We start from the raw sequence: 55,318 nt of genomic DNA on the forward strand, positions 1-55,318 counted from the left end.
CCCGCTCCATCAAGACCTCGTACCCGATGACCTACGAGATCGCCGTCTTCATCGCGAGCGAGGTGCAGCGGCGGCGCGGGATCGCGATCAACGACGACGAGATCGCCTACATCGCCCTGCATGTGGGATCGCACCGGGAGCGCGTCGCCCGACGGGACGACCGGGTCGCCTGCGCGCTGGTCTGCCCGAACTACTACGACCTGCACCAGATCATGCGCCAGCGCATCGAGCAGGCCCTCGGCGCCGACATCAGCGTGGACGCCGTGGTCACCCGCACCGACGTCGACGCGGACGCCCTCGGGGTGCAGCTCGTGATCGACGCCACGGGGACGCGCCCGCCTGCCGACGACGTCGTCGTGGTCCAGCCGCTGCCGACGCCCGACGACATCGAGGCGATCCGCCGGGCGGTCGCCCGCGTCCGCCGCCACGCGCGCCGCAGCTCCATGAAGCACGACCTGCTCCGCTTCCTCGACGAGTCGCTGTTCTTCCGCGACCTGCACGCACCCGACGAGGAGGCGATGATCCGGCTGCTCGGCCAGCGGATGGTCGAGCAGGGCATCATCGAGCCCGAGTACATCGAGGGCGCCATCGAGCGCGAGCGCCTGTCGTCGACCGCGTTCACCGACACGCTCGCCGTGCCGCACTCGCTCGCCATGACCGCGCACCGCACCGCCATCGCCATCGTCGTCAACGACGAGGCGATGCAGTGGGGCGGCAACCGCGTCCACGTGGTCGCGCTCGTCGCCTTCAGCGCGAGCGGGCGCACGAGCTTCCAGCACGTCTTCGACCAGTTCGTCGAGGTCTTCTCCGACCACCGCGACGTGCAGGCGATCATGCGGGCGTCCGGATCGCACGGCTCCTTCATCGAGGAGCTCGTGCACGTCATGGACACCTGACCGGCTAGCGCGGGCGGAGCGGGTCAGCCGCGTCGCGCGACGATCAGGGCGCGACGGGCGTGACGCCGAGCGGCACGAGGCGCGACGCCCCGCCGTCGGCGAGCGTGAGCACCCAGATGCCGCGCGCGTGCACCGCGACGGAGTGCTCCCAGTGCGAGGCCATGCTGCCGTCGACCGTGGCGACGGTCCAGTCGTCGTCGAGCACGCGCGTCTCCGCGTCGCCGTCGGTGATCATCGGCTCGATCGCGACGACGAGCCCGGGCTTGACCGCCGGACCCCTGCCGCGCACGCGGTAGTTGAACACCGGCGGATCCTCGTGCATGCTCCGGCCGATGCCGTGGCCCGTGTAGTCCATGACGATGCCGAAGGATCCGGCCGCCTCGACGCTCTCCTCGACGGCCTCGCCCACCTCGTTGAGATGCGACGCGGTCGCGAGCCGGGCGATGCCCGCCCAGAGCGAGTCCTCCGTGATGCGGGACAGCCGCTCGCGGGCCTCGACGACGTCGGGGCGCGCGGGATCCGGCACCACGACCGTCATGGCCGAGTCGCCGTTCCAGCCGTCGATCTCGGCGCCGCTGTCCACCGAGACGATGTCGCCCGGCTGCAGCACGCGGTCGCCGGGGATGCCGTGCACGACCTCGTCGTTGACGGAGACGCACACGGTGTGGCGGTATCCCGGCACGAGCTGGAAGTTGGAGCGGCCGCCGAGCGCGCGGATGGCGGCGTCGGCTGCGGCGTCGAGCTCGCCCGTCGTGACGCCGGGCGCGATGAGCCCGCGGACGGCGTCGAGCGACGCCGCGGTCGCGAGGCCGGGCGCGACCATGCGGCGGATCTCGTCCGGGGTCTTGTAGATCCCCGGCGTGCGGCGGAGCGCGCCCACGTCGCTACGCGCGGCCGGCGTCGGAGGAGGGGCGGACGCCGCGGCCCGCGAGGGCGGCGCGGATGCGCTCGGCGACCTCGTCGACCTCGCCCAGCCCGTCGACCTCGACGAGCAGGCCGCGGTCGCGGTAGACGTCGATGAGGGGGCTCGTCTCGCGGACGTAGACCTCCTGGCGGTGCCGGATCTCGTCCTCGCCGTCGTCGGCGCGACCCTGCTCGGCCGCGCGGCGGGTCAGCCGGGCGACGACCTCCTCCTCGTCCGCGACGAGCTGGATGACGGCGTCGAGCTCCTGGCCCCATCCCTGCAGCAGCTCCTCGAGGTACGCGACCTGGTCGAGCGTGCGCGGGTAGCCGTCGAGCAGGAAGCCCGCCTGCGCGTCCTCCTCCTGGAGGCGCGCGGTGATGAGGCTGTTGGTGAGCTCGTCGGGGACGTAGTTGCCCGCGTCCACCAGCGCCTGCACCTGCTGGCCGAGCTCGGTGCGGTCCTTGATGTTCTGGCGGAAGATGTCGCCGGTCGAGACGTCGGGGATCCCGTACTCGGCCGCGATGCGCTTCGCCTGCGTGCCCTTGCCTGCACCGGGAGGGCCGACGATCAGGAGCCGGGTCACTTGAGCAGCCCCTCGTAGTGCCGCTGCTGCAGCTGCGAGTCGATCTGCTTCACCGTCTCGAGGCCGACGCCGACCACGATCAGGATGCTCGCGCCGCCGAACGGGAAGTTCTGGTTCGCGCCGACGAGCGACAGGGCGATGAGCGGCAGGAGCGCGATGAGCCCGAGGTACAGCGAGCCCGGCAGCGTGATGCGCGTGAGCACGTAGTCGAGGTACTCGGCCGTCGGGCGTCCCGCGCGGATGCCGGGGATGAAGCCGCCGTACTTCTTCATGTTGTCGGCGACCTCCTCCGGGTTGAAGGTGATGGCGACGTAGAAGTACGTGAAGCCGACGATGAGGAGGAAGTACATCGCCATGTAGAGCGGGTGGTCGCCGGTGGTGAGGTTGTCGGTGATCCACTGCACCCACGGCGCCGGCGGCTGGCCGACGGCCGGCTGGTTGAACTGCGCCACGAGCGCGGGCAGGTACAGCAGCGACGAGGCGAAGATGACGGGCACGACGCCGGCCATGTTCACCTTGATGGGGATGTAGGTGTTGTTGCCGCCGTAGGTGCGGCGGCCGACCATGCGCTTGGCGTACTGGACGGGGATCCGGCGCTGCGACTGCTCGACGTACACGACCGCGGCGACGACGAGGAGCCCGACGGCGATGACCAGGAGGAAGACCTCCCAGCCGCGGCTCTGCTGGATCGCGATGAGCGAGGTCGGGAACGCGGCGGCGACCGAGGTGAAGATGAGGAGCGACATGCCGTTGCCGATGCCGCGCTCGGTGATGAGCTCGCCCATCCACATGATGAGGCCGGTGCCGGCGGTCATCGTGATGACCATGAGCATGATCGCGTACCAGGCGTCGTTCGTGACGAGCTGCGTGCAGGCACTGACGTTGGTCTGGCCGAACAGCGCACCGCTGCGCGCGACCGTGATGAGCGTCGTGGACTGGAGCACCGCGAGGGCGATCGTGAGGTAGCGCGTGTACTGCGTGAGCTTGGCCTGGCCGGACTGGCCCTCCTTGTAGAGGGTGTCGAAGTGCGGGATGACCACGCGGAGCAGCTGGACGATGATCGACGCCGTGATGTACGGCATGATGCCCAGCGCGAAGATGGAGAGCTTCAGCAGCGCCCCGCCGCTGAAGAGGTTGACGAGCTCGTAGAGGCCCGAGGTGCCCTGGTTCGCCGCGAGGCACGACTGCACGTTGGCGAAGTCGACGAACGGCGCCGGGATGAAGGATCCGAGGCGGAAGAGGGCGATGATGCCCAGCGTGAACCCGATCTTGCGACGCAGATCGGGGGTGCGGAAGATCCTGACGACGGCGCTCAACACGGAGGGTGTCCTGCTTTCTGTGGGAGGTCCGCCGGGAGGCGGGGGTCGGGCCGACCCGATGCGGCCCCAGGTGCCGGTAGGGGCGGTCGGTTTCCCGACCGCCCCTGCCGTTGCGTCCTGAAGTGCTACTTGACGGAGCCGCCTGCTGCGACGATCTTCTCCGCAGCGGAGCCGGAGACCTTGTCGACAGCAACCGTCAGCTTAACCGAGATGTCGCCGTCCCCGAGGACCTTGACCTTCTCGTTCTTGCGCACGGCACCCTTGGCGACCAAGTCGCTCGTGGTGACGTCGCCGCCGTCGGGGTAGAGCACGGCGAGCTTCTCCAGGTTCACGACCTGGTACTCGACGCGGAACGGGTTCTTGAACCCGCGGAGCTTCGGGGTGCGCATGTGCAGCGGCATCTGCCCACCCTCGAAGCCGACGCGGACCGTGTAGCGGGCCTTCGTGCCCTTGGTGCCACGACCCGCGGTCTTGCCCTTCGAGCCCTCACCGCGGCCGACACGCTGGCGTGCCTTCTTGGCCCCGGCGGCGGGACGGAGGTGGTGGACCTTGAGGACCTGCTCGCGCTTGACCGTCTCCGTCGAGCCGACCGTGGTCGTCTCGGCGGAAGCGGCCGCGGCGGCGGGGGCCTTCGCGGTCTTCTTGGGTGCGGCCTTGGGCGCCTTCACGGGCGCCGCCTCGGCCGACTCGTTCTTCTCAGCCATCAGTCGATCTCCTCCACCTTCACCAGGTGCGCGACGGTGTTGACGTAGCCGCGGTTCTGGGCGTTGTCCTCTCGGACCACCACGGCACCGATGCGACGGAGCCCGAGGCTCCGCAGGGTGTCGCGCTGGTTCTGCTTCTCGCTGATCTTGGACTTGATCTGCGTCACTCGGAGCTGAGCCATCAGACACCTGCCTTCGCGTCGGCCTCGGCACGCTGGGCGCGGAGGATGCGGGCCGGGACGACCTGCTCGAGCTCGAGCCCACGACGGGCTGCGACGGCGCGCGGCTCCTCGAGCTGCTTGAGCGCCTCGACCGTGGCGTGCACGATGTTGATCGTGTTCGACGAGCCGAGCGACTTGCTCAGGACGTCGTGGATGCCGGCGCACTCGAGCACCGCGCGGACGGGGCCACCGGCGATGACGCCGGTACCCGCGGACGCGGGGCGCAGGAGGACGACTCCGGCGGACGCCTCACCCTGCACGGCGTGCGGGATGGTCAGGCCGATGCGGGGGACGCGGAAGAAGTTCTTCTTCGCCTCCTCGACGCCCTTGGAGATGGCGGTCGGGACCTCGCGGGCCTTGCCGTAGCCGACGCCCACCAGTCCGTTGCCGTCTCCGACGATCACGAGCGCGGTGAAGCTGAAGCGACGACCGCCCTTGACGACCTTGGACACGCGGTTGATGGTGACGACGCGCTCCAGGAACTGGCTCTTGTCGGCATCACGGCCACCGCGGCTGTCGCGGCCGCCCTGGTTCCGGTCGCGCCCGCCACGACGGCCGTCGCGGCCCTCGTTCTGCGCGGGTGCGGTGGACGCCGCGGTCTCGACGGGCGTCTCCGCCACTGCCACGACCTCGGGCTCCTTGTTGTTGTTCTCGGCTGCGCTCACAGGCTCAGACCACCCTCTCGAGCTCCTTCGGCGATGGCCGCGACGCGTCCTGCGTAGCGGTTGCCACCACGATCGAATACGACGCTCTCCACGCCGGCCGCCTTGGCGCGCTCGGCGACGAGCTCGCCGACCTTGCGCGACTTGGCGGTCTTGTCGCCGTCGAACGTGCGCATGTCGGCCTCGAGGGTCGACGCGGACGCGACGGTGTGACCACGGCTGTCATCGACGACCTGCACGAAGACGTGACGGGCCGAACGGGTGACGACCAGGCGCGGACGCAGCTCGGTGCCCTCGACCTTCTTGCGCAGGCGTGCGTGCCTGCGGCCGCGGGCGGCGGACTTGCTTTTTCCTCTAACTCCGAGAGCCATGATCACTTACCACTCTTTCCGGCCTTGCGGCGAACGTTCTCGCCGGCGTAGCGGACGCCCTTGCCCTTGTAGGGCTCGGGCTTGCGAATCTTGCGGATGTTGGCGGCCGTCTCGCCGACGAGCTGCTTGTCGATGCCGACGACGGTCATCTTGTTGACGCCCTCGACGGTGAAGCTGATGCCCGCGGGCGCCTCGACGTACACCGGGTGGGAGAAGCCGAGCGCGAACTCGACGCCCTTGTCCTTGAGCGCGACGCGGTAACCCGTGCCGACGATCTCGAGGCCCTTGGTGTAGCCGGTGGTGACGCCGACGATGTTGTTCGCGATGAGGCTGCGCGTGAGGCCGTGGAGCGAGCGCGACTCGCGCTCGTCGTCGGGACGGGTGACGAGCACCTGTCCGTCCTGGACCTCGGCGCGGATGGGCTGCGCGATGGTGAGGCTGAGCTCGCCCTTCGGGCCCTTCACCGTGACGTGCTGGCCGTCCACGGCGACGTCGACCCCTGCGGGGACGTCGATGGGGAGTCTTCCGATGCGTGACATGGCGTTACCACACGTAGGCGAGGACTTCCCCACCCACGCCCTTCTTCGCAGCCTGGCGGTCCGTGAGGAGCCCCGAGGAGGTGGACAGGATGGCGACCCCGAGGCCGCCGAGGACCTGGGGGATCTCCGCGGACTTCGCGTACACGCGCAGTCCGGGCTTCGACACGCGCTTGATGCCCCGGATGGAGCGCTCGCGGTCGGGGCCGAACTTGAGGCTGAGCGTCAGCGTCTGGCCGACGCGGGCGTCCGCGACGTCCCAGCCGGCGATGAAGCCCTCGGACTTGAGGATGTCGGCGATGTGCGACTTGAGCTTGGAGTGCGGCATGGAGACCGTGTCGTGGTGCGCGGAGTTCGCGTTCCGGAGTCGGGTCAGCATGTCAGCGACCGGGTCGGTCATTGTCATATCTGGTGGTGCCTCTCTCGCCTGGTTTCGTTCATCCGGACACGGATGACGACCTGTGGTGGTGGCGGCGCCGGGCGGAGGTGCCCGGCGCCGATCGTGCGGTGATGCGGTCGTGCTGGTCGTGCTGGTCGTGCAGGTGGAGCGTGTTACGGCGTGTTCTCGGGCGTCTGGAACGGGAAGCCGAGCGCCTTGAGCAGCGCGCGTCCCTCGTCGTCCGTCCGAGCGGTCGTGACGACCGTGATGTCCATGCCGCGGACCCGGTCGATGCGGTCCTGGTCGATCTCGTGGAACATGGACTGCTCGTTGAGACCGAACGTGTAGTTGCCGTTGCCGTCGAACTGCTTCGGGCTGAGCCCGCGGAAGTCGCGGATGCGGGGCAGGGCGAGGGACAGCAGGCGGTCGAGGAACTCCCACATGCGGTCGCCGCGCAGCGTCACGTGGGTGCCGATGGCCTGGCCCTCACGCAGCTTGAACTGGGCGATCGACTTGCGGGCCTTCGTGACCTGCGGCTTCTGGCCGGTGATCTTGGTGAGGTCGGCGACCGCGCCGTCGATGATCTTGCCGTCGCGAGCCGCGTCACCGACACCCATGTTGACGACGATCTTCGTCAGCCCGGGCACCTGGTGCACGTTCGTGAAGCCGAGATCAGCGGTCAGCTGGCTGACGATCTCGGTGCGGTACTTCTGCTTCAGGCGCGGGAGCGTGGTGCCCTCGGCCGTGCCAGCGGTTGCGGTGTCGGTCATTGCTAGAGGTCCTTACCTGACTTCTTGGCGTAGCGGACGCGGACGGTCTTGGAGACCCCGTCCTTCTCGACCTGCTCGGTCCGGAAGCCGACTCGCGTGGGCTTCTTGGACTCGGGGTCGACGAGCGCGACGTTGGAGATGTGGATGGGCGCCTCGACGGTCTCGATGCCGCCGGTCTTGGAGCCGCGCTGCGTCTGGCCGACGCGGACGTGCTTCGTGACGAAGTTCACGCCCTCGACGACGACGCGGTTGCGCTCGACCAGGACGGACAGGACGCGGCCCTGCTTGCCCCGGTCGCCGCCCTTGGCCTGCGTGCGACCCGTGATGACCTGCACGAGGTCACCCTTCTTGATGTTCGCCATGACTAAATGACCTCCGGTGCCAGCGAGATGATCTTCATGAACTTCTTGTCCCGGAGCTCGCGGCCCACCGGTCCGAAGATGCGGGTGCCGCGAGGCTCCCCGTTGCTGTTCAGGATGACGGCGGCGTTCTCGTCGAACTTGATGTACGAGCCGTCGGGACGGCGCGTCTCCTTCTTGGTGCGGACGATGACGGCCTTGACGACCTCGCCCTTCTTGACGTTTCCGCCGGGGATCGCGTCCTTGACGGTCGCGACGATGACGTCGCCCAGACCGGCGTAGCGGCGACCCGAGCCACCGAGCACGCGGATGGTCAAGATCTCCTTGGCACCCGTGTTGTCCGCGATCTTGAGGCGGGATTCCTGCTGAATCACTGTTGCTCCTTATCCAAGCAGCCGGGGCTACTTGGCCTTCTCGAGGATCTCGACCAGGCGCCAGCGCTTGGAGGCGCTGAGGGGACGGGTCTCGTTGATCAGGACCAGGTCGCCGATGCCGGCGGTGTTCGCCTCGTCGTGCGCCTTGACCTTGGAGGTGCGGCGGATGACCTTGCCGTACAGCGGGTGCTTCACGCGGTCCTCGACCTCGACGACGATGGTCTTGTCCATCTTGTCGCTGGTGACGTAGCCACGGCGGGACTTGCGGTAGCCGCGGTCGGCCGTCGCGGTGTCAGCCGTGTTCTTCTCTTCGGCGTTCGCCATGATCAAGCCTCCTCAGCCTTCTCGGTGACGGCGGCGTCGTCGGCCTTCGCGGCCTTCTTCGTCGCCTTCTTCTTCTCGGGCTTCTCGGGGACCTCGACGGGGGCGGGCGTGGCACGGATGCCCAGCTCGCGCTCGCGGATGACCGTGTAGATCCGAGCGATGTCGCGCTTGACCGCGCGGAGGCGGCCGTGGCTGTCGAGCTGACCGGTGGCCGACTGGAAGCGCAGGTTGAACAGCTCCTCCTTGGCCTTCTTCAGCTCTTCGACGAGTCGCTCGTCCTCGAAAGTGTCCAGCTCGACGGGGGCGAGCTCCTTGGAACCGATCGCCATTATGCGTCGCCTTCCTCGCGCTTGATGATGCGTGCCTTGAGGGGCAGCTTGTGGATGGCCCGGGTGAGGGCGGCGCGCGCCGTCTCCTCGTCGACACCGGAGAGCTCGAAGAGCACACGACCCGGCTTGACGTTCGCGACCCACCACTCGACCGAGCCCTTGCCGGAACCCATGCGGGTCTCGGCGGGCTTCTTGGTGAGCGGACGGTCCGGGAAGATGTTGATGTAGACGTTGCCGCCGCGCTTGACGTAGCGCGTCATGGCGATTCGAGCGGACTCGATCTGCCGGTTGGTGACGTAGGCGGGCGTGAGCGCCTGGATGCCGTACTCGCCGAACGAGACGACGGTACCGCCGGTCGCGTGGCCGGTACGACCCGGGTGGTGCTGCTTGCGGTGCTTGACCTTGCGGGGGATCAACATGGTTACGCCTCAACTCCTGCTGCGGCGACCGGCGCTGCCTCGGCGGCCGGCGCGGTGCGCGGCGCGTTGGTGCGGCGATCTCCGGTTCGACCGTCGGAACGGTCGTTACGGCGCTCCGGGCGCGACGACTTCTGGTTCGCCTGCTCCCGAGCGAGTTCCTTGTTCGTGATGTCGCCCTTGTAGATCCAGGTCTTCACGCCGATGCGTCCGAAGGACGTGCGGGCCTCGTAGAAGCCGTAGTCGATGTTCGCGCGGAGGGTGTGCAGCGGCACGCGGCCCTCGCGGTAGAACTCCGAACGGCTCATCTCGGCGCCGCCGAGACGGCCGGACACCTGGATGCGGACGCCCTTGGCGCCGGCGCGCTGGGCGCCCTGCAGCCCCTTGCGCATCGCGCGGCGGAACGCCACACGACCCGCGAGCTGCTCGGCGATGCCCTGGGCGACCAGCTGGGCCTCGGCCTCGGGGTTCTTCACCTCGAGGATGTTCAGCTGGATCTGCTTGCCCGTGAGCTTCTCGAGGTCGGCGCGGATGCGCTCGGCCTCGACGCCGCGGCGGCCGATGACGATGCCGGGACGCGCCGTGTAGATGTCCACGCGGACACGGTCACGGGTGCGCTCGATCTCGATGCGCGCCACACCGGCGCGGTCGAGGCTCGTCTTGAGCATGGTGCGGATGCGCACGTCCTCGGCGACGTAGTCGCTGTAACGCTGCCCCTTCTTCGTGCTGTCCGAGAACCAACGCGACACGTGGTCGGTCGTGATCCCGAGACGGAACCCGTACGGGTTGACCTTCTGTCCCATTACTTGCTCGCCTTCTTCGCGGTCGTCGCCACGTCCGCCTCATCCGGCGTCGCGAGGACGACCGTGATGTGGCTGGTGCGCTTGTTGATACGGAATGCGCGACCCTGTGCGCGGGGCTGGAACCGCTTGAGGGTGGTGCCCTCGTCCACGAACGCCTTGGCGATGTAGAGGTCCTGCTCCGCGAGGAAGCTGTTGGACGCGTCGGCCTTGACCCGCGCGTTCGCCATGGCCGAGGCCACCAGCTTGTAGATCGGCTCGCTCGCGCCCTGCGGCGCGAACTTCAGGATGGCCAGGGCCTCCTCGGCCTGCTTGCCACGGATCATGTCCACGACGCGACGGGCCTTCTGGGGGGTGACGCGGATGTGACGCACGCGTGCGATCGACTCCACCATTTCTCTCCTCCTTCTCGTCGCCGCGTTAGCGGCGACGACCCTTCTTGTCGTCCTTCACGTGGCCGCGGAAGGTGCGCGTGAGCGCGAACTCGCCGAGCTTGTGACCGACCATGGACTCCGTGACGAACACGGGGACGTGCTTGCGACCGTCGTGCACCGCGATGGTGTGACCCAGCATCGCCGGGATGATCATCGAGCGGCGCGACCAGGTCTTGATCACGTTCTTGCTGCTGGCCTCGTTCGCCGAGATCACCTTGCGGAGCAGGTGGTCGTCGACGAAGGGGCCCTTCTTCAGACTGCGTGGCATCTTCTACAACTCCTACTTGCGCTTCTTGCCGGCGTTGCGGCGGCGAACGATGAGCTTGTCGCTGGGCTTGTTGATGTGGCGCGTGCGGCCTTCCTTCTGGCCCCACGGGCTGACCGGGTGGCGACCACCGGAGGTCTTGCCCTCACCACCACCGTGCGGGTGGTCGACCGGGTTCATCGCGACACCGCGGACGGTCGGGCGGACGCCCTTCCAGCGCATGCGGCCGGCCTTGCCCCAGTTGATGTTCGACTGCTCGGCGTTGCCGACCTCGCCGATGGTCGCGCGGCAGCGCGCATCGACGTTGCGGATCTCGCCGGAGGGCAGGCGCAGCTGGGCGTAGGGGCCGTCCTTCGCCACGAGGCGCACGGAGGCGCCGGCGGAGCGTCCCATCTTCGCGCCGCCGCCGGGGCGGAGCTCGATGGCGTGGATGACGGTACCGGTGGGGATGTTGCGCAGCGGCAGGTTGTTGCCCGGCTTGATGTCGGCCTGGGGGCCCGACTCGATCTTGTCGCCCTGCTTCAGCTTGTTCGGCGCGATGATGTAGCGCTTCGAGCCGTCGATGAAGTGCAGGAGCGCGATGCGCGCCGTGCGGTTGGGGTCGTACTCGATGTGCGCGACGGTGGCGAGGACGCCGTCCTTGTCGTTGCGCTTGAAGTCGATGACGCGGTACTGACGCTTGTGCCCACCGCCGATGTGGCGGGTGGTGATGCGACCGGCGTTGTTGCGACCACCGTGCTTGGGGAGGGGGCGCAGCAGGGACTTCTCGGGCGTCGAACGCGTGATCTCCGCGAAGTCGGCGACGGACGAACCGCGACGACCCGGGGTCGTGGGCTTGTACTTGCGAATGGCCATTGGTGTTTTCCTAGTCCCGGTCTCAGCCGACAGTCGTGAAGATGTCGATGGAGCCCGACTTGAGGGAGACGATGGCGCGCTTGGTGTCCTTGCGCTTGCCCATCCCGAACTTGGTCCGGCGGGTCTTGCCCTGCTTGTTGAGCGTGTTGACCGACGCGACCTGCACGCCGAAGATCTTCTCGATCGCGAGCTTGATCTCGGTCTTGTTCGAGCGGGGGTCCACGATGAACGTGTACTTGCCCTGGTCGATCAGGCCGTAGCTCTTCTCGGAGACGACCGGCGCGATGATGATGTCGCGGGGATCCTTCTGGGTGGCGCTCATGCGGCAACCTCTTCCTTGGCCGTCTTCGACTCGACGAACGCGTCGTACGCGCCCTTCGTGAAGACGATGTCGTCGCTCACGAGCACGTCGTACGCGTTGAGCTGGTCGTAGGACAGCACGTGGACCGTCGGGATGTTGCGCACGCTGCGGAGGCTGACCTCGTCGGTGCGCTCCAGCACGATGAGGACGTGCTTGCTCGTGGCGATGCCCTCGAGCAGCGCGACCACGGTCTTCGTCGAGGGGACGTCTCCGGCGGAGAGGCTCTCGATGACGTGGAGGCGGGCGCCGCGCGCGCGGTCGGAGAGCGCGCCGAGCAGAGCCGCGGCGATCATCTTCTTGGGGGTGCGCTGCGAGTAGTTGCGGGGCGTGGGTCCATGGACGATGCCACCGCCGGTCATCTGGGGGGCGCGGATCGAGCCCTGACGAGCGCGACCGGTTCCCTTCTGCTTGAACGGCTTGCGGCCGGCGCCGGAGACCTCGCCGCGGCCCTTGGTCTTGTGCGTTCCCTGGCGCGCCGCGGCGAGCTGGGCGACGACGACCTGGTGGATGAGCGGGACGTTGGTCTGCACGTCGAACAGCGACGCGGGCAGGTCGACGGAGCCGGTGACTGCACCGGTCGCGTCGAGGACGTCGAGCTGGGTGTCGGTAGCCATGACTACTTCCCCTTCACTGCGTTGCGGACGAAGACGATGCGGCCACGCGCGCCGGGCACTGCGCCCTTGACGAGCAGGAGGCCCTTCTCGGCGTCCACGCTGTGGACGACGAGGTTCAGCACGGTGACGCGCTCGCCGCCCATGCGACCGGCCATGCGCATGCCCTTGAAGACACGGCTGGGGGTCGAGGAGGCGCCGATGGAGCCGGGCTTGCGGTGGTTGCGGTGCGAACCGTGCGAGGCCGAGACGCCCTTGAAGTTGTGGCGCTTCATGACGCCGGCGAAGCCCTTGCCCTTGCTGGTGCCGACGACGTCGACCTTGGTGCCGGGCTCGAAGGCGCCGACCGTGATCTCCTGGCCGAGCGTGTACTCGGCGAAGTCGGCCGTGCGGACCTCGGTGAGGTGGCGGCGCGGCGTGACGCCGGCCTTGTCGAAGTGGCCGGTGCTCGGCTTGTCGGCCTTGCGGGGGTCGATCTGGCCGTAGGCGATCTGGATGGCGCCGTAGCCGTCGACCTCGGGCGTGCGCACCTGGGTGACGACGTTCGGGGTGATCTGCACGACGGTCACGGGGATGAGCTTGTTGTTCTCGTCCCACACCTGCGTCATGCCCAGCTTCGTGCCGAGCAGACCGGTGAAAGTCCTGTTAGCGGTAGACATGGGTTCCCTTAGAGCTTGATCTCGATGTTGACGTCGGCCGGGAGGTCGAGTCGCATGAGCGAGTCGACCGCCTTCGGCGTCGGGTCGACGATGTCGATCAGACGCTTGTGCGTGCGCATCTCGAAGTGCTCGCGGCTGTCCTTGTACTTGTGGGGGGAACGGATCACGCAGATCACGTTCTTCTCCGTGGGCAGCGGCACCGGGCCGACGACCGTGGCGCCCGCGCGGGTCACCGTGTCGACGATCTTCCGGGCCGAGGAGTCGATGACCGAGTGGTCGTACGACTTAAGTCGGATGCGGATCTTCTGTCCCGCCATGTGTGACTCTCTCTCTTTCGTGCGTCATGCGGCCTCGGACCGTATTGGACGCGTGTGTCCCTCGCTCGGATGGCCCGGCCTCGTGGCGCGCCCCATCCGTGGTGCACCCGGGCGCGCATCGTGGGACGCGGCCTCGGGCAGCTCGTGCACCCGCCCGCATGCGGGCGCGGACGAGCGGTGCTCATCCGGTGGGTGTCGTGTGCTTCTGCTCTGCTGCCCGCGGCCTAACCTGCCCAGGGAGCGACGAGCGCTCCGGGCGGCTATGCACTGCCTGGCAGTGATCCGATGTCTCGCGCGCAGGGCGCCGTGCACCGGAATGTTGAACTAGACGAGTTTGTCATAGTCCGGCCACGCGTGCAACCCGGGCGTGTCGCGCCCACTCCCCCGTGATTCCGGGGCTCTCGGCGCCTCGCGCCGGCGGCGTCGAGGCGCCGCGGCGGTCATCGGAACAGCAGGTTCCGCAGCTCCGTCTCCCCCGACGCGAGACGCTGCGGATCGATCGTCCGGCCGTGGACGTACTCGTCGACGAGGCGCGGATCCACGTAGCTGTTCTTCGCGATGGTCGGGGTGTTGCTGAGCACCTCCGCGGCGTCGCGGTACGCCTGCGCGAGCGCCCGCTGCCGCTTCCCCTTCGTGGGCTCCGGCCCGTGCTTCGCCAGGCTGATGGCGGCGGCCACCGTCCCGTGCAGGGTGCGGAAGTCCTTCGCGGTGAACTCGCCGCCCGTCCGCTCCCGCACGTAGTCGTTGATGTCGGCCGCACCGAGCGGGTGCCACTCGCCGTCGTCCTCGTAGGCCAGCAGCCGCGCGTTCGGACCGCGTTCCTGCAGGCCCCCGACGACCTGCACGAGGTCATGGTCGCGGATGTCGCTCGACCACTCCTGCCCGCTCTTCGCCGGGAACTCGAGGTGCACGGTGTCGTCGTGGACGGTCACGTGCGAGCACAGCAGCGTCGACAGCCCGTGGCTGCCGTTCGACTCGGTGTAGCGCTCGCTGCCGACGCGGAGGCTGCCCGTGTCGAGCATGCGGAAGCCGGCGGCCAGCGCGCGCTCGCGCGGGAAGCCTTCTTGCCTGAGGTGGATGGTGACCTGGCGGCGCGCGGCCGGGAGCGACTCGGCGAGCTGCAGCGAGCGGTCGAACTTGACCCGGTCCTTCTGCTCGCGCCAGGTCGGGTGGTAGATGTACTGCCGGCGGCCGGCGCTGTCCATGCCCGTCGCCTGCACGTGCCCGTTCTCGTAGGGCGCGATCCAGACGTCGGTCCAGGCCGGCGGGATGCCGAGGTGCTCCATGCGGGCACGGAGCACCCGGTCGGTGACGCGGTTCCCGTCGGCGTCGAGGTAGGTCCAGCCCCTGCCGGAGCGCTTGCGCGTGTAGCCCTTGCCGGTGGCGTCGCTGCGCCGGAGTCTGACCATTGGTCGAACCTACGCGCACCACCGCCATCGATTAGGGCGCGATGCGAATGCTCCCGGCCAGCCGTGACACCTCGCCGCCCCTTAACGGCCGACAGGGCCGGGCCATGACGGCCCGACCCTGTCGGAGGTGGTGCTGGTGGAGCTGTCTTACTTGATGATCTTCGTGACCGTGCCGGCGCCGACGGTGCGGCCACCCTCGCGGATGGCGAAGCCGAGGCCCTCCTCCATGGCGATCGGCTGGATCAGCGCGACGTTCATGTCGGTGGTGTCGCCGGGCATGACCATCTCGGTGCCCTCGGGCAGCGTGATGACGCCGGTGACGTCGGTGGTGCGGAAGTAGAACTGCGGACGGTAGTTCGCGTAGAACGGGTTGTGACGCCCGCCCTCCTCCTTGGAGAGGATGTACGCGGTGCCCTCGAAGTCCGTGTGCGGCGTGACCGAACCCGGCTTGACGATGACCTGGCCGCGCTCGACGTCCTCGCGCTTGGTGCCGCGGAGCAGGAGCCCGCAGTTCTCGCCGGCCCAGGCCTCGTCGAGCTGCTTGTGGAACATCTCGATGCCCGTGACGGTGGTCTTGACGGTGGGACGGATGCCCACGATCTCGACGTCCGAGTTGATGGCGAGGGTGCCGCGCTCGGCGCGACCCGTGACGACGGTTCCACGACCGGTGATCGTGAAGACGTCCTCGACGGGCATGAGGAACGGCTTGTCCTTGTCGCGCACGGGCTCCGGGATGGACTCGTCGACCGCGTCCATGAGCTTGACGATCTGCTCGACCCACTTCTCGTCGCCCTCGAGCGCCTTGAGGCCGGAGACCTGGACGACGGGGGCGTTGTCGCCGTCGAAGTCCTGGCTGGAGAGCAGCTCGCGGACCTCGAGCTCGACGAGCTCGAGGATCTCCTCGTCGTCGACCATGTCGGACTTGTTGAGCGCGACGAGCAGGTACGGCACGCCGACCTGCTTCGCGAGCAGCACGTGCTCACGCGTCTGCGCCATGGGGCCGTCGGTGGCGGCGACCACGAGGATCGCGCCGTCCATCTGGGCGGCGCCCGTGATCATGTTCTTGATGTAGTCAGCGTGACCCGGGGCGTCGACGTGAGCGTAGTGACGCTTGGGCGTCTCGTACTCGACGTGCGAGATGTTGATCGTGATGCCGCGCTGGCGCTCCTCGGGAGCGGAGTCGATGGACGCGAAGTCGCGCTGCACGTTGGTCGCCGACGGGTACTTGTCCGCCAGGACCTTGGAGATCGCTGCCGTCAGCGTCGTCTTGCCGTGGTCGACGTGACCGATCGTTCCGATGTTGACGTGCGGCTTGGTCCGCTCGAACTTGGCCTTACCCACTGTGGGTCCTCCTCAGGACTCGGTTGCGGGGCGTCCGGGTGTTCCCGGACGCCCTGCGTGTTGGAGATCTTGCTTATGGTACTGAAACGGCGGATGCCGCTCGAACTGGAGGGCTACTCGCCCTTGTTCTTCTGGACGATCTCGTCGGCGACAGCCTTCGGGACCTCGGCGTAGCTGCCGAAGCTCATCGAGTACACCGCACGGCCCGAGGTCTTGCTCCTCAGGTCGCCGACGTACCCGAACATCTCCGACAGGGGGACGTTCGCGGTGATGACCTTCACACCGCTCGCGTCCTCCATGGCCTGGATCTGGCCGCGACGGGAGTTCAGGTCGCCGATGACGTCGCCCATGTACTCCTCGGGCGTACGGACCTCGACGGCCATGAGCGGCTCGAGCAGCACGGGCTTCGCCTTGCGCGCGGCCTCCTTGAAGGCCATCGAGCCGGCGATCTTGAACGCCATCTCCGAGGAGTCGACGTCGTGCGCGGCGCCGTCGAGCAGCGTCGCCTTCACGCCGACCATCGGGTAGCCGGCGAGGATGCCGACCTGGAGCGCGTCCTGGATGCCCGCGTCCACCGAGGGGATGTACTCCCGGGGGACGCGACCGCCGGTGACCTTGTTGTCGAACTCGTAGGTCTTCTCCGCGGTCACCTCCATGGGCTCGATCTTGATCTGGATCTTGGCGAACTGCCCGGATCCACCCGTCTGCTTCTTGTGCGTGAAGTCGTGCTTGTCGACCGTGCCGCGGATGGTCTCGCGGTACGCGACCTGCGGCTTGCCGACGTTGGCCTCGACGTTGAACTCGCGCTTCATGCGGTCGACCAGGATGTCGAGGTGGAGCTCGCCCATGCCCTTGATGACCGTCTGACCGGTCTCCTGGTTCTGCTCCGTCCGGAAGGTCGGGTCCTCCTCGGCGAGCTTCTGGATGGCGACACCCAGCTTCTCCTGGTCGGCCTTCGTCTTCGGCTCGATCGCGACCTCGATGACCGGCTCGGGGAACGTCATCGACTCGAGGACGATCTGGTCCTGCGGGTCGCACAGCGTGTCGCCCGTGGTCGTGTCCTTGAGCCCGATGACCGCGTAGATGTGACCCGCGGTGACCGAGTCGACGGGGTTCTCCTTGTTGGAGTGCATCTGGAAGATCTTCCCGATGCGCTCCTTCTTGCCCTTGGTCGAGTTGATGACCTGCGAGCCGCTCGCGATGGTGCCCGAGTAGACCCGGACGTACGTGAGACGACCGAAGAACGGGTGCACCGCGACCTTGAACGCGAGCGCCGAGAAGGGCTCGGTCGAGTCGGGCTTGCGGATGATGATCTTCTCCTCGTCGCGCACGTCGTGGCCCTCCATGGGGGGCACGTCGAGCGGGCTGGGGAGGTAGTCGATCACCGCGTCGAGCATCGGCTGGACGCCGCGGTTCTTGAACGCGGAGCCGCAGAGCACGGGGTAGATCTCGCTGTTGACGGTGAGCTTGCGGATGGCGGCCTTGATCTCCGCCACCGTCAGCTCCTCGCCGCCGAAGTACTTCTCGAGCAGCGCGTCGTCGGTCTCGGCGACGGTCTCGAGCAGCTTGGCCCGGTACTCGTCCGCCTTGTCCTGCAGATCCGCGGGGATCTCCTCGATGTCGTACTTCGCACCGAGCTCGACGTCTCCCTTGGAGTCACCGCGCCAGGTGAGCGCGCGCATCTCGACGAGGTCGATGACACCCTCGAAGCCGCCCTCGGAGCCGATGGGCAGCTGGATGACCAGCGGCTTCGCGCCGAGGCGGTTGATGATCGTGTCGACCGTGAAGTAGAAGTCGGCGCCGAGCTTGTCCATCTTGTTGACGAAGCAGATGCGCGGCACGTCGTACTTGTCGGCCTGGCGCCACACCGTCTCGGACTGGGGCTCGACGCCCTCCTTGCCGTCGAACACGGCGACCGCGCCGTCGAGGACGCGGAGCGAACGCTCCACCTCGACGGTGAAGTCGACGTGCCCGGGGGTGTCGATGATGTTGATCTGGTTCTTGTTCCAGAAGCACGTCGTCGCGGCGGACGTGATGGTGATGCCGCGCTCCTGCTCCTGGGCCATCCAGTCCATGGTGGCGGCGCCGTCGTGGACCTCGCCGATCTTGTGAGTGATGCCCGTGTAGTACAGGATGCGCTCGGTGGTGGTGGTCTTGCCGGCATCGATGTGAGCCATGATGCCGATGTTGCGGACCTTGTTCAGGTCGGTGAGCACGTCCTGTGCCACAGGTTCCTCCGAAAGGGGTTGGTGGTGCTGTCGAACGAGGTGGTCGACTACCAGCGGTAGTGCGCGAAGGCCTTGTTCGACTCGGCCATCTTGTGGGTGTCCTCGCGGCGCTTGACCGCGGCACCGAGGCCGTTGGATGCGTCGAGGATCTCGTTGGTGAGACGCTCGGTCATGGTCTTCTCGCGACGCGACTTGGCGTACGTCGTGAGCCAGCGGAGCGCGAGCGTGTTCGCGCGGTGCGGCTTGACCTCGATGGGCACCTGGTAGGTGGAGCCACCCACGCGGCGCGAGCGGACCTCGAGGGCCGGGCGGACGTTGTCGAGCGCCTTCTTCAGCGTGACGACGGCGTCCTGGCCGTTCTTCGCGGCGACGCCGGCGAGGGCGTCGTAGACGATCTTCTCGGCGAGGCCCTTCTTGCCGTCGAGCAGGATCTTGTTGACGAGCTGGCTGACGATCGGCGCACCGTAGACGGGATCTGCGACGACAGGGCGCTTGGGGGCGGGACCCTTGCGAGGCATTACTTCTTCTCCATCTTCGCGCCGTACCGGCTGCGAGCCTGCTTGCGGTTCTTCACGGCCTGGGTGTCGAGCGCGCCGCGGACGATCTTGTAGCGGACGCCGGGGAGGTCCTTCACGCGACCGCCGCGGACGAGCACCATGGAGTGCTCCTGGAGGTTGTGGCCCTCACCGGGGATGTAGGCGGTCACCTCCTGGCCGTTGCTGAGCTTGACGCGGGCGACCTTGCGCAGAGCCGAATTCGGCTTCTTGGGCGTGGTCGTGTAGACGCGGGTGCAGACGCCGCGCTGCTGGGGGTTCGCCTTCAGGGCGGGCGCCTTGGTCTTGACGACCTTGGGCGTGCGGCCCTTGCGGACCAGCTGCTGGATGGTGGGCACTACGGGACTCCTCGATGCTGCACGGTGACAGCGGGTTGATGGTCAGCATTCGACCCCGGCGAGCGGGATCGAGTTCAACTGGACCCGCGCGTCCGCCGACCACGGGAGTGGGAGGCGCCGGCGGGTATGCCGTGGGGGCCGGCCGAATGGACGAACCCTGGTCGATGCGCTCCTGGGCCGCTCGGATGCACCGACTTCACGGCACGACACGAGCGCACGCCTGAGCGCACACCTCGGCAACGATACAGTTCCGCGACTCGCCGGTCAAACGGTGGACGAGGGGCCGCGAGCCGACAGCGCGACGGCGCCGAGACCGAGCAGCGCCGAGATGCCGAGCACGGCGACGCCGAACGGATCCACCAGGTGCCGGAGCGCGAACGCGAGGCTCGCGAACACGTCCGCGCCGCCCAGGAGGTAGAGCACCGCGCCCAGGATCCCGTACGCGAGCCAGGCGCCCGTGCCCCAGCCGAGCACCGGCAGGACGGGGATCCGCCGCTCCCGGTCGGCCTCGCGCGTGGTGCGGATCAGGCCGACGGCGAACACCAGGGTGGCGCTCACGACCATCACGGGTCCGAGGAGGACGCCCGCGTCGCGCTCGGGGATCACGTCGTCACCGCCGAGCAGCGTGACGAAGCCGAAGACGCACACGACGAGCGCGACGTGCATGACGGCGGCCAGGAGGGGGATCACTCCCCCAGCCTGACACGCGTCAGCGGTGGTCCGGCTGCTCGGCCAGCTTGCGGTCGTACTCGGCGCGGGCCTCGACGTTCTTCGCCTTGATGCGGCGGCCGCGGGCGCTGATGCCGGCGCCGAGCCACGTGACGAGCTCACGGGCGAGGAAGCCCGCGAGGATCCCGTCGGGGAACGTCACGGTGCGCTGGAGAAGGAGCGCCTGCTCGGAGGGCGCCAGGTCCATCACGCCGCCCTGGAGGAGGCGCGTGCCGACGTAGGCGGCGTAGACGAGGATCGCGACGGGCAGGCCGCCGAGCACGAACGCCCACCACTTGCCGCGGTTGACCAGGAGCGCGAGCAGCACGAAGAACACCAGGAACGCGATGGTCGGCACGTAGAAGACCGGCGACGCGATGTACCGGCCGAAGACCTCGCCGAACGCGTCGGGGTTGCGCACCGAGGCGAGCAGGGCCGTGCCCAGCGAGTAGAGCAGCGCGAAGAGGATGGCGGCCACGACCGCGATGAGCACGCCGAAGCCGCGGTTGCCGCGCTTCTCCGGCGGCACGGGCGCCTGCACGTAGATGGGCTGGGACTGCGACTGGCGGGCGGCCTCCTCGTCGCGGGCACGGCGGTCGCGCTCGTCGCGCTCCCGGGCGTCGGCCTCGCGGGCCTCGCGCTCTCGGCGCTCCCTGTCCTCGACGTCGCGCTGGCGGGCCTCCGCCTCACGCGCCTCGATCTCGCGCGCCTCGGCCTCGCGGGCCGCTGCCTCACGCGCCTCGCGCTCGCGGTCGTCGCGCTCCCGGGCCTCGGCGACGCGGGCCTCGGACTCGCGCCTCTCGCGCTCGCGCGCCTCGTGGTCCTCGTCGACGGGGGCGGCGAACGCCGTCTGGTCGAAGGTCGATGTGTCGGCGTCCGCGTCGCGGTCGGCGGGGCCGTCGTCGAAGGCCGCGGCCGTCGCGCGCTCGTCCGGGGTGCGGGGATCCAGCGGCTGGTCGGCCTCGTCGGGCTGTCGGTGCGGGGCGGGCCTGTCGTCGGTCATGGCACGAACCTACCTCGGTGGCGTCCCGCTGCCCGGGCGGCGTGCCGGGGAGCGCCCAGATGGCCGCGAGCGGCTAGAACGGCTCGAGGAGCCGCTGGAGGAACCGGCGCGTGCGCTCCTCCTTCGGATGCTGCAGCACCTCCGACGGGTGGCCGCGCTCGACGACGACGCCGCCGTCCATGAAGACGACCTCGTCGGCCACCTGCCGCGCGAACGCGAGCTCGTGCGTGACGATGACCATGGTCCAGGCCTCGTCGGCGAGCTCCTTGATGACGCTGAGCACCTCGCCGACGAGCTCCGGGTCGAGCGCCGAGGTGGGCTCGTCGAAGAGCAGGATCTGCGGCCGGAGCGCCAGCGCGCGCACGATGCCCACGCGCTGCTGCTGTCCACCGGACAGCTGGAACGGGTGCTGGTCGCGCTTGTCGGCGAGGCCCACCCGGGCGAGCAGGTCCTCAGCCTCCCGGGTCGCCTCGGCGACGGGGCGGCGCTGGACCTGCACCGGTCCCTCGATGACGTTCTCCAGCACCGTCTTGTGCGGGAAGAGGTTGTACTGCTGGAAGACCATCGCCGAGCGGTCCCGCAGGGCGAGGAGCTCCCGGTTCCGGGGCTTCGCGGCGAAGTCCACGCGGAGCGGGCCGGTCGTGCGGGAGCGCGAGTCGGCGTCGGCCGCGGCGACCTCGACGACGCCCTCCTCGGGCACCTCCAGCCCGTTGAGCGACCGGAGCACGGTCGTCTTGCCGGATCCGCTCGGGCCGATGAGCGCGGTCACGCCACCGCGTCGGACCTCGAGGTCGATGGACCGGAGCACCTCGTTGTCGCCGAACGACTTGCGGAGTCCGCGGACGGTGAGGACGGGCTCTCCGGGCTCGCGGCGCGGGGCGGGGACGGGCGCGGGATCGACGGGATCAGTGGGCGACATACCGGTCGAGCCTCCTCTCGAGGCGGGTCTGCGCGAACGAGAGCACGAGGCAGACGAGCCAGTAGATCAGGGCCGCCTCGAGGTACAGCAGCATGTACTCGAAGGTGGACGACGCGATGAGCTGCGCCTGCTTGAAGAGCTCGGTCACGAGGATCACCGAGGCGAGGGACGTGTCCTTCACCAGGCTGATGAACGTGTTCGACAGCGGCGGCACGGACACGCGCGCCGCCTGCGGCACGATGATGCGCCGGAGCGTCAGGGCGCGCGACATGCCGATCGTGTGGCCGGCCTCCCACTGCCCGCGCGGGACGGAGAGGATCGACGCGCGGATGATCTCCGCCGCGTACCCCCCGACGTTCACCGACAGGGCGATGACCGCGCTCGGCCACGGCGGCAGCACGACGCCGATCGACGGCAGGCCGTAGAAGATCACGAAGAGCTGCACCAGGAGCGGCGTGCCGCGCACCAGGGAGATGTAGAAGCGCGCGATGCCGGACACGAGCCGGTTGCCGTAGAGGCGCATGAGCGCGAGGCCCAGCGCGATCGCGAGGCCCAACGCGAACGTGACGAGGGCGAGCGGGATGGTGCCGCGGATGGTCTCGAGCGCGAGCGGCCCGAACGACGACCAGAACAGGTCCCACTCCCTCGACATGCGATCCCCTCGTCCTGCACTCGTCCGTCAGCGTACGCGGCGGGCTACTGCGAGACGTCCGCTCCGAAGTACTTCTCGGAGATCGACGCCAGCGTGCCGTCGGCGCGGAGGTCGGCGAGTGCCGTGTCGACCGCGGTCACGAGGTCGTCGCTGCCCTTGCGGAAGACGAGCGCGCTGAGCGACGGGTCGTCGGTCTCGGCGGCCACCTGCAGGTCCGAGTCGCGCTGCTGCTTCTGGTAGTCGAGGAGGGTGAGGCGGTCGTTGATCGTCGCGTCGACGCGGCCCTGCTGGAGGAGCGTCACCGCCTGGGCGAAGCCCTCCACGGCCTCGACCTTGGCGCCGCTCTGCGTGGCGAGGTCGTTCCAGTTGCTGGTGAGCGACTGCGCGGTGGTCTTGCCGGCGAGGTCGGCGAAGGAGCTGATGCCCGAGTCGGAGCCCTTGACGATGATGACGCCGGGCGACACCGTGTACGGCTCGGAGAAGTCGTAGACCGTCGTGCGCTCGTCCGTGATGGAGATCTGGTTGGCGATGACGTCCCAGCGCCCCGCCTCGAGGCCCGCGAAGATGCCGTCGAACTGGGTCTCCTCGAAGACCGGCTTCACGCCGAGCTTGCCGGCGACCGCGGTCGCGACCTCGACGTCGTAGCCCGTGAGGGCGCCGGAGCCGGACCCCTCGTGGAAGGAGAACGGCGAGTACGTGCCCTCGGTGCCGATGACGAGCTCGCCCTTGGCCTGCACGTCGGAGAGGCTCGTGGCGGCGGCCGGGGTGCCGGAGGCGCCGGGCGCGGACCCGCTGCCCGCGTCGCCCGAGGCGCAGCCCGCGAGGCCGAGGGCGGCCACGGCCAGGAGGCCGGTGAGGGCGAGGGACGGGCGGATGCGGGAGCGGAGCGTCATGGGGGTCCTTGCGGTCACGGCGGATCTCCGGGAGCGGGATCGCCTCGTGCGGGTGCTGTGCGCGGTGCTGCGGCGCGAGATGCCCGGAACCCGTCCGGTACGCCGACCGCCATGGTCTCAACGCCCTCGTCGTGTCGGTATTCCCATGTCGCCGGATGACGACGCCGCGTCATCGGCACGCCCCGGCGGCGACTAGAAGAGCGGCTCGGGATCCGTGCCGTCGCGGTCGTCGGGGATCGGCCCGATCTCGCCCTCGAGCTCCAGCAGGCGCAGGTTCACGACACGGTCGAGGGCCCGGCGGATGACGGGCGCGAGCGGCGCGAGCTCGCGTGCCATCGCCTGGTCCACCGCCTGCTGGATCTCCTCGTCGCGCTCCCCGTAGTCGACGAAGGCGGGCATGCCGAACGGGTGGTCGCGGTAGACCGGCCCGCGGGTCTCGCGGTAGAGCCGCTCGCGCGCGTCGCGGGCCGCCTCGGCGCGCGCGACCTCGAGGGCGGCGACGAGCGGGTGGATCGCCGTGTGGGGCGCGTCCCGCGGGATCGCCTCCTGGCCGGTGAAGACCGAGGCGTCGCACGCGGGGCAGGATCCGGATCCGCCGCCCGGCGCGGTCGAGGTCTCTGTCGCGTGGCGGAGGGCGTGCGCCCGCCACGCCAGGACCACGTCCTCCAGCATCCGCACGACGCCTCCTCGGGTCCCCGGGCGTCGGGGGCCGCCGGGTCCCGCCCACTGTATCGCCGCGATGGTGCGGCGCCCGGGAGCGCCGGGCGGGGCACGGAGGGCGCCGGGCGGGGCACGCCGGACCTGCCCGGGAACGAGGAAGGGCCCCGCCGGAGCGGGGCCCTTCTCATCGTGCGCTCACGCGCCGGCGGTCCTAGTTGTAGGTGCCGGGCGTGTAGTCGTCCGAGCTGAAGCTGTCGAAGTCGACGAAGCTCAGGTCGGACTCGTTGAACACCGACTCATCCGTGAAGATGCGGTTCGGGTAGCGCTCGGCCTTGGCCTCCTCCGTCGCGGTGACGGTAACGTCGCGGTACTTCGCGAGCCCCGTGCCGGCCGGGATCAGCTTGCCGATGATGACGTTCTCCTTGAGGCCCATCAGGGGGTCGGACTTGCCCTCCATGGCGGCCTGCGTGAGCACGCGGGTCGTCTCCTGGAAGGACGCGGCCGACAGCCACGACTCGGTCGCGAGCGAGGCCTTGGTGATGCCCATGACCTCCTGGCGGGCGGAGGCGGTCTTCTTGCCCTCCGTCAGCGTGGCGCGGTTGACCTCGTTGTAGCGGGCCCGGTCGACCAGCTCACCGGGGAGCAGGTCCGTGTCGCCGTGCTCGACGACCGTGACCTTGCGCAGCATCTGCCGCACGATGACCTCGATGTGCTTGTCGTGGATCGGGACGCCCTGCGAGCGGTAGACGCCCTGGACACCGCCCACGAGGTGCTTCTGCACCTCGCGCACGCCCTTGACCCGGAGGACCTCCTTCGGGTCGATGGCGCCGACGTGCAGCTGCTGCCCGAGCTCGACGTGCTGGCCGTCCTCGACGAGGAGGGTCGCGCGCTTGAGCACCGGGTAGATGTGCGGCTCGTCGCCGTTGTCCGGGGTCAGGATCACCTTGCGGCTGCGATCCGTGTCCTCGATCGTGATGCGACCGGCGGCCTCCGCGATGGGCGACGCACCCTTGGGGGTGCGGGCCTCGAAGAGCTCCTGCACGCGGGGCAGACCCTGCGTGATGTCGTCCGCCGATGCCACACCACCGGTGTGGAAGGTGCGCATCGTGAGCTGCGTGCCGGGCTCGCCGATCGACTGGGCCGCGATGATGCCGACGGCCTCGCCGATGTCGACGAGCTTGCCCGTGGCGAGCGAGCGGCCGTAGCAGGCCGCGCACACGCCGACGGCGGACTCGCACGTGAGGACCGAGCGCACCTTGATCTCGTGCACGCCGGCCGCGATCAGGTGGTCGATCATGACGTCGCCGACGTCGCTGCCCGCGGGGGCGACGACCTCGCCGGCCTCGTTGACCGCGTCGGCGGCCAGCGAGCGGGCGTACACCGAGTTCTCCACGTTGGAGTCGCGGACGGACGAGCCGTCGGCGGCCTTCGTGGCGATCGGCAGGTCGAGCCCGCGACCGGTGCCGCAGTCGTCCTCGCGGATGATGACGTCCTGCGACACGTCCACCAGACGACGGGTGAGGTACCCGGAGTCGGCGGTGCGCAGCGCGGTGTCGGCCAGTCCCTTGCGGGCGCCGTGGGTGGAGATGAAGTACTCCGCCACCGTCAGGCCCTCGCGGTACGAGTGGACGATCGGGCGGGGGATGATCTCGCCCTTCGGGTTCGACACGAGGCCGCGCATGCCGGCGATCTGGCGGACCTGCATCCAGTTGCCTCGTGCCCCGGAGGACACCATGCGGTTGATGTTGTTGTCGGCGGGGAGGTTGTCCTCCATCGCCTTCGCGACCTCGGCCGTGGCCTTGTTCCAGATCTCGATGAGCTCCTGACGACGCTCGGCGTTCGTCGTGAGGCCCTTCTCGAACTGGCCCTGGACCTTGGCGGCCTGCTTCTCGTAGCCCGACAGGATGGCCGCCTTGGTGGGCGGGGTCAGCACGTCGGAGAGCGCGACCGTGACGCCGGAGCGCGTGGCCCAGTAGAAGCCCGCGTCCTTGATCCGGTCGAGCGCAGCAGCGACCTCCACCTTCGGGTACCGCTCCGCGAGGTCGTTGACGATCTCGGAGAGCTTGCCCTTGTCGGCGACGGCCTCGATGTAGGGGTAGTCGACGGGCAGGGTCTCGTTGAACAGCGCGCGACCGAGGGTGGTCTCGAGCAGCACGGGACCGACCGTCTTGCCCTTCTCGTCGAGCTCGACGCCCTCGGGCGCCTCGCCCTCGCCGAAGTAGATGTCGTGCAGGCGGATGCGCACCTTGGCGTTGAGGTCCAGCGAGAGCTGGTCCTTCGCCAGGATGGCCTCGGCCACCGAGCTGAACGCGCGACCCTCACCGGCGACGCCCTCCTTGAGGGTGGTCAGGTGGTGCAGGCCGATGATCATGTCCTGCGTGGGCAGGGTGACCGGGCGTCCGTCCGACGGCTTGAGGATGTTGTTCGAGGCGAGCATCAGGATGCGCGCCTCGGCCTGGGCCTCGACCGACAGGGGCAGGTGGACGGCCATCTGGTCGCCGTCGAAGTCCGCGTTGAACGCGGCGCAGACGAGCGGGTGCAGCTGGATGGCCTTGCCCTCCACGAGCTGGGGCTCGAACGCCTGGATGCCCAGACGGTGGAGCGTGGGCGCGCGGTTGAGCAGCACGGGGCGCTCGCGGATGATCTCCTCGAGCACGTCCCAGACCTGTCCGCGGCTGCGCTCAACCATGCGCTTGGCGGCCTTGATGTTCTGGGCGTGGCTCAGGTCGATCAGGCGCTTGATGACGAACGGCTTGAACAGCTCGAGCGCCATCTGCTTGGGCAGACCGCACTGGTGCAGCTTGAGCTGCGGTCCGACGATGATGACCGAGCGGCCCGAGTAGTCCACGCGCTTGCCGAGCAGGTTCTGGCGGAACCGGCCCTGCTTGCCCTTCAGCATGTCGCTGAGGGACTTGAGCGCGCGGTTGCCGGTGCCCGTGACGGGACGACCGCGGCGGCCGTTGTCGAAGAGCGCGTCGACGGCCTCCTGCAGCATGCGCTTCTCGTTGTTGACGATGATCTCGGGGGCGCCGAGATCCAGCAGACGACGGAGGCGGTTGTTGCGGTTGATCACGCGGCGGTACAGGTCGTTCAGGTCGCTGGTCGCGAAGCGGCCTCCGTCGAGCTGCACCATGGGGCGCAGCTCCGGCGGGATGACCGGGACGACCTGCAGCACCATCGCGGCCGGCGAGTTGCCGGTGGCGAGGAAGGAGCTGACGACGCGCAGGCGCTTGATGGCGCGGATCTTCTTCTGGCCCTTGCCGGTGGCGATCTGCTCGCGGAGCAGCTCCCCCTCGGCCTCGAGGTCGAAGGCCTCCAGGCGCTTCTGGATCGCCTCGGCGCCCATGTGGGCCTCGAAGTAGATGCCGAAGCGGTCCTGCAGCTCGTGGAAGACGGCGTCCTCGGGCTTGAGCTCGCCGACCTTGAGGCTGCGGAACTCCTCCCAGACGCGCTCGAGGCGGGAGATGTCCTCGTCGAACGCCTTGCGCGTCTGACCCATCTCCTTCTCGGCGCCGTCCTTCGCGCGGCGCTTCTGGTCGCTCTTGGCGCCCTCGGCCTCCAGCGCGGCCAGGTCGGTCTCGAGGCGCCCGAGGCGCTCCGCGATCTGGCTGTCGCGCTGGTCCTGCAGGGTCTTGATCTCGAGCCGGAGCTCGTTCTCGAGGCCGGGCATGTCCTCGTGGCGAGCATCCTCGTCCACGCTGATCACCATGTAGGCGGCGAAGTAGATGACCTTCTCGAGGTCCTTCGGCGCCATGTCGAGCAGGTAGCCGAGGCGCGACGGGACGCCCTTGAAGTACCAGATGTGCGTGACGGGCGCGGCGAGCTCGATGTGGCCCATGCGCTCGCGGCGGACCGCGGACTTGGTGACCTCGACGCCGCAGCGCTCGCAGACGATGCCCTTGAAGCGCACCCGCTTGTACTTGCCGCAGGAGCACTCCCAGTCGCGGCTGGGTCCGAAGATCTGCTCTCCGAAGAGGCCGTCCTTCTCGGGCTTCAGCGTGCGGTAGTTGATGGTCTCGGGCTTCTTGACCTCACCGTGCGACCAGCGGCGGATGTCGTCGGCCGTGGCCAGGCCGATCCGCAGCTCATCGAAAGTTGTTACGTCGAGCAATTTTCCTTCTCTCCTTGGAAAGCTTCGAGTCGAAAGTCTTGAGCGGGCTTAGATGTCGTCGATGCTGGACGACTCGAAGCGGGTGGAGATGTTGATGCCGAGCTCCTCCGCCGCGCGGAAGACCTCGTCATCCGTGTCGCGCAGGCTGACCGCCTGGCCGTCCGCCGAGAGGACCTCGACGTTCAGGCAGAGGGACTGCATCTCCTTGATCAGGACCTTGAAGGACTCGGGGATACCCGGTTCCTGGATGTTCTCGCCCTTGACGATGGCCTCGTACACCTTCACGCGGCCGAGGATGTCGTCCGACTTGATGGTGAGGAGCTCCTGCAGCGCGTACGCGGCGCCGTAGGCCTCGAGCGCCCAGACCTCCATCTCGCCGAACCGCTGGCCGCCGAACTGGGCCTTACCGCCCAGGGGCTGCTGCGTGATCATCGAGTAGGGACCCGTCGAGCGCGCGTGGATCTTGTCGTCCACCAGGTGGTGCAGCTTCAGGATGTACATGTAGCCGACCGAGACGGGCTCGGGGAACGGCTCGCCGGAGCGGCCGTCGAACAGGCGCGTCTTGCCGCTGGATCCGATGAGGCGGTCGCCGTCGCGGGTGACCGTCGTCGAGTCGAGCAGGCCGGCGATCTCCTCCTCGAGCGCTCCGTCGAACACCGGGGTGGCGACCTTCGTGCCGGCCGGGGCCTGGCGCGCGTGGTCCGGCAGGCGCTCGGCCCACTTCGGCTTGCCCTCGACCTCCCAGCCCTGCTTGGCGATCCACCCGAGGTGGGTCTCCAGGACCTGGCCGAAGTTCATGCGGCCGGGGATGCCGAGCGGGTTGAGGATGACGTCCACCGGGGTCCCGTCGGCGAGGAACGGCATGTCCTCGACCGGCAGGATCTTGGAGATGACGCCCTTGTTGCCGTGACGGCCGGCGAGCTTGTCGCCCTCGGTGATCTTGCGCTTCTGCGCGATGAACACCACGACGCGCTGGTTGACGCCCGAGCCGAGCTCGTCGTCGCCGTCCTGCGAGTCGAAGACCTTGACGCCGATGATCGTGCCCTGCTCGCCGTGGGGCACCTTCAGGGACGTGTCGCGGACCTCGCGGCTCTTCTCGTTGAAGATCGCGCGCAGCAGGCGCTCCTCGGCGCTGAGCTCGGTCTCGCCCTTCGGCGTGACCTTGCCCACGAGGATGTCGCCGGGGCGGACCTCGGCGCCGATGCGGATGATTCCGCGCTCGTCGAGGTCGGCGAGCAGCTCCGGGCTGACGTTGGGGAGGTCGCGGGTGATCTCCTCCTTGCCGAGCTTGGTGTCGCGCGCGTCGACCTCGTACTCCTCGATGTGGATGGAGGAGAGGGTGTCGTCCTTGACCAGGTTCTGGCTCAGGATGATCGCGTCCTCGAAGTTGTGGCCCTCCCACGGCATGAACGCGACGAGCAGGTTCTTGCCGAGCGCGAGCTCGCCGTTCTCCGTGGCGGGGCCGTCGGCGATGACCTCGCCGGCCTCGATGCGGTCGCCGGCCGAGACCAGGACGCGGTGGTTGTAGCTCGTGCCCTGGTTGGAGCGGTCGAACTTGCGCAGGTAGTAGGTCTGCGTGCCGCCCTCGTCGAGCTGGATGGTGACGACCTCGGCCGACACCTCCTGCACGACGCCCGACGCATCGGCGGTGAGGACGTCGCCGGCGTCGATCGCCGCGTAGCCCTCCATGCCGGTGCCGACGAGCGGGCTCTCGCTGCGCAGCAGCGGGACGGCCTGACGCTGCATGTTCGCGCCCATGAGGGCCCGGTTCGCGTCGTCGTGCTCGAGGAAGGGGATGAGCGAGGTCGCGACCGACACCATCTGGCGCGGGGAGACGTCCATGTAGTGGACGTTCTCCTTCGCGACGAGCTCCACCTCACCGCCCTTGGGGCGGACGAGGACGCGGTCCTCCGCGAAGCGGAAGTCCTTCGTGAGGGGCGCGTTGGCCTGGGCGACGAGGAACTCGTCCTCCTCGCTGGCCGTGAGGTAGTCGATCGTGTCCGTGACCACGCCGTCGACGACGCGACGGTACGGGGTCTCGATGAAGCCGAACGAGTTGATGCGGGCGAACGACGCCAGCGAGCCGATCAGGCCGATGTTCGGGCCCTCAGGGGTCTCGATGGGGCACATGCGGCCGTAGTGCGACGGGTGGACGTCGCGGACCTCGACGCCGGCGCGCTCACGGGACAGACCACCCGGGCCGAGCGCCGACAGGCGGCGCTTGTGTGTGAGACCCGCGAGCGGGTTGTTCTGGTCCATGAACTGCGACAGCTGGCTCGTGCCGAAGAACTCCTTGATCGCGGCGACGACGGGGCGCACGTTGATCAGGGTCTGCGGCGTGATGGCCTCGATGTCCTGCGTGGTCATGCGCTCGCGGACGACGCGCTCCATGCGGGAGAGGCCGGTGCGCACCTGGTTCTGGATGAGCTCGCCGACCGCGCGGATGCGGCGGTTGCCGAAGTGGTCGATGTCGTCCACGTCGAGACGCAGCTCGACGGGCTTGCCGTCGCGCGTGCCGTTCATCTTGGTCTCGTTCGCGTGCAGCGAGACGAGGTACTTGATGGTCGCGAGGATGTCCTCGACCGTCAGCACCGAGTCGGTGAGCTGCTTGTCGATGCCGAGCTTGCGGTTGATCTTGTAGCGACCCACCTTCGCGAGGTCGTAGCGCTTCGGGTTGAAGTAGAAGTTGTCGAGCAGCGCGCGGGCGGCCTCGGCGGCGACCTGCTCGCCGGGACGGAGCTTCCGGTAGATGTCCTTGAGGGCCTCCTCCTTGGTGAGGATGGAGTCCTTCTCGAGCGTGAGCTCGATGGACGCGACGCCCTTGAACTCCTCGAGGATCTGCTCGCTCGTGAGGCCGAGGGCCTTGAGGAACACGGTGACCGACTGCTTGCGCTTGCGGTCGATGCGCACGCCGACCTGGTCGCGCTTGTCGATCTCGAACTCGAGCCAGGCGCCGCGAGACGGGATGACGCGGGCGGAGTAGATGTCCTTGTCGGAGGTCTTCTCCTGCTGGCGCTCGAAGTACACGCCGGGCGAGCGGACGAGCTGGGACACGACGACACGCTCGGTGCCGTTGATGATGAACGTCCCCTTCTCCGTCATGAGGGGGAAGTCGCCCATGAAGACCGTCTGGGTCTTGATCTCACCCGTGAGGTGGTTCATGAACTCGGCCTCGACGTAGAGCGGAGCGGAGTAGGTCTTGCCGCGTTCCTTGCACTCGTCGATGGAGTACTTCTGCTCCTCGAGGTACGGGTTGGTGAACCCGAGCTGCATGGTCTCGCCCAGGTCCTCGATGGGGGAGATCTCCTCGAAGATCTCCTCGAGGCCCGAGTTGAGCGCCAGGTCGGTGCGACCCTGCTTGGTGCCCTCCTCGACGCGCCGCTTCCAGACGTCCGAGCCGACGAGCCAGTCGAAGCTCTCGGTCTGCAGGGCGAGCAGGTCGGGGACGGTGAGGGTGTCAGTGATCTTCGCGAACGAGAGCCGCGATGCGTCGCGACCGTTCTGGGGAGTGGGAGTTGCGTTGCGCGCAGCAGCCAAGGAAATTACCTCCGTGGGCCCCGTCGGGCTCCGATGTCGTCGATACGCCGAGACCGACCCGGGACGTGACCCGTGCCGATCCTGATGGAGTTGCTCGCCACACCTCGCGGGATGGGCTCGGGATGGACCCGAGCGCACACGATGACCGACCGCAATATGAAGGCAAAAGGGAGTGGGAGCGCAAAGGATCACCATACGGGTCGCGACGCGCCATGTCCAGCGGAATCTTGCATCCTCGGCGTGTCTCGGTGTATAACGTCCGGCTGCCCTGCCGCGCGGACCCTTCGTCCGCGTAGCGTCGGGGCATGAGCGCACCCTGGCACGTGTCCCCCGGCGGCCCCTCGCACGTGCACGTGGCGGGCGACGTGGAGATCCGGAAGGCCTCCGTCGGGCCCATGGACAACGACGCCTACCTCCTCACCGACCTCGACTCCGGCGAGCGCCTGCTCGTCGACGCCGCGGCCGACGTCGACCGCCTGCTGGCGCTCGTGGCGGAGCCCGGTCCCGTGGGCCGCCTCGCCGTCGTGGTCACCACCCACGGCCACGCGGACCACCACGGCGCGCTCGCGGCCGTGTCCGACGCGACCGACGCGTCGTCCGCCGTCGGCGACGCGGACGCGGCCGACCTGCCCGTCGACGCCGACCGGCGCCTCGCGCACGGCGACGAGGTGGCGGTCGGCGGCGTGACGCTCGAGGTCGTCGCGCTCCGCGGGCACACCCCGGGGAGCGTCGCGCTCGTCCTCGAGCCGGGCGACGGGAGCACGCACCTGTTCACGGGCGACTCGCTCTTCCCGGGCGGCGTGGGGAGCACGCAGGGCGACGCCGACCGGTTCCGGCAGCTGATGGACGACGTCGAGGAGCGGATCTTCGCCCGCTTCCCCGACGACGCGCACGTGCACCCCGGCCACGGCGACTCGACGACGCTCGGCGCGGAACGCGGATCCCTGGCCGCCTGGCGCACGCGCGGCTGGTGACGGGTCGGCCGCCCACCCCGACCGCGCGCGAGGTGGGCGCCTAGGCTGAGGAGATGCCCGAGCACCCGTCGACCGTCCTGTCCCTGAGCGGGCACCGGGCCGTCATCGAGCCCGACCGGTTCGTCCCGGGCGCCTACCAGCTCGTGGTCGACGGGACGCCCCAGTCCCACGTCAACATGGACGACCCGGGCGAGCTGTTCTTCGAGTACGTGCAGCGCATGGGCCACGTCATCGACCTGATCGGCGACCCGGGCCAGCCCGTGACCGCGCTGCACCTCGGCGCCGGCGCGCTCACCATCCCGCGGTACGTCGAGGCGACCCGGCCCGGATCCCGCCAGCAGGTCATCGAGCTCGAGCAGGACCTCGTGGAGCTGGTGCGCGAGCACCTGCCGTGGTCGCGGAAGGCCTCCATCCGGCTGCGCTACGGGGACGCGCGCGAGGTCATGGGGCGGCTGCCGCAGGGGCTCCGCGGATCCGTCGACCTCGTCGTGGTGGACGTCTTCAGCGGCGCCCGCACGCCCGCCCACATCACGAGCCGCGACTTCTACGCGGAGGCCGCCGCGTTCCTCGCGCCCGGCGGGATCATGACGGTCAACGTCGCCGACGGGCACGGCCTCCGGTTCGCCCGCGGCCAGGCCGCGACCATCCAGGACGTGCTGCCGCACGTGGCCGCGCTCGCCGAGACGCAGGTGCTCAAGGGACGGCGGTTCGGCAACGTCGTGTTCGCCGCGTCCGCCACCCCGCTGCCGCTCGACTTCGTGCCCCGCCTGCTCGCGGGCGGTCCCCATCCCGCCAAGGTCGTCGAGGGCCGCGAGCTCGCCGACTTCATCGCGGGCGCCTCCGTCGTCACCGACGCGACCGCCGTCCCGTCCCCCTCCCCCGCCCGCAGCATCTTCCAGACGAAGCCCTGACCGGGCTCCCCCGGGCATCGACGCCCGCCGATCCACCGGAGTCACCATGAACCGCCGCTCCCGCACCCGCCCGGCGCGCGTCGCCGCCGTCGCATTCGCCGCCCTCGTCGCGCTGACGGGCTGCACCACCGACGACGGCGCGCCCGTGGACGTGCGGGCCACGGAGCCACCCGCGCCCTCCCCCACCAGCACGGACGCGGACCCGGCCGGCGTCGCGCCGTCCGGCACGCCGACCGCGCTCGCATCCGACCTCGTGTCGCCGTGGTCCATCGCCGAGCTGCCGTCGGGATCCCTCCTCGTCAGCGAGCGCGACACCTCGCGCATCGTGGAGGTGCTGGCCGACGGGACGGCGCGGGTCGCCGGCACGATCGCGGGCGTGGGGCCGCAGGGCGAGGGCGGGCTGCTCGGGATCGCGGTGCGCGTGCTGGACGGCGGCACGCAGCTCTACGCGTACTTCACGAGCTCCACCGACAACCGCATCGTGCGCATGGACGTGACGGGCGGGCCGGGGTCGCTCGGGCTCAGCGCGGCCGAGGACATCGTGACGGGGATCCCCCGCGACACCACCCACGACGGCGGCCGCATCGCGTTCGGCCCCGACGGCATGCTCTACGCGACCACCGGCGACGCCAACCTCCGCGACGCCGCGCAGGATCCGATCTCGCTCGCGGGCAAGATCCTCCGCCTCACGCCCGACGGGCAGGGACCGGCGGACAACCCGACGCCGGGATCGCCCGTGTACTCGATGGGACACCGCAACCCGCAGGGGATCGCGTGGGACGCGGCGGGGAACCTCTGGGCGGCGGAGTTCGGCCAGGACACGTGGGACGAGCTGAACCTCATCGAGCCCGGCGGGAACTACGGCTGGCCGGTCGTGGAGGGCGCGACGGACGACCCCGCCGACGACGCGTACATCGACCCGGTCCGCCAGTGGGCCACCGACGACGCGAGCCCGAGCGGCATCGCGATCACCGGCGACACGATCTTCATGGCCGGCCTCGGCGGCCAGCGCCTCTGGGTGATCCGGCCGGGCGCGGTGGTCACCGACCCGATCCCCGACGACCGCGTGACCGAGTTCTACACGCGCGAGTTCGGGCGGATCCGCGACGTGCAGGCGGCGCCCGACGGCTCGCTGCGCATGCTCACCGGCAACACCGACGGCCGCGGGACGCCGCGCGCCGGCGACGACCAGCTGCTCCGCGTCGAGCTCATGCCGATCCAGGCGGGATAATCTCGTCCTGTGACAGGCACCGCGATCATCATCGGCTACGACAGGGACACCCTCCGGGAGAAGGTGGACCTGCGGGCGGCCGGCGAGCGGCTGGACGAGCTGGAGGCCCTCAGGAGCCTCTCCGCCATCACCGAGAAGGTCGCGCTGCTGCGCATGCTGGGCCGGCTCGACGAGGCCTGGGACATGGCGAACGCGGCCGTCCGCCAGGCGCGCTTCACGGGCGACCGGGAGACGCTGCTCGCGTGCCGCATCCGCCGCGCGCAGGTGCAGCAGTACCAGGGCAAGCTCGACATCGCGCTGCAGGACCTCGGCGGCTGCGTCGACGAGGCCCGCGCTCACGAGTGGTACGCGCTGGAGGCGTTCGCGCTCCAGCACCGCGGCAAGGTGCACTTCGACCGGGGCGACTACCGCCTCGCGCTCTCCGACTTCGAGGACGCGTACACGCTCCGCACCCGCGAGGGCCTGCCGAGCGACCAGCTGGAGAGCTCGGCGCTCGCGATCGACGTCGCCAAGGAGCGCATCGCCGCCCAGCCCGCGTGATGGGCTCCCCCCGACCCCGGCACCGGACGGCCGACCGTGGCTGACCTCGCCCGGGTGCGGATCTGGGCCGAGGCCCTGATCGCGCTCCACCTCGACCCGTCGTGGACCTTCGCGTTCGACCACGCCCGCACGCGCGCGGGCGCCTGCCACTACGGCGACAGGCGGATCACCGTCTCGCGGCACCTGGCGGGCCGGTTCGAGGACGACGAGATCCACCAGGTGCTGCTGCACGAGGTCGCGCACGCGCTCGCCGGATCCCGCGCGGGCCACGGCCCGAGGTGGAAGGCGACGGCCGCCGAGCTCGGCTACGAGGGGTCGCGGCTGCACTCGGGCGCCGTCGCCGAGGAGCTCGCGCCCTGGGTGGGCGCCTGCCCGGCGGGCCACGCCCACTTCCGCTACCGGAAGCCGACCCGGCCGCTCGCCTGCGGGCTGTGCTCGAAGCGGTTCGACGCGGCGCACCTCATCGCGTGGACGAAGCGCGAGGTGCCGTCGGGGGCCGCCCCGGCCGCTGCTCGGCGCGAGGGCGCCGCGTGAGCCGGGCGCCGGGATCCGAGCGGCCGACGGGCCAGTGGATCACCGACCCCGACGGGCTGCGCTGGTTCCTCGACACGGGAGCCGTGAGCCTCGACCTCGCCTACACGGGCGCGCTGGGGGATCCGGAGCCGCGCGAGGCGCTGCCCGACGCGGCCGCCCTCGGCGCGTGGCTGAGCGAGCACCTCGCGCCCGTGTCGGAGCCGGGCGAGCGCGACCTCGCGGACGCCCGCACGCTCCGGCAGGCGATCGGCGACATCGCGGCGGCCATCGCCGACGGCGGCGAGCCCGCGCCGCGCGACATCGACGTCCTCAACCTCTACGCGGCGACGCCCGACCTCCCGCCGACGCTCGGCGGCGGATCCCGCCAGGCCGGCCGCGCGCTCGCCCGGCCCGCGCAGGCGCTCGCGTCGGCGGCGCGCGACGCGGTGGCGGTGTTCGGGGCCGGATCCGAGCGGATCCACCGCTGCTCGGCCGACGACTGCACCGTGCTGTACCTCGACACCACGCGCTCGGGCACGCGGCGCTGGTGCTCCATGCGCCGCTGCGGCAACCGCGCCAAGGTGCGCGCCCACCGGGCCAGGCAGCTGCGGGAGCGGCGGACGGGAATCCCGGCGCGGGTGGCGCCCGTGCGTCCCGCGCTCGCGTCCGCCCCCGCGGACGACGACGGCCCGGGAGCCTGAGCCCCCGGGCCGTGCCTGCGGATCCGCGTCACTCGCCGACGCGGACCTCCTTCCAGAACGCGACGTAGCCGCTGTAGTCCTTGCCCACGCGGTCGAACGACGACGGGATGGGCGTCGGGTACGACCACGCGCGGTCCTGCAGCACGGTGTCGCCGTCCTTGACGGAGAAGTACTGCGTGTCGCCCTTCCACGGGCAGTGGTACGGCGTGGCGGTCTCGGCGAGCAGCGACATGTCGACGCTGGCGGGCGGGAAGTACCAGTTGCCCTCGATCTCGATGAGCTCGTCCTTCGGGGCCTCGGCGACGGTGACGCCGTTGATGACTGCCTTCATGTGATGACCTTCCGGTTGCGTGGCGTCGTCACGGGGGCGGCGCCTGATGCCCAGGGGAACACGCGCTCCTGGGTGCCCATTCCGAGAGGACGTCACGCGGATGCCGCGGCCCGCGCGCGGCCTCAGGCGTCGCGGTGGAGGCGGTGCACGACGACGTCGGCCGGGCCCGCGGCGAGCGCCTCGGCCACCAGGCCGTCGTGGCCCGCGGCGTCGAGCCGGCGCGCGGCGACGCTCGCGGTGATCAGGTGCCCGACGGCCGGCCGGAGCTGCTGGTACGCGGCGCACGCGACGGCGGCCTCGGGCGACGTCGCGTCGATCCCGAGCGCGGCGAGCGCGTCGACCACGGCGCCCGCGGCGAGCTGGTCCTCGGCGCCCGCGCGCCAGGATCCGTCGGCCTCGACCGTGCCGGCGGCGACGACGGCGACGTACGCGCGGCGGCCGAGGGCGGTCTGGAGGGCGAGGATCCAGTCGGCGACGGCCGGGGCGTCCGCGAGGCCGGCGCTCACCACGGCGGGCCGGGCCGGCATGCTCGCGAGGACCTCGTCGCGGCGGGCGGCCGTGGGCGGCGGGACGGAGGGCAGGGCGTCGACCCAGACGATGACGTCGGCCCCGGCGGCGATGCGGCGGGCGCCGGCCACGCCGCCGTCGAACCGGACCTGGTAGCGGGCCTGCGTCGACGGGTCGGGGTGTGCGGCGTCAGCGGAGGAGGTCACGATGGAGATGCTACGGGCGCCCACGGGCCGGATCCTCCGCGGATGACGCGGCGCGACGGCTCGGGCGCCCCACGGCGCATGGCCTGGCGGATCACCTCGAAGTCGTCGCGCGTGATCTCGAGGAGCCCCGGCGCGAGCTTCCTGCCCCACTCGAGGGAGTCGCGGGTGAAGTCGAGCACGGGCACGAGGGGGCGGATGGGCGCGTCGACCGCGCCGAGGTCCCAGTCCATCCGCCGTCGCCACGGCCGCCACTCGCCCACGCGGCCCTGGTACGGCGCGGCGTCGGCGACCCGGCCGATGGCGGTGAAGGAGCGCAGGAGCGGTCCGTCGGGGTACGACTCGCGCGGCGAGTAGTAGACGAAGCCGTCCGCCTCGCCCAGCCGCTCGACCGGCTCGCGGGCGCCGCGGTTGACCTGCGCGATGCCGAGGTCCAGGCCGTCGAGCACGCGGTCGCGCGAGACGACGCCCACCCAGTACCTGATCATGTCCGTCCCATCCTGTCCCACGGCGGCCGGCCGCCGGGCGCGCCCAGCCGGGCGGAGCACACTGGGGGCATGCGCGTGCTGCTGAAGACCATCCTCGACTGCGATCCCGACGCCGCCTGGCGCGCGCTCCACTCGCCCACCGTGATGCGGGAGGTCGCGGGCCCGCTCGTCGACTTCGTGCCGCTGCAGGACGGCGGCTTCCCCACGAGCTGGGACGGCCGCGAGCACGTCGCGGCGATGCAGACGGGGCCGTTCACGGCCGGGCGGCAGAGCATCCGCCTGCGGGACATGAGGCCCCGCGTCGACGGCGTGCGCATCGTGCGCGACGACGGCCACGGGCTCTCGGGTCTCATGGCGATCCCCACGAGCATGCGGCACAGCATGGCCGTCTCGGCGGATCCGGCTGGTCCCGACGCCGACGGCCGCGTGAAGACGCTCTTCCGCGACCAGCTCGAGTTCGAGGCCGGCCTCCTCGGCCCCGCGATGTGGCCGACCTTCTGGGCGTTCTGGCAGTGGCGCGCGTTCCGCCTGCGCCAGCTCGCGCCGACGTGGGCGTACGACCCGCAGCCCGCCGCACGCGACGACGACGCGGGCGTGTCCGCCGCCTGACGCCCGCCCGGACCGCCCGGCGCCCCGCGTCGCCCGACGCGTACGGTGGGCCCATGCCGTCCGCCGTCACCGCCCTCCACGTCGCCGACTGGCGCCGCCGCACCCACGAGATGTACGCGGAGGTGCGCTGGGTCGCGCGGACGGATCCCGCGGCCGCGCACGCGCTCTGGCGCCGCACGCGCGACGACATGTTCCGCAGCCACCCGGCGACGCCGCTCCTGCCCGAGCACCGCGCGGACTTCGACCGGCTCGAGGTCGTGGACTACGACCCGGCGTGGCGGTTCGAGCTGGAGATCCACGACGACCGCGGCGAGGAGCGCCACGAGGTCGAGACGGGCACCGACGGCGTCGTGCCGTTCGAGCTGCTCGGATCCGTGCACCTGCCCGCCGCCGACGGACGCGAGGCCGGCAGCCTCGACGTCTGGCGCCTCGCGAGCTACGGCGGCGGCCTGCACCTGCCCGTGAAGGACGCGTCGCACCGGCGGGAGGGCGGCACCTACGGGGGCGGCCGCTACCTGCTCGACACCGTGAAGGGATCCGACCTCGGAGCGGGCGCGCCGGGCTCGATCGTCGTCGACCTCAACTTCGCCTACAACCCGTCCTGCGCCTACGACCCGGCCTGGGCCTGCCCCCTCGCGCCCGCCGGCAACGTGCTCGGCTTCGAGGTCCCCGTGGGCGAGATGGGCTTCTCCCCGGCCTGACCTGCTATGGTGGGTCCACTTGCGAGCACATCATCGTGCTCCCTGCGTCGAGAGAACGCGTTCCCTCCTCGCCCCGATCAGATCGCCGCACCGGCCGACGGGGTCGAGTGACATCTTTCTTTTGGCGAACGGATGCGCCCATCGGCGCCTTCGCCATCCTCCGCTTCCGTGCGTCTCACGCACATCCCGAGAACGCACACCGGGGCGGACCCCTGCCTGGAAGGCAACTCCCCCGCATGACCACTGACACCTTCGGCGCGCTCGGCGTGCCCGCTCCCCTCGTCTCCGCCCTCACGGCGAACGGCATCACGACGCCGTTCCCCATCCAGGTGGACACGCTCCCCGACACCCTGAACGGCCGCGACGTGCTCGGCCGCGGCAAGACGGGCTCCGGCAAGACCCTGGCGTTCGCCATCCCGATGATCGCGCGCCTCGGCGGCGGCCTCGCCGGCGGCCGTCGCCGCCCGGGCCGCCCGCTCGGCCTCATCCTCGCGCCGACCCGCGAGCTCGCCACGCAGATCACCGCCGCCATGGCGCCGCTCGCGGAGGCGTACAACCTGACCACCACCACGATCTTCGGCGGCGTCTCGCAGCAGCGCCAGGTCGCGGCCCTCAAGGCCGGCGTCGACGTGGTCGTGGCCTGCCCCGGCCGCCTCGAGGACCTCATGAAGCAGGGCTTCGTGAACCTCGACGCCGTGGAGATCACCGTCCTCGACGAGGCCGACCACATGGCCGACCTGGGCTTCCTGCCCGTCGTCACGCGGATCCTCGACAAGACCCCGAACACCGGCCAGCGCATGCTGTTCTCGGCCACGCTCGACAACGGCGTGGACAAGCTCGTCCGCCGCTACCTGCACGACCAGGTGCTGCACTCCGTCGACGAGGCGAACTCGCCCGTCGCCGCCATGACGCACCACGTGTTCGAGACGACCGACGTCGAGTCGAAGCGCCTCCTCGTGCAGAAGCTCGCGTCCGGCTCCGGCCGCCGCATCCTCTTCATGCGCACCAAGCACCACGCCAAGAAGCTCGCGAAGCAGCTCACCGACGCGGGCATCCCGTCGGTGGACCTGCACGGCAACCTCTCGCAGGTGGCCCGCGACCGCAACCTCGCGGCGTTCTCCGCGGGCGACGTCAAGGTCCTCGTGGCCACCGACGTCGCGGCGCGCGGCGTCCACGTCGATGACATCGAGCTCGTGATCCACGTCGACCCGCCGGCCGAGCACAAGGCGTACCTGCACCGCTCGGGCCGCACGGCGCGCGCGGGCTCCGCGGGCGACGTCGTCACGATCATGCTGCCGGCGCAGCGCAAGGACGTGCAGCTCCTGATGCGCAAGGCCGACATCCACGTCACGCCGCAGCAGGTCACCGAGTCCTCCCCCGCCGTGGCCGAGCTGACGGGCGCCGTCGCGGCGTACGTGAAGCCCGCGCCGCGCGAGACGAAGTCGGTCCGCGAGACCACCCAGCGCCAGTCGCAGGGCGGCCGCGCGAACGGCGGCGGACGCTCGCAGGGCGCCAACGCGCAGCGCAAGCGCGCGGCTCGCGACGGCGCGCCCGTCGGCGGCGGTCGCCGTGACGGCGCCGCGTCGGGTCGCCGCGACGGCGCCGCCTCGGGCGGACAGCGCGGCGGCGGCACGCCCCGCACGTTCAGCACCTCCTCCGAGGGCTTCGGCGGCGGCTCGTCCGTCGCCCCCGCGCGTCCCCGTCAGGAGCGCCCCGCGGCGTCCGGCGGCGCCGCGGCCGGCGGTCGTGCGCGCACGCACCGCCGCGTCTCCAGCGGACGCTAGACCGCACGGCGCCCAGCGCGCGCCGGCCTGGCATCGAGGGCCCCCGTCCACGGACGGGGGCCCTCCGTCGTCCACGGACGGGGGCTTCCGTCGTGCCGGGAGAGACACACGACGACGCGTCCGTGCCCCGAGTCTCCACAGCTGAGGCAGAGCCTGGGGACGGTCGGGCGGACGCCCGGCGGCATCCGGTTACGGTGAGCCAATGACTCGCGCCGCCCTCGCCACCCGTGGCCCGTACCGCAAGGGCGTGGAGCGCAGGGAGCTCCTCATCCGCACCGCCATCGAGGTGTTCGCCGAGCAGGGATACCGCAGCAGCTCGCTGCGCGAGATCGCGTCCCGGGCGGAGATCACGCCCGCCGGCCTGCTGCACCACTTCAGCGGCAAGGAGGAGCTGCTGCTCGCCGTGCTCGAGCGCCGCGAGGAGCGCCTCGCCGCCGCCATCGAGCTGCACCGCCCGCGCAGCGTCGCGGAGCACGCGGCCGTGGTCATCGCCGACGGGGAGCAGAGCGCCTGCCTCACGCGCGTCATCGCCGTCGTCTCGTCGGAGGCGTCGGCCGCCGGCCACCCGCTGCACCAGCTCTTCCGCGAGCGCCGCGCCCGCGAGCTCGAGCGCATCACGTCGGGCGTCCTCGTCGACCAGGCCCGCGGGCTCATCGACCCCCACCTCGACCCGGCCGCCGCGGCCGCCGTCGTGCTCTCCGCCATGGACGGCCTGCACGTGCAGCGCTGCTACGGCGTCGGGGCCGGCGCGAGCCAGGCCTTCGAGGACCTCCGCCGGCACTACCTCGAGCCGCCGGAGTTCGCGGAGCGGGCCGCGGCCGTCTGACCCGGGCCGTCCGGACCGGCGAGCCGGTCGGGACCCCTACGGCAGGACGCCCACCGAGGCGAGGGCCGCGCGGAGGAGCGCGCCGCGGCCGCCCTCCATGTCGGCCGAGACCGCGTCCGAGGCCGCCTCCTCGGGCGTCATCCACGTGATCTCGAGGGCGTCCTGGCGCGGATCGCACGTGCCCGTCACGGGCACCACGTACGCGAGCGACACGGCGTGCTGCCGGTCGTCGGTGTACGGGCTGGCGCCGGGGAACGGGAAGTACTCGGCGACCGAGAAGGGCGTCGGGCTCGCGGGCAGCTGCGGGAACGCCATCGGACCCAGGTCCTTCTCGAGGTGGCGGAAGAGCGCGTCGCGCAGGGTCTCGCCGTACATGACGCGGCCGGAGACGAGCATGCGCGTCATCTGCCCGGTGACCGTGGCGCGCAGCAGCACCCCGATGTCCTTCACCCGCCCCATGCCGTCGACCCGCACGGGCACGGCCTCCACGTAGAGGAGGGGCAGCCGCTGCCGGATCTGCGCGAGCTCCACGTCCGACAGCCAGCCGGAGTTCGGGTCGGGGATGTTCGGGTCCGGGGTGCGAACGGTCATGGTCCATTGTCACCCACGGCCGGAGCGCGGCGGCCACCCGGCGCGCGGACCGGCTGCCAGGGGCGGATGCGAGGATGGGCGCGCCGGACGACCCCGCGTCCGCGCATCCGCCGCCGCCCGGCCCGTCGACGAGGACACCCGTGACCGCTCTCCCGCTGGATCCCGACGCCGTCCTCTGGTCGGCCTCCTCCGCCGAGCTGGCCGACCGGCCGCTGCTCGTGCTGCTGCACGGCTTCGGATCGCACGAGGGCGACCTCTTCGGGCTGTCGCCGTACCTGCCGCTCGGGCCGGTGGTCGCGTCGCTGCGGGCGCCTCTCCCCTTGCAGGGCGGGTTCGCGTGGTTCCCGATCGTGCCCGGATCCACCGGCGACCCGGATCCCGATGCCGCCGACGCCGCCGCGCAGGGCGTGCTCGACTGGCTCGACGCGCTGCCCGTGCGGCCGCGGTCGGTGGGCCTCCTCGGCTTCAGCCAGGGCGGCGCGACCGCGCTCCAGCTGCTGCGGCTCGCGCCCGGCCGGTTCTCGTACGCGGTGCAGCTCAGCGGGTTCGCCGTGCGCGGCGCGCACGCGGGCGACGCGGCGCTGGCGGCCGCGCCGACGCCGGTCTTCTGGGGGCGCGGCACCGCCGACCAGGTGATCCCCGACGAGGCCGTCGCGCGCACCGCCGCCTGGATCGGCGACCACACCGCCCTCACCGAGCGCATCTACGAGGACCTGCCGCACTCGGTCTCGGCGCCGGAGCTGCGGGACGTGTCGGCGTTCATCCGGGAGCACGCGGGCTGAGGCCCGCCCGGCCCGGCCGGTTGTCGGGGGTCCGGAGGAGGATGGGCAGATGGATCCCGTCCTCGCGCGCTTCTCCCCGGCCACCCGGGAGTGGTTCCAGGGCGCGTTCCCCGGCCCCACCGCGGCGCAGGTGGGCGCGTGGGAGGCCGTGCAGAAGGGGTCGCACGCGCTCGTCGTGGCGCCCACCGGGTCCGGCAAGACGCTCGCGGCGTTCCTGTGGTCCATCGACCGGCTCGCGTCGCGGCCCGCGCCGGAGGATCCGATGCGCCGCACGCGCGTCCTCTACATCTCGCCGCTCAAGGCGCTCGCGGTCGACGTGGAGCGCAACCTCCGCTCGCCGCTCGTGGGCATCGTGCAGACGGCGAAGCGGCTGGGAGCCGAGCCGCCCGAGGTCACGGTGGGCGTGCGCTCCGGCGACACCCCGGCGGCCGATCGGCGTTCGCTCGCGAAGACGCCGCCGGACATCCTCATCACCACGCCCGAGTCGCTGTTCCTCATGCTCACGTCCGCCGCGCGCGAGACGCTCGCGGGGGTCGAGACGATCATCGTCGACGAGGTGCACGCGGTCGCGGCCACCAAGCGCGGCAGCCACCTCGCGCTCTCGCTCGAGCGGCTCGACGCGCTGCTGGAGAAGCCGGCGCAGCGGATCGGCCTGTCGGCCACCGTGCGGCCGCCCGAGGAGGTGGCGCGGTTCCTCGGCGGGCGCTCGCCCGTGACCATCGTGTCGCCGAAGAACACCAAGGAGTTCGACCTGCGCGTCATCGTCCCGGTCGACGACATGACCGAGCTCGGCACCACAGCGCCGCTGGAGGGCTCGGCGGCGCAGGGGGACGCGCCGCAGCAGGGATCCATCTGGCCGCACGTGGAGGAGGGCATCGTCGACCTCGTGCTCCAGCACACGTCGTCCATCGTCTTCACGAACAGCAGGCGGCTGGCGGAGCGGCTCACGGCGCGGCTGAACGAGATCTACGCGACGCGCATGGAGGACGGGCGCATCGACGCGGCGGGGAACGCCGTAGCGGGCGGGTCCGCGGCGGGTTCCGCGACGGCCGACGCCGTGCCCGTGCTCGCGGGCGCCGCGGCCGGATCCGGGTCGTCGCGGCCCGTCGACGCCACCGCCTTCTCGGCCACGCGCCGCAGCGCCGCACGTCCGCCCGCCGAGGTCATGGCGCAGGCCGGGAGCACGGAGGGCGCGGATCCGGTGCTCGCGAAGGCGCACCACGGATCCGTCTCGAAGGAGCAGCGCGCGCTCATCGAGGACGACCTGAAGTCCGGCCGTCTCCGCTGCGTGGTCGCCACCTCCAGCCTCGAGCTCGGCATCGACATGGGCGACGTCGACCTCGTCGTGCAGGTGGAGGCGCCGCCGTCGGTCGCGAGCGGGCTGCAGCGCGTCGGCCGCGCCGGGCACCAGGTGGGCGAGGTCTCGCGCGGCGTCATCTTCCCCAAGCACCGGGCCGACCTCATCCACTCGGCCGTGGCCGCCGAGCGCATGGCGAGCGGGCAGATCGAGTCGCTGCGCGTGCCCGCGAACCCGCTCGACGTGCTCGCGCAGCAGACCGTCGCGGCCGTCGCGCTCGAGCCGCTGGGCGTCGAGGAGTGGTTCGACGTCGTCCGGCGGAGCGCGCCGTTCGCGACCCTGCCGCGCTCCGCGTATGAGGCCACGCTCGACCTGCTGAGCGGCCGCTACCCGTCCGACGAGTTCGCGGAGCTGCGGCCCCGCATCGTGTGGGACCGCGACGAGGGCACCATCGAGGGGCGGCCGGGCGCGCAGCGGCTCGCGGTCACCTCCGGCGGCACCATCCCGGACCGGGGCCTCTTCGGCGTGTTCATGGTGGGCGAGAAGGCGTCGCGCGTGGGCGAGCTCGACGAGGAGATGGTCTACGAGTCGCGCGTCGGGGACGTGTTCGCGCTGGGGGCGACGAGCTGGCGGATCCAGGAGATCACGCACGACCGCGTGCTCGTCACGCCGGCGTTCGGCGAGCCCGGCAAGCTGCCGTTCTGGAAGGGCGACGGGCTCGGCCGGCCGCTGGAGCTGGGGCGCGCCATCGGGGCGTTCGTGCGGGAGCTGTCCGGATCCGCGGTCGACGACGCCCGGGCGCGCGCCGGCCGCGTGGGCCTCGACGACCGCGCCGTGAACAACCTGCTCGCGTTCCTCGGCGACCAGAAGAAGGCCACCGGCCACGTGCCGAACGACCGCACCCTCGTGGTCGAGCGCTTCCGCGACGAGCTCGGCGACTGGCGCGTGGTGCTGCACTCCCCCTACGGGATGCAGGTGCACGCGCCGTGGGCGCTCGCGGTGGGCGCGCGGGTCACCGAGCTGTACGGCATCGACGGCGCGACCATGGCCAACGACGACGGCATCGTCGTCCGCATCCCCGAGACCGACGGCGAGCCGCCGGGGGCCGACCTGTTCGTGTTCGAGCCGGACGAGCTCGACGCCATCGTCACGCGCGAGGTCGGCGGATCCGCCCTGTTCGCGTCGCGCTTCCGGGAGTGCGCCGCCCGCGCGCTCCTGCTGCCGCGGTACAACCCGGGCCGCCGCTCGCCGCTCTGGCAGCAGCGCCAGCGCGCCTCCCAGCTGCTCGACGTGGCGCGGAAGTTCCCCGCGTTCCCGATCGTGCTCGAGACCGTGCGCGAGGTGCTGCAGGACGTCTACGACCTGCCCGCGCTCACGTCGCTCGCGAAGGACATCGAGGCGCGGCGCATCAGGATCGTCGAGACCACCACGGAGGACGCGTCGCCGTTCGCGCGCAGCCTCCTGTTCAGCTACGTCGGCGCGTTCATGTACGAGGGCGACAGCCCGCTCGCCGAGCGTCGGGCCGCCGCGCTCTCGCTCGACGCGGGGCTGCTGTCCGAGCTGCTGGGGCGGGCGGAGCTGCGCGAGCTGCTGGATCCGGCGGTCATCGCGCGCACCGAGCTGGAGCTGCAACGGCTCGCGCCGGACCGCCGGGCGAAGGGGCTCGAGGGGGTCGCCGACCTGCTGCGCATCCTCGGGCCGCTCGACGCTGAGGAGGTCGCCGCGCGCCTCGAGCCCGAGGAGGCCTCGTCCGCCGCCGACCACCTCGACGCGCTCGTCGCGGGCAAGCGCGCGCTGCGCGTCTCGTTCGGCGGGCAGCCGCGCGTCGCCGCCATCGAGGACGCGAGCCGCCTGCGCGACGCCCTCGGGGTGCCGCTGCCCATCGGCACGCCGCTCGCGTTCGTCGAGCCCGTGGCGGATCCGCTCGGCGACCTCGTCGGCCGGTACGCGCGCACGCACGGCCCCTTCACCATCGCGGACGCGGCCACCGGCATCGGCCTCGGATCCGCCGTCATCGCCGACACCCTCGCCCGGCTCGGCGCCCAGCGGCGCGTGGTCGAGGGCGAGTTCCGGCCGGGCGCCTCGGGCAGCGAGTGGTGCGACGTCGAGGTGCTGCGGCGCCTGCGCAGCCGGTCGCTCGCGGCGCTCCGCAGCGAGGTCGAGCCGGTCGAGCGGGCCGCGTACGCGCGGTTCCTCCCCGCGTGGCAGCACGTGGCGGGCGCCGAACGCGAGCGCGGGCTCCGCGGGGTCGACGGCGTGCTGCAGGTCATCGAGCAGCTCGCGGGCGCGCCCGTGCCCGCCTCCGCGTGGGAGACGCTCGTGCTGCCCGCCCGGGTGCGCGACTACTCGCCCGCCTTCCTCGACGAGCTCACGTCCACGGGCGAGGTCATCTGGTCGGGGGCCGGCACGCTCGCGGGTGCCGACGGCTGGGTCAGCCTGCACCTCGCCGACCAGGTCGCGCTCACGCTGCCCGAGCCCGACGCGCACGACACCGACGAGCTGCAGCGCGAGATCCTCACCACGCTCGGCACGGGCGGCGGCTACTTCTTCCGGCAGCTGAGCGACGCCGTCGGATCCACGGACGACACGGCGCTCGTCACCGCGCTGTGGGACCTCGTGTGGGCGGGCCTCGTCACGAACGACACGCTCTCGCCGCTGCGGTCGCTGCTCGCGGGCGGATCCACGGCGCACAAGACGCCGCAGCGCGCGCCGCGCGGGCGGATGTACCGGGGCGGGCGCATGCCGCGGCCCGACATGCCCACGCGCACGGGACCGCCGACCGCGGCCGGGCGCTGGTCGATCGTGCCGCTCGCCGAGACCGACGCGACCGTGCGCGCGGCCTCCACGGCCGAGCTGCTGCTCGAGCGGTACGGCGTGGTCACGCGCGGATCCGTGATGACCGAGCGCGTGCCCGGCGGCTTCGCACTCACCTACAAGGTGCTCGCCGGGTTCGAGGACACGGGTCGCGCCCGACGCGGGTACTTCATCGAGACGCTGGGGGCGGCGCAGTTCTCCACGGGCGGCACGGTGGATCGGCTGCGCGGGTTCACGCGCGATCCGGACACGGGCGAACGGCCGCTGGTCGCGCTGACCCTCGCGGCCACGGATCCGGCCAACGCGTACGGGGCGGCGCTGCCGTGGCCGCGGCTCGACGGGTCGGGCGGCGGATCCGAGGCGGGCTCCGACGGGAGCGACGGCGGTGTGCCGGGCGCCGGGGATCCGGCCGGCCACGCGTCGTCCGCGATCGCGGAGTCCGGCAGCGTCGACGCGCGCGGTGAACGCCCCACCGGGCACCGCGCGGGCCGGAAGGCGGGCGCGCTCGTGGTCCTGGTCGACGGCGAGCTCGTGCTCTACGTGGAGCGCGGCGGGAAGACCGTGCTGCTCTTCGACGACGACGAGGCGGTGATCCGCGCGGCGGCCGAGTCGCTCGGCGGTATCGTCCGCCGCGGCGGGGTGGCGAAGCTCGCGATCGAGAAGGTGAACGGCGCGTTCATCCTCGGCACGCCGCTCGGCACCGCGCTCCAGGAGCACGGCTTCTCGGCGACGCCCCGCGGGCTGCGGATGCGGTCGTGAGCGGCGCCCCGGCGGCAGGAACCGCCCATGCCTGAGGGCGACACCGTCTACCGCACCGCCGCGCACCTGCACGAGGCCGTCGGCGGCCAGGTGCTCACGCGCAGCGACTTCCGGGTGCCGAAGTACGCCACGCTCGATCTCGCGGGCCGGGAGGTCGACGAGGTGGTGAGCGTCGGGAAGCACATCCTCCATCGCGTCGGCGACCTCACGATCCACAGCCATCTCAAGATGGAGGGCTCCTGGCACATCTACCAGCACGGCACCGCGTGGCGGCGGCCGGCGTTCGAGGCGCGCGTCGTGCTCGAGACGGCGGAGCGCGTCACGGTGGGGTTCTCGCTCGGGGTGCTCGAGGTGATCCCGCGCGACCAGGAGCACACGGTCGTCGGGCACCTGGGGCCGGACATCCTCGGGCCGGACTGGGGCGACGCGGCGGCCGAGGAGATCGTGCGGCGCATCTCCGCGCAGCCCGACCGGCCCATCGGCCTGGCGCTGCTCGACCAGCGGAACGCCGCCGGCATCGGCAACGTCTACCGGGCCGAGCTCTGCTTCCTGCGCGGCGTGCTGCCCACGCGGCCGGTCAGCGAGGTGCCCGACCTGCCGGCGATGATCGCGCTCGCGCGCCGCACGATGCGCGCGAACCGCGACCGCATCGAGCGCACCACCACGGGCGACCTCCGCCGGGGCCGCACCGACTGGGTCTACGGCCGCAAGGGCAAGCCGTGCCTGCGGTGCGGCACCCGCATCCAGCAGGGCCAGCTCGGCGATCCGGTGCGCCCCGGCATGGGCGCGCAGGACCGGGTCACCTACTGGTGCCCGCGCTGCCAGACCTGACGCGCGGGCACCGGGGGCTCAGTCCCGCGGCGTCGACGCCGACGGCAGCTCGGGCGCGGGCGCGCCGCCCGCCGCGATCCGCGCCTCCTCCTGGCCGACCACCGAGTGGCGGCGTCCGTAGAGGAAGTAGACCGCGAAGCCGAGCGCGAGCCAGACGACGAAGCGCACCCAGGTGAGCGTCGTGAGGTTGAGCATCAGCCAGACGCAGAGGACGGCCGAGAGGATCGGCAGCCAGGGCATGAACGGCACGCGGAACGACGCGCGGATGTCCGGGCGCTTCTTCCGCAGCACGATCACGCCGATGCTCACGAGCACGAACGCGGACAGCGTGCCGATGTTGATCATCTCCTCGAGCACGCCCACGTCGGTGAACCCGGCGAGAGCCGCGACGACGACGCCCGCGATGATCTGCACGCGCACGGGCGTGCGGCGCTTGGCGGACGTGCGGCTGAGACCACGCGGCAGCAGGCCGTCGCGGCTCATCGCGAAGACCACGCGGGCGAGGCCGAGCAGCAGCACCATGAGCACGGTGGTGAGCCCGAGCAGCGTGCCGATGGAGATGACCTGCGCCGCCCATCCGGCGCCGACCGCGGTGAAGGCGGTCGTGAGCGACGGATCCTCGGCGTCGGCGAGCACCGTGTACGGCACCATGCCCGTGAGCACCAGGGTCACGAGCACGTAGAGCACGGTGACGACCGCGAGGCCCGCGAAGATCCCCCGCGGCAGGGTCCGCTGCGGGTCCTTCACCTCCTCGGCGCTCGTCGCGACCACGTCGAAGCCGATGAACGCGAAAAAGACGAGCGATGCGCCGGCGAGCAGGCCGTAGAGGCCGTACTGCGTGGGCTCCTGGCCGCTCGCCCAGGAGAAGAGGGACTGGGTCCAGACGTCGGCGGACGCCCCCTCGGCCGGGCGCTGCGGCGGGATGAAGGGCGAGTAGTTCTCGGCCTTCACGTAGAAGGCGCCCACGACGATCACGAACAGGACGACCGCGACCTTGAGCACGGTGAACACGCTCGAGACCCGGCTGGACAGCTTGGTGCCGAGCACCAGCAGCACGGTGAAGATCGCGGTGATGAGGACGGCGCCCCAGCTGATCCCGAGGCCGAAGACCGTGATGGTGGACGGGATGTCGAGCCCCGCGAGCTTGAGCGCCGACTCCAGGTAGATGCCCCAGCACTTCGCGATGACCGCGGCCGCCGTGAGCATCTCGAGGATGAGGTCCCAGCCGATGATCCACGCGAGCAGCTCGCCCATGGTCGCGTAGGTGAACGTGTACGCGCTGCCCGCGACGGGCACGGCGGAGGCGAACTCGGCGTAGCACATGATCGCGAGGCCGCACGTGACGGCGGCGAGCACGAACGCCAGCGTCACCGACGGGCCCGCGTAGTTGCCTGCCGCCTTCGCGCCGACGGAGAAGATGCCGGCGCCGACCGCGACGGCCACGCCCATCAGCATGAGGTCCCAGGTGCCGAGGGAGCGGGTGAGGCTGCGCTCGCCTCCCGCGGCGTCGGCCAGCGACGACTCGATGCTCTTCGTGCGGAACAGGCTCATGGGGCGTCCGTTCAGTGGTGGCGGCTCGGGGAACGGGGATCGAGCCTACCGGCGGGCGAGCAGCGCCCCCATCCGGGGGCGCTGCTCCGTCCTGGTGCGGATGCGCGGGCGCCCGACACGCCCGGTCCGCGGAGAAGCGGGAGAAGCGCCGAGGAGAAGCGACCGGAGCACCTAGGCAGGCATGAGGAGCAGTGCTTCTCTGGAGGAGCGGTCAAGCAGCGTGCCGCGTCCGACACGAGTCCGGAAGGTCCTGAGTGACCGCAACGCTGCGCACGCGCGCCCTCGCCGCCGCCCCGCCCACCTCGCGCGGATCCGTCTCCCGCGGATCCGCCGCGACGCTCCCCCGCACGACGAACCTCCCCCGCCCGACCCCGCTCGCGCCCGACCTCACGGCGGCGCGCGACGAGAAGCGCCGGGTGACCCACGAGCGGTTCGTGCGCGCCGCCGCCGCAGCCGAGGATCCGGCGGGCGAGGCCGAGCGCCGCCGCCTGCACGACCAGATCGTGCTCGACCACCTCGAGCTCGCCGACCAGCTCGCGCGCCAGCACTCGGGCCGCGCGCACGACTGGAGCGACCTCCGCCAGGTCGGCTACCTCGGCCTCGTGAAGGCCGCGCGCCGCTACGACCCGGGGTTCGGCGCGCCCTTCGTGTCGTTCGCGATCCCCACCATCTCGGGCGAGATCAAGCGGCACCTGCGCGACAACGGGTGGGTGATCCGCCCGCCGCGGCAGGTCCAGGAGCTGCGGCACGCCCTGCTCGCGGTCGTGCCCGCGCTCACCCAGCGCCTCGGCCGCACTCCCACCGACGCCGAACTGGCCGCGCACACCGGGCACGCGCGCGAGGAGGTCGCCGAGGCGCTCGCGGCGCACTCCAGCCTCCGGCCCGCGTCGCTCGACTTCACGGTGCACGAGGACGAGGGCATCTCCCTCGCGGACACGATCGGCGCCGACGACCCCGGCTACGCGCGCGCCGAGCGCTCGGTGCTGCTGGACGCGGCGCGCGGGGTGCTCAGCGAGCGCGACCGGCGGATCCTGCACCTGCGCTTCGTCGACGAGCGCAGCCAGAGCGAGATCGCGGCCGAGCTCGGCGTGACGCAGATGCAGGTGTCGCGGCTGCTCGCGCGGATCCTCGGGGCGCTGCGCCAGGAGCTGACCCGCGGCGAGGCCGACGCCCTGCCCGAGGTGGCGCCGCTGGCCGCCGTGTCGCCGATCCGCGTGCAGGAGGCCGACCGCCGCACGGCGTGAGGCGCACCGCCTCGACGGGCAGGCGCGCGCCGGATCCGCTCAGGCGCCGGGCAGCGCGCCCGTCTCCACGACGCGGCGCGCGACCTCGACGAGCTTGACGTTGCCGTCCTGCGAGTAGCGGCGGAGCACCTGGAACGCGCGGTCGGCGTCGAGCGACAACCGCTCCATCAGGATCCCCTGGGCCTGGCCGATGACGGATCGGGATGCGAGTCCGACGGCCAGGTCGTCCGCCGCGTCCCAGGCGGCGAGCGCGATGCGCGCGTGGACGGCGACCTCCTCGGCCACGGCGCGATCGGCCGTGCCGAGCGCGCCGGTCGCGCGGTGCAGCGCGACGGCGCCGCCCGCATCCGGGCGCGCGTCGGCGGCGTCGTCCAGCGCGACGAGCAGCAGCTGGGAGCCGAGGGGCGGGACGGGCTCGGCGAGGAGCGCCCCGAGGACGGCGCCGCTCTCCCCCGTGACCGCGACGCCGGACGCGCGTGGCAGCATCACGCCGGCGCCCGTCGCGGTCGAGGCGTCGAGGAGCGCGGCCAGCAGGAGGTCGACGCCCGCTGCGCGACTCGGGGCGGCGTGGAATGCCGCGACGACGCGGGCGGGCAGGGCCGACGGGTGCTGCTCCATCCCGTCCTCCGCTGCGATCAGGGGGCGTCGGCGGCTCCTCGGGCGGCTGCGTGCCCGACCCGCCGCATCGCGGGGAGACGCCGAGCCCCGGCTCGACCGTTCGAGTATCGCACCATGGGTTTGCGCCCTAAGCATCTGGGAGGAGAACTCACGGGGAGCCGTTCGCAGACGACGCGGGCCCGGCGGATCAGGCGGCGACGGTCGTGCTGCGCCATGCAGGCGAGTCGCCGCCGACCTGCCACACGAGCGTGACCGCGTCCGGAGCGTCGTCGTCGTCCACCCAGGCGGAGGTGTCGAGCTCGAGCAGACGACCGGATCCCGCGGCGGCGAGCGCGACCGGCACCTCGGTCCCGTCGATCCACGCCCACGCCGTGTCCGGGTAGCCGACGAGCCCGCCGGCCTCGGTGCCGCCCTCCGGTGCGGCGAAGGCGACGGACATCCGGCGCGAGGTGTCGACGGCGGGTGCCGGGTCGGCCGATCCCTCGGGTCCGGCGGCCGGGTTCCGCCACTCGTAGGGCGTCGCGCCGGTCGCGGGCACGACGTGGTCGTCGAGCAGGAGCCCCTGGCCGGTGTCGCGCACGATCCAGGCGTCGGCCACGTCGCCGTCCACCGCGGAGACGAGGGTGAACGCCCCCTCGGGACCCTCGGCCGTGACGGGCTCCACCGCGCGGAGGCGCTCGGCGCCCTCCGGGGAGACGGTGCCCGCGCGGCCGAAGGAGGCGACGTACGACTCCCGGGATCCGGCCGACTCCTGCGCCTCGGGCGTGAGCATGACCCACGCCGCGTCGGCGTCGCCGGCCGCGACGGCGTCGAGGTACGCGGCCACGAGGGCGGTCTCCGCGGTCGGGGCGTCGGCATCATCGACGTCGCCCGCGGGCGACGTCTCGACGGACTCGGGGACCGGCAACGGGACGGGTCCACCCTCGTCCGGGCCGGTGCACGACGTCAGGACGACCGCGGACGAGGCGATCAGGACCAGGGGGAGCATTCGGATCCTCATCCCCCGACGCTAATTCCGGTAGGCGAGGGAATCCAGGCATTCGCACGGGCTGCCCAGCTGCGGATCGCGGGTCGCGCGCCCGGCGGCGACGCAGACGCGCCTGCCATGCTCGGTGCATGGCCACCCTCATGCGTCCCCGTCGCGGGAAGATCATCGCCGGCGTCTGCGCCGCCCTCGCCGACCGCTTCGGCATCAGCCGCTTCCTCGTCCGCCTGCTGTTCGTGCTCTCGATCGTGCTGCCGGGCCCGCAGGTGCTGCTGTACCTGATCCTCTGGATCGTCTTCCCCAAGCAGCGCTGACCCGGGATCGTCCCGCGGCGGAAACGCCCCCGCAACACCTGATTCCCAGACTGGGGAGACACCTCTCCCCTGCCTGGATGGAATCGCATGCCCGCTCGTCGCCGCGCCCGTGCCCGGATCCGCGCCGGCGGTCGCGCCCTCGCCGCAGCCGCGATCGTGCTCGGGCTGGCGGTGGGCGGCGGGGTCGTCGCGGAGCCGGCCCGGGCGTCCACCGACGCCGCGGCACCCGCAGCAGCTGATGCACCCGCCGTCGTCGACCTGGGCGTCGCCGACGCGGTCGCGCTCCTCGATGCCGGATCCACCACATCCGTCGCGCTGACCCGCGCCTACCTCGCGCGCATCGCCGCGTACGACGACCGGGACGCCGCCGGGCCGGGCCTCCAGGCGGTCATCACCACGAACCCGGACGCGCTCGCGACCGCCGCGACGCTCGACGCGGAGCGCGCGACCGGCACGATCCGCGGCCCCCTGCACGGGGTCCCGATCGTCGTGAAGGACAACCACGCCACGGCCGACATGCCCACCACGGTCGGCAGCGCGGCGCTCCGCGACTACCGCACGACGGCCGACTCCACCGCGGTCGCGCGGCTGCGGGTGGCCGGGGCGATCATCCTCGCGAAGACCAACATGTCGGAGTTCGCGTGGCACGGCACGTACACGCTGGGCTCCGCGCGCGGACGCACCGCGAATCCCTAAGACCGGTCGTGGAGCGCGAGCGGATCCAGCGGCGGCACGGCGGCGGCGGTCGCGGCCGCGTACGCGCCGGCGGGATTGGGGACCGACTCGTGCGGATCCATCCTGGGACCGGCCGCGCACCAGTCGCTCGTGGGCTTCCGGCCGACGATGGGGCTCACGAGCACGGCCGGCATCGTGCCGCTCTCGCCCCGGCAGGACGTCTCCGGCCCGATGACCACGACGGTCGCCGACGCCGCGCTCCTTACGGAGGTGCTCGCGGGGCGCGACCCGGCGGATCCGCTCACCGGCATCGCCGACCAGCAGGCCACCGACGCGTACGTCTCCGGCCTGTCGACCACCGCCCTCGCCGGGACGCGCATCGGCCGGGTGCGCTGGGACACGCGAGAGGATCCCGAGCGGCCGGGCCTCACCGAGACGACCGCGCTCATGGACCAGGCGGTCCGCGACCTCGAGGCCCAGGGCGCCGAGGTGGTGGACGTGCCGCTCACGCAGGAGTTCGTGGAGCAGACGCTGCAGAGCGGCGGCTGGCGCGACATGCGCCCCGCCATCGACCGCTTCCTCCGCGAGACGCCGGCCACCTGGCCGGCGCGCGTCGCGGCTCGCACGGAGCCCGCCGACGTGCTCTCGTTCGCCGACGTGATGGCCGACCGGCCGAGCGCACTCACCGACGGCGACATCGCCCACTTCCTCAGCCACGAGGACGTCCCGAACCCCG

Annotated in this window: 59 protein-coding genes and 1 pseudogene (2 of these 60 running past the window's edge); 17 read left to right on the plus strand and 43 right to left on the minus strand. The window is 71.3% G+C overall.

What is annotated here, in order from left to right; translation table 11 throughout:
• Nucleotides 1-896: the 3' portion of a transcription antiterminator gene (locus tag ITJ40_RS10470; protein ID WP_194667042.1), read on the plus strand. It extends 1,102 nt beyond the left edge of the window; the window shows 896 of its 1,998 coding nt (coding positions 1,103-1,998); its start codon lies off the left edge, out of view; the stop codon is at nt 894-896.
• A gap of 43 nt (nt 897-939) precedes the next feature.
• Here the strand turns inward: ITJ40_RS10470 and map are convergent, their stop codons facing one another.
• From map to rpoB, 36 genes are all read right to left on the minus strand, one after another.
• Complete coding sequence (gene map, locus ITJ40_RS10475; protein WP_194667043.1) at nt 940-1,776, minus strand: type I methionyl aminopeptidase; 837 nt, start codon at nt 1,774-1,776, stop codon at nt 940-942.
• Nucleotides 1,777-1,780: 4 nt separating this feature from the next.
• Nucleotides 1,781-2,383, minus strand: a complete 603-nt coding sequence (locus ITJ40_RS10480; protein WP_194667044.1) for an adenylate kinase — start codon at nt 2,381-2,383, stop codon at nt 1,781-1,783.
• Complete coding sequence (secY, locus tag ITJ40_RS10485; RefSeq protein WP_194667045.1) at nt 2,380-3,702, minus strand: preprotein translocase subunit SecY; 1,323 nt, start codon at nt 3,700-3,702, stop codon at nt 2,380-2,382. Before secY ends, ITJ40_RS10480 begins: the two co-directional genes overlap by 4 nt.
• A 125-nt stretch (nt 3,703-3,827) precedes the next feature.
• Entirely contained in the window at nt 3,828-4,406 is a 579-nt protein-coding gene (gene rplO / locus ITJ40_RS10490; RefSeq protein WP_194667046.1) for a 50S ribosomal protein L15, read from the minus strand.
• Nucleotides 4,406-4,588 carry a 50S ribosomal protein L30 gene (rpmD, locus tag ITJ40_RS10495; RefSeq protein ID WP_012039289.1) on the minus strand — a complete coding sequence of 61 codons (183 nt, stop codon included), beginning with the start codon at nt 4,586-4,588 and terminating at the stop codon, nt 4,406-4,408. The genes rplO and rpmD overlap by 1 nt, the downstream gene beginning before the upstream one ends.
• Nucleotides 4,588-5,253, minus strand: coding sequence for a 30S ribosomal protein S5 (gene rpsE, locus ITJ40_RS10500; protein ID WP_370532051.1), 666 nt, complete (start codon nt 5,251-5,253; stop codon nt 4,588-4,590). The genes rpmD and rpsE overlap by 1 nt, the downstream gene beginning before the upstream one ends.
• A 35-nt stretch (nt 5,254-5,288) precedes the next feature.
• Nucleotides 5,289-5,660, minus strand: coding sequence for a 50S ribosomal protein L18 (rplR, locus tag ITJ40_RS10505; protein WP_012039291.1), 372 nt, complete (start codon nt 5,658-5,660; stop codon nt 5,289-5,291).
• A 2-nt stretch (nt 5,661-5,662) separates the two neighbouring features.
• The gene (gene rplF, locus ITJ40_RS10510) at nt 5,663-6,199 is read right to left on the minus strand and encodes a 50S ribosomal protein L6 (RefSeq protein WP_043584315.1); all 537 of its coding nucleotides are present in this window, start codon (nt 6,197-6,199) and stop codon (nt 5,663-5,665) included.
• Nucleotides 6,200-6,203: 4 nt separating this feature from the next.
• Nucleotides 6,204-6,602, minus strand: a complete 399-nt coding sequence (gene rpsH, locus ITJ40_RS10515) for a 30S ribosomal protein S8 (RefSeq protein ID WP_012039293.1) — start codon at nt 6,600-6,602, stop codon at nt 6,204-6,206.
• 146 nt (nt 6,603-6,748) lie between these two features.
• Complete coding sequence (gene rplE, locus ITJ40_RS10520) at nt 6,749-7,345, minus strand: 50S ribosomal protein L5 (protein WP_012039294.1); 597 nt, start codon at nt 7,343-7,345, stop codon at nt 6,749-6,751.
• 2 nt (nt 7,346-7,347) lie between these two features.
• On the minus strand, nt 7,348-7,707 hold the full coding sequence (gene rplX, locus ITJ40_RS10525) for a 50S ribosomal protein L24 (RefSeq protein WP_015491186.1): 360 nt from the start codon (nt 7,705-7,707) through the stop codon (nt 7,348-7,350).
• Between the two features lie 2 nt (nt 7,708-7,709).
• Entirely contained in the window at nt 7,710-8,078 is a 369-nt protein-coding gene (rplN, locus tag ITJ40_RS10530) for a 50S ribosomal protein L14 (RefSeq protein ID WP_012039296.1), read from the minus strand.
• A 27-nt stretch (nt 8,079-8,105) separates the two neighbouring features.
• Nucleotides 8,106-8,402, minus strand: coding sequence for a 30S ribosomal protein S17 (rpsQ, locus tag ITJ40_RS10535; protein WP_012039297.1), 297 nt, complete (start codon nt 8,400-8,402; stop codon nt 8,106-8,108).
• Nucleotides 8,403-8,404: 2 nt separating this feature from the next.
• Complete coding sequence (gene rpmC / locus ITJ40_RS10540) at nt 8,405-8,731, minus strand: 50S ribosomal protein L29 (protein ID WP_012039298.1); 327 nt, start codon at nt 8,729-8,731, stop codon at nt 8,405-8,407.
• Nucleotides 8,731-9,150 carry a 50S ribosomal protein L16 gene (rplP, locus tag ITJ40_RS10545; protein WP_043584321.1) on the minus strand — a complete coding sequence of 140 codons (420 nt, stop codon included), beginning with the start codon at nt 9,148-9,150 and terminating at the stop codon, nt 8,731-8,733. The genes rpmC and rplP overlap by 1 nt, the downstream gene beginning before the upstream one ends.
• Nucleotides 9,151-9,152: 2 nt before the next feature.
• Entirely contained in the window at nt 9,153-9,950 is a 798-nt protein-coding gene (gene rpsC / locus ITJ40_RS10550) for a 30S ribosomal protein S3 (protein ID WP_194667047.1), read from the minus strand.
• On the minus strand, nt 9,950-10,342 hold the full coding sequence (gene rplV, locus ITJ40_RS10555; RefSeq protein WP_012297757.1) for a 50S ribosomal protein L22: 393 nt from the start codon (nt 10,340-10,342) through the stop codon (nt 9,950-9,952). Before rplV ends, rpsC begins: the two co-directional genes overlap by 1 nt.
• Nucleotides 10,343-10,367: 25 nt before the next feature.
• A complete protein-coding gene (rpsS, locus tag ITJ40_RS10560; RefSeq protein WP_012039302.1) occupies nt 10,368-10,649 on the minus strand; it encodes a 30S ribosomal protein S19 in 282 nt (93 codons plus the stop codon).
• Nucleotides 10,650-10,661: 12 nt separating this feature from the next.
• Nucleotides 10,662-11,501, minus strand: a complete 840-nt coding sequence (rplB, locus tag ITJ40_RS10565; RefSeq protein WP_012039303.1) for a 50S ribosomal protein L2 — start codon at nt 11,499-11,501, stop codon at nt 10,662-10,664.
• A gap of 22 nt (nt 11,502-11,523) precedes the next feature.
• Nucleotides 11,524-11,823, minus strand: a complete 300-nt coding sequence (rplW, locus tag ITJ40_RS10570) for a 50S ribosomal protein L23 (RefSeq protein ID WP_012039304.1) — start codon at nt 11,821-11,823, stop codon at nt 11,524-11,526.
• Nucleotides 11,820-12,476 (minus strand): 50S ribosomal protein L4, encoded by a 657-nt coding sequence (rplD, locus tag ITJ40_RS10575; protein WP_015491190.1) that lies wholly within the window; start codon nt 12,474-12,476, stop codon nt 11,820-11,822. Before rplD ends, rplW begins: the two co-directional genes overlap by 4 nt.
• 2 nt (nt 12,477-12,478) lie before the next feature.
• Entirely contained in the window at nt 12,479-13,132 is a 654-nt protein-coding gene (gene rplC, locus ITJ40_RS10580; protein ID WP_012297754.1) for a 50S ribosomal protein L3, read from the minus strand.
• Nucleotides 13,133-13,140: 8 nt separating this feature from the next.
• Complete coding sequence (rpsJ, locus tag ITJ40_RS10585) at nt 13,141-13,449, minus strand: 30S ribosomal protein S10 (protein WP_012039307.1); 309 nt, start codon at nt 13,447-13,449, stop codon at nt 13,141-13,143.
• 440 nt (nt 13,450-13,889) lie between these two features.
• Nucleotides 13,890-14,858, minus strand: coding sequence for a DNA topoisomerase IB (locus ITJ40_RS10590; RefSeq protein ID WP_194667048.1), 969 nt, complete (start codon nt 14,856-14,858; stop codon nt 13,890-13,892).
• A 147-nt stretch (nt 14,859-15,005) separates the two neighbouring features.
• Nucleotides 15,006-16,199: an elongation factor Tu gene (gene tuf, locus ITJ40_RS10595; RefSeq protein ID WP_063070786.1), complete on the minus strand. Its 1,194-nt coding sequence runs from the start codon at nt 16,197-16,199 to the stop codon at nt 15,006-15,008.
• Between the two features lie 113 nt (nt 16,200-16,312).
• Nucleotides 16,313-18,427, minus strand: a complete 2,115-nt coding sequence (gene fusA, locus ITJ40_RS10600) for an elongation factor G (RefSeq protein WP_086506550.1) — start codon at nt 18,425-18,427, stop codon at nt 16,313-16,315.
• Nucleotides 18,428-18,474: 47 nt separating this feature from the next.
• The gene (gene rpsG / locus ITJ40_RS10605) at nt 18,475-18,945 is read right to left on the minus strand and encodes a 30S ribosomal protein S7 (protein WP_012039311.1); all 471 of its coding nucleotides are present in this window, start codon (nt 18,943-18,945) and stop codon (nt 18,475-18,477) included.
• A complete protein-coding gene (gene rpsL, locus ITJ40_RS10610) occupies nt 18,945-19,319 on the minus strand; it encodes a 30S ribosomal protein S12 (RefSeq protein WP_012039312.1) in 375 nt (124 codons plus the stop codon). Before rpsL ends, rpsG begins: the two co-directional genes overlap by 1 nt.
• 264 nt (nt 19,320-19,583) lie before the next feature.
• The gene (locus tag ITJ40_RS10615) at nt 19,584-20,009 is read right to left on the minus strand and encodes a DUF6121 family protein (protein WP_370532035.1); all 426 of its coding nucleotides are present in this window, start codon (nt 20,007-20,009) and stop codon (nt 19,584-19,586) included.
• 19 nt (nt 20,010-20,028) lie between these two features.
• On the minus strand, nt 20,029-21,030 hold the full coding sequence (locus ITJ40_RS10620; protein WP_194667049.1) for a hypothetical protein: 1,002 nt from the start codon (nt 21,028-21,030) through the stop codon (nt 20,029-20,031).
• A gap of 73 nt (nt 21,031-21,103) precedes the next feature.
• A complete protein-coding gene (locus ITJ40_RS10625) occupies nt 21,104-21,949 on the minus strand; it encodes an amino acid ABC transporter ATP-binding protein (protein WP_228512333.1) in 846 nt (281 codons plus the stop codon).
• Nucleotides 21,936-22,601, minus strand: a complete 666-nt coding sequence (locus ITJ40_RS10630; RefSeq protein ID WP_194667050.1) for an amino acid ABC transporter permease — start codon at nt 22,599-22,601, stop codon at nt 21,936-21,938. The genes ITJ40_RS10625 and ITJ40_RS10630 overlap by 14 nt, the downstream gene beginning before the upstream one ends.
• Before the next feature lie 44 nt (nt 22,602-22,645).
• Nucleotides 22,646-23,494, minus strand: coding sequence for an amino acid ABC transporter substrate-binding protein (locus ITJ40_RS10635; RefSeq protein WP_194667051.1), 849 nt, complete (start codon nt 23,492-23,494; stop codon nt 22,646-22,648).
• A 192-nt stretch (nt 23,495-23,686) separates the two neighbouring features.
• Nucleotides 23,687-24,166, minus strand: a complete 480-nt coding sequence (locus ITJ40_RS10640) for a hypothetical protein (protein ID WP_228512369.1) — start codon at nt 24,164-24,166, stop codon at nt 23,687-23,689.
• 199 nt (nt 24,167-24,365) lie between these two features.
• Nucleotides 24,366-28,265: a DNA-directed RNA polymerase subunit beta' gene (locus ITJ40_RS10645; protein ID WP_045929308.1), complete on the minus strand. Its 3,900-nt coding sequence runs from the start codon at nt 28,263-28,265 to the stop codon at nt 24,366-24,368.
• Nucleotides 28,266-28,313: 48 nt separating this feature from the next.
• Nucleotides 28,314-31,802 carry a DNA-directed RNA polymerase subunit beta gene (gene rpoB, locus ITJ40_RS10650; protein WP_194667053.1) on the minus strand — a complete coding sequence of 1,163 codons (3,489 nt, stop codon included), beginning with the start codon at nt 31,800-31,802 and terminating at the stop codon, nt 28,314-28,316.
• 305 nt (nt 31,803-32,107) lie between these two features.
• Between rpoB and ITJ40_RS10655 the strand changes: the two genes are divergently transcribed.
• Genes ITJ40_RS10655 through ITJ40_RS10680 form a run of 6 tightly spaced genes read left to right on the plus strand, consistent with a single transcriptional unit; the run spans nt 32,108 to nt 36,672 of the window.
• Nucleotides 32,108-32,776, plus strand: coding sequence for an MBL fold metallo-hydrolase (locus ITJ40_RS10655; protein WP_194667054.1), 669 nt, complete (start codon nt 32,108-32,110; stop codon nt 32,774-32,776).
• Nucleotides 32,777-32,829: 53 nt separating this feature from the next.
• The gene (locus ITJ40_RS10660) at nt 32,830-33,687 is read left to right on the plus strand and encodes a spermidine synthase (RefSeq protein ID WP_194667055.1); all 858 of its coding nucleotides are present in this window, start codon (nt 32,830-32,832) and stop codon (nt 33,685-33,687) included.
• 46 nt (nt 33,688-33,733) lie between these two features.
• Nucleotides 33,734-34,918 (plus strand): sorbosone dehydrogenase family protein, encoded by a 1,185-nt coding sequence (locus tag ITJ40_RS10665; protein WP_194667056.1) that lies wholly within the window; start codon nt 33,734-33,736, stop codon nt 34,916-34,918.
• A gap of 9 nt (nt 34,919-34,927) precedes the next feature.
• Entirely contained in the window at nt 34,928-35,458 is a 531-nt protein-coding gene (locus tag ITJ40_RS10670) for a hypothetical protein (protein WP_043561078.1), read from the plus strand.
• A gap of 36 nt (nt 35,459-35,494) precedes the next feature.
• Nucleotides 35,495-35,992, plus strand: a complete 498-nt coding sequence (locus tag ITJ40_RS10675) for a SprT-like domain-containing protein (RefSeq protein ID WP_194667057.1) — start codon at nt 35,495-35,497, stop codon at nt 35,990-35,992.
• Nucleotides 35,989-36,672, plus strand: a complete 684-nt coding sequence (locus ITJ40_RS10680) for a CGNR zinc finger domain-containing protein (RefSeq protein ID WP_194667058.1) — start codon at nt 35,989-35,991, stop codon at nt 36,670-36,672. Before ITJ40_RS10675 ends, ITJ40_RS10680 begins: the two co-directional genes overlap by 4 nt.
• Before the next feature lie 28 nt (nt 36,673-36,700).
• Here ITJ40_RS10680 and ITJ40_RS10685 read toward each other — a convergent pair whose 3' ends face one another.
• The 3 genes from ITJ40_RS10685 to ITJ40_RS10695 form a co-directional block, all read right to left on the minus strand.
• Entirely contained in the window at nt 36,701-37,003 is a 303-nt protein-coding gene (locus ITJ40_RS10685) for a DUF427 domain-containing protein (protein ID WP_194667059.1), read from the minus strand.
• A 122-nt stretch (nt 37,004-37,125) separates the two neighbouring features.
• Nucleotides 37,126-37,716, minus strand: coding sequence for a 2-phosphosulfolactate phosphatase (locus ITJ40_RS10690; protein ID WP_194667060.1), 591 nt, complete (start codon nt 37,714-37,716; stop codon nt 37,126-37,128).
• Entirely contained in the window at nt 37,713-38,201 is a 489-nt protein-coding gene (locus ITJ40_RS10695) for an EVE domain-containing protein (RefSeq protein WP_228512334.1), read from the minus strand. The genes ITJ40_RS10690 and ITJ40_RS10695 overlap by 4 nt, the downstream gene beginning before the upstream one ends.
• Nucleotides 38,202-38,270: 69 nt before the next feature.
• Here ITJ40_RS10695 and ITJ40_RS10700 point away from each other — a divergent pair, with 69 nt between their 5' ends.
• The 4 genes from ITJ40_RS10700 (at nt 38,271) to ITJ40_RS10715 (ending at nt 42,121) form a co-directional block, all read left to right on the plus strand.
• Nucleotides 38,271-38,810 (plus strand): hypothetical protein, encoded by a 540-nt coding sequence (locus ITJ40_RS10700; protein WP_194667061.1) that lies wholly within the window; start codon nt 38,271-38,273, stop codon nt 38,808-38,810.
• Nucleotides 38,811-38,863: 53 nt separating this feature from the next.
• Complete coding sequence (locus ITJ40_RS10705; RefSeq protein ID WP_194667062.1) at nt 38,864-39,511, plus strand: DUF1684 domain-containing protein; 648 nt, start codon at nt 38,864-38,866, stop codon at nt 39,509-39,511.
• A 236-nt stretch (nt 39,512-39,747) separates the two neighbouring features.
• Nucleotides 39,748-41,295, plus strand: a complete 1,548-nt coding sequence (locus tag ITJ40_RS10710; protein WP_194667063.1) for a DEAD/DEAH box helicase — start codon at nt 39,748-39,750, stop codon at nt 41,293-41,295.
• Between the two features lie 202 nt (nt 41,296-41,497).
• Nucleotides 41,498-42,121, plus strand: a complete 624-nt coding sequence (locus ITJ40_RS10715) for a TetR/AcrR family transcriptional regulator (protein ID WP_194667064.1) — start codon at nt 41,498-41,500, stop codon at nt 42,119-42,121.
• A gap of 36 nt (nt 42,122-42,157) precedes the next feature.
• Here the strand turns inward: ITJ40_RS10715 and ITJ40_RS10720 are convergent, their stop codons facing one another.
• On the minus strand, nt 42,158-42,712 hold the full coding sequence (locus ITJ40_RS10720) for an NUDIX hydrolase family protein (protein ID WP_012297862.1): 555 nt from the start codon (nt 42,710-42,712) through the stop codon (nt 42,158-42,160).
• 140 nt (nt 42,713-42,852) lie between these two features.
• On the opposite strand from ITJ40_RS10720, the gene ITJ40_RS10725 reads away from it, so the two are divergent.
• Genes ITJ40_RS10725 through ITJ40_RS10735 form a run of 3 tightly spaced genes read left to right on the plus strand, consistent with a single transcriptional unit; the run spans nt 42,853 to nt 49,195 of the window.
• On the plus strand, nt 42,853-43,494 hold the full coding sequence (locus tag ITJ40_RS10725) for an alpha/beta fold hydrolase (RefSeq protein WP_194667065.1): 642 nt from the start codon (nt 42,853-42,855) through the stop codon (nt 43,492-43,494).
• A 49-nt stretch (nt 43,495-43,543) separates the two neighbouring features.
• The gene (locus tag ITJ40_RS10730; RefSeq protein WP_194667066.1) at nt 43,544-48,364 is read left to right on the plus strand and encodes a DNA glycosylase AlkZ-like family protein; all 4,821 of its coding nucleotides are present in this window, start codon (nt 43,544-43,546) and stop codon (nt 48,362-48,364) included.
• Between the two features lie 27 nt (nt 48,365-48,391).
• Nucleotides 48,392-49,195 (plus strand): Fpg/Nei family DNA glycosylase, encoded by an 804-nt coding sequence (locus tag ITJ40_RS10735; protein ID WP_194667067.1) that lies wholly within the window; start codon nt 48,392-48,394, stop codon nt 49,193-49,195.
• 18 nt (nt 49,196-49,213) lie between these two features.
• Here ITJ40_RS10735 and ITJ40_RS10740 read toward each other — a convergent pair whose 3' ends face one another.
• The gene (locus tag ITJ40_RS10740; protein WP_194667068.1) at nt 49,214-50,746 is read right to left on the minus strand and encodes an amino acid permease; all 1,533 of its coding nucleotides are present in this window, start codon (nt 50,744-50,746) and stop codon (nt 49,214-49,216) included.
• 254 nt (nt 50,747-51,000) lie between these two features.
• Between ITJ40_RS10740 and ITJ40_RS10745 the strand changes: the two genes are divergently transcribed.
• Nucleotides 51,001-51,990 carry a sigma-70 family RNA polymerase sigma factor gene (locus ITJ40_RS10745; RefSeq protein WP_194667069.1) on the plus strand — a complete coding sequence of 330 codons (990 nt, stop codon included), beginning with the start codon at nt 51,001-51,003 and terminating at the stop codon, nt 51,988-51,990.
• A gap of 39 nt (nt 51,991-52,029) precedes the next feature.
• Here ITJ40_RS10745 and ITJ40_RS10750 read toward each other — a convergent pair whose 3' ends face one another.
• Nucleotides 52,030-52,608, minus strand: coding sequence for an ANTAR domain-containing protein (locus ITJ40_RS10750; protein ID WP_194667070.1), 579 nt, complete (start codon nt 52,606-52,608; stop codon nt 52,030-52,032).
• Nucleotides 52,609-52,795: 187 nt separating this feature from the next.
• A complete protein-coding gene (locus ITJ40_RS10755; protein ID WP_194667071.1) occupies nt 52,796-53,608 on the minus strand; it encodes a hypothetical protein in 813 nt (270 codons plus the stop codon).
• Nucleotides 53,609-53,724: 116 nt separating this feature from the next.
• Between ITJ40_RS10755 and ITJ40_RS10760 the strand changes: the two genes are divergently transcribed.
• Both ITJ40_RS10760 and ITJ40_RS10765 read left to right on the plus strand, forming a co-directional pair.
• On the plus strand, nt 53,725-53,907 hold the full coding sequence (locus tag ITJ40_RS10760) for a PspC domain-containing protein (RefSeq protein WP_194634857.1): 183 nt from the start codon (nt 53,725-53,727) through the stop codon (nt 53,905-53,907).
• An 87-nt stretch (nt 53,908-53,994) separates the two neighbouring features.
• A pseudogene (locus tag ITJ40_RS10765) lies at nt 53,995-55,318 on the plus strand (amidase family protein) (it continues 563 nt past the right edge of the window).

Origin of the sequence: Clavibacter sp. VKM Ac-2872 (genome assembly GCF_015351105.1) — a bacterium.
Classification (GTDB): Bacteria; Actinomycetota; Actinomycetes; order Actinomycetales; family Microbacteriaceae; genus Clavibacter.

Excerpts from the sequence above, each read along its gene's own strand:
- rplO (WP_194667046.1), bottom strand. The coding sequence starts at position 4,406 with ATGGCTGAGAAGAACGAGTCGGCCGAGGCGGCGCCCGTGAAGGCGCCC.
- rpmD (WP_012039289.1), bottom strand. The coding sequence starts at position 4,588 with ATGGCTCAGCTCCGAGTGACGCAGATCAAGTCCAAGATCAGCGAGAAG.
- rplR (WP_012039291.1), bottom strand. The coding sequence starts at position 5,660 with ATGGCTCTCGGAGTTAGAGGAAAAAGCAAGTCCGCCGCCCGCGGCCGC.
- rplF (WP_043584315.1), bottom strand. The coding sequence starts at position 6,199 with ATGTCACGCATCGGAAGACTCCCCATCGACGTCCCCGCAGGGGTCGAC.
- rpsH (WP_012039293.1), bottom strand. The coding sequence starts at position 6,602 with ATGACAATGACCGACCCGGTCGCTGACATGCTGACCCGACTCCGGAAC.
- rplE (WP_012039294.1), bottom strand. The coding sequence starts at position 7,345 with ATGACCGACACCGCAACCGCTGGCACGGCCGAGGGCACCACGCTCCCG.
- rplX (WP_015491186.1), bottom strand. The coding sequence starts at position 7,707 with ATGGCGAACATCAAGAAGGGTGACCTCGTGCAGGTCATCACGGGTCGC.
- rpsQ (WP_012039297.1), bottom strand. The coding sequence starts at position 8,402 with ATGGCGAACGCCGAAGAGAAGAACACGGCTGACACCGCGACGGCCGAC.
- rpmC (WP_012039298.1), bottom strand. The coding sequence starts at position 8,731 with ATGGCGATCGGTTCCAAGGAGCTCGCCCCCGTCGAGCTGGACACTTTC.
- rplP (WP_043584321.1), bottom strand. The coding sequence starts at position 9,150 with ATGTTGATCCCCCGCAAGGTCAAGCACCGCAAGCAGCACCACCCGGGT.
- rpsC (WP_194667047.1), bottom strand. The coding sequence starts at position 9,950 with ATGGGACAGAAGGTCAACCCGTACGGGTTCCGTCTCGGGATCACGACC.
- rplV (WP_012297757.1), bottom strand. The coding sequence starts at position 10,342 with ATGGTGGAGTCGATCGCACGCGTGCGTCACATCCGCGTCACCCCCCAG.
- rpsS (WP_012039302.1), bottom strand. The coding sequence starts at position 10,649 with ATGCCACGCAGTCTGAAGAAGGGCCCCTTCGTCGACGACCACCTGCTC.
- rplB (WP_012039303.1), bottom strand. The coding sequence starts at position 11,501 with ATGGCCATTCGCAAGTACAAGCCCACGACCCCGGGTCGTCGCGGTTCG.
- rplW (WP_012039304.1), bottom strand. The coding sequence starts at position 11,823 with ATGAGCGCCACCCAGAAGGATCCCCGCGACATCATCATCGCGCCGGTC.
- rplD (WP_015491190.1), bottom strand. The coding sequence starts at position 12,476 with ATGGCTACCGACACCCAGCTCGACGTCCTCGACGCGACCGGTGCAGTC.
- rplC (WP_012297754.1), bottom strand. The coding sequence starts at position 13,132 with ATGTCTACCGCTAACAGGACTTTCACCGGTCTGCTCGGCACGAAGCTG.
- rpsJ (WP_012039307.1), bottom strand. The coding sequence starts at position 13,449 with ATGGCGGGACAGAAGATCCGCATCCGACTTAAGTCGTACGACCACTCG.
- ITJ40_RS10590 (WP_194667048.1), bottom strand. The coding sequence starts at position 14,858 with ATGGTCAGACTCCGGCGCAGCGACGCCACCGGCAAGGGCTACACGCGC.
- rpsG (WP_012039311.1), bottom strand. The coding sequence starts at position 18,945 with ATGCCTCGCAAGGGTCCCGCCCCCAAGCGCCCTGTCGTCGCAGATCCC.
- ITJ40_RS10620 (WP_194667049.1), bottom strand. The coding sequence starts at position 21,030 with ATGACCGACGACAGGCCCGCCCCGCACCGACAGCCCGACGAGGCCGAC.
- ITJ40_RS10625 (WP_228512333.1), bottom strand. The coding sequence starts at position 21,949 with ATGTCGCCCACTGATCCCGTCGATCCCGCGCCCGTCCCCGCCCCGCGC.
- ITJ40_RS10630 (WP_194667050.1), bottom strand. The coding sequence starts at position 22,601 with ATGTCGAGGGAGTGGGACCTGTTCTGGTCGTCGTTCGGGCCGCTCGCG.
- ITJ40_RS10635 (WP_194667051.1), bottom strand. The coding sequence starts at position 23,494 with ATGACGCTCCGCTCCCGCATCCGCCCGTCCCTCGCCCTCACCGGCCTC.
- ITJ40_RS10640 (WP_228512369.1), bottom strand. The coding sequence starts at position 24,166 with ATGCTGGAGGACGTGGTCCTGGCGTGGCGGGCGCACGCCCTCCGCCAC.
- ITJ40_RS10655 (WP_194667054.1), top strand. The coding sequence starts at position 32,108 with ATGAGCGCACCCTGGCACGTGTCCCCCGGCGGCCCCTCGCACGTGCAC.
- ITJ40_RS10660 (WP_194667055.1), top strand. The coding sequence starts at position 32,830 with ATGCCCGAGCACCCGTCGACCGTCCTGTCCCTGAGCGGGCACCGGGCC.
- ITJ40_RS10665 (WP_194667056.1), top strand. The coding sequence starts at position 33,734 with ATGAACCGCCGCTCCCGCACCCGCCCGGCGCGCGTCGCCGCCGTCGCA.
- ITJ40_RS10685 (WP_194667059.1), bottom strand. The coding sequence starts at position 37,003 with ATGAAGGCAGTCATCAACGGCGTCACCGTCGCCGAGGCCCCGAAGGAC.
- ITJ40_RS10695 (WP_228512334.1), bottom strand. The coding sequence starts at position 38,201 with ATGATCAGGTACTGGGTGGGCGTCGTCTCGCGCGACCGCGTGCTCGAC.
- ITJ40_RS10700 (WP_194667061.1), top strand. The coding sequence starts at position 38,271 with ATGCGCGTGCTGCTGAAGACCATCCTCGACTGCGATCCCGACGCCGCC.
- ITJ40_RS10705 (WP_194667062.1), top strand. The coding sequence starts at position 38,864 with ATGCCGTCCGCCGTCACCGCCCTCCACGTCGCCGACTGGCGCCGCCGC.
- ITJ40_RS10710 (WP_194667063.1), top strand. The coding sequence starts at position 39,748 with ATGACCACTGACACCTTCGGCGCGCTCGGCGTGCCCGCTCCCCTCGTC.
- ITJ40_RS10715 (WP_194667064.1), top strand. The coding sequence starts at position 41,498 with ATGACTCGCGCCGCCCTCGCCACCCGTGGCCCGTACCGCAAGGGCGTG.
- ITJ40_RS10720 (WP_012297862.1), bottom strand. The coding sequence starts at position 42,712 with ATGACCGTTCGCACCCCGGACCCGAACATCCCCGACCCGAACTCCGGC.
- ITJ40_RS10730 (WP_194667066.1), top strand. The coding sequence starts at position 43,544 with ATGGATCCCGTCCTCGCGCGCTTCTCCCCGGCCACCCGGGAGTGGTTC.
- ITJ40_RS10735 (WP_194667067.1), top strand. The coding sequence starts at position 48,392 with ATGCCTGAGGGCGACACCGTCTACCGCACCGCCGCGCACCTGCACGAG.
- ITJ40_RS10740 (WP_194667068.1), bottom strand. The coding sequence starts at position 50,746 with ATGAGCCTGTTCCGCACGAAGAGCATCGAGTCGTCGCTGGCCGACGCC.
- ITJ40_RS10750 (WP_194667070.1), bottom strand. The coding sequence starts at position 52,608 with ATGGAGCAGCACCCGTCGGCCCTGCCCGCCCGCGTCGTCGCGGCATTC.
- ITJ40_RS10755 (WP_194667071.1), bottom strand. The coding sequence starts at position 53,608 with ATGAGGATCCGAATGCTCCCCCTGGTCCTGATCGCCTCGTCCGCGGTC.
- ITJ40_RS10760 (WP_194634857.1), top strand. The coding sequence starts at position 53,725 with ATGGCCACCCTCATGCGTCCCCGTCGCGGGAAGATCATCGCCGGCGTC.